Genomic DNA, 55,962 nt, shown 5'->3' on the forward strand with positions numbered 1-55,962 from the left:
GCGGCGGCCAACGTCGTCGCGTTCCACGGCGCGAACCAGGCCGGCATCACCACCCCGGTCCAGGACCGGCTGCACTTCGCGGCCTTCGACGTCAAGACCGAGGACCGCGCCGAACTGGTCGCGCTGCTCAAGGAGTGGACGGCGGCGGCCGCCGCGATGACGGCCGGCCGGCCGGTCGGCGAGGGCGCCGTCGGCGGCCTGCCCGAGGCCCCGCCGGACGACACCGGCGAGGCGCTCGGCCTGCCGCCCTCCCGGCTGACGATCACCATCGGCTTCGGCCCGACGCTGTTCGAGAAGGACGGCAAGGACCGCTTCGGCATCAAGGCGCACCGCCCCACCGCCCTCGTCGACCTGCCGGCGTTCCCGCACGACAACCTGGACGCGACCCGCAGCGGCGGCGACCTCTGCGTCCAGGCGTGCGCGGACGACCCGCAGGTGGCCGTGCACGCGATCCGCAACCTGGCGCGCATCGGCTTCGGCAAGGTCGCCGTGCGCTGGTCGCAGCTGGGCTTCGGCAAGACGTCCTCGACGACGCCGGACGAGCAGACCCCGCGCAACCTGATGGGGTTCAAGGACGGCACGCACAACGTCGCGGGCAGCGACCGGGCGACGCAGGACGCGCACGTGTGGGCGTCCGCGAAGGACGGCGCCGCCTGGATGGCCGGCGGCTCCTACCTCGTCGCCCGGCGCATCCGCATGCACATCGAGACCTGGGACCGCACTCCGCTCAAGGAGCAGGAGGACATCTTCGGCCGGAGCAAGGGCGAGGGCGCGGCGGTCGGCAAGCAGCGCGAGCACGACACCCCGAACCTCAAGGCGATGCTGCCGACCGCGCACGTCCGCCTGGCGCACCCGGACAGCAACGCCGGTGCGACGATCCTGCGCCGCGGCTACTCCTTCACCGACGGCACCGACGGCCTGGGCCGGCTCGACGCCGGGCTGTTCTTCCTCGCCTACCAGCGCGACGTGCGGTCCGGCTTCATCCCGGTGCAGAACCGGCTGGCCAGGACCGACGCGCTGAACGAGTACATCCAGCACGTGGGTTCCGCGCACTTCGCCTGCCCCCCGGGCGTGCGCGACGCCTCCGACTGGTGGGGCCGCGGCCTCTTCGAAGGGAAGTGACCGGCCGTGATCGGCAACTATCTGATCGGCCTGCGCGAAGGGCTCGAGGCCAGTCTCGTCGTCTGCATCCTCATCGCGTACCTGGTGAAGTCCGGCCGCCGTGAGGCCCTGCTGCCGATGTGGATCGGCGTGGCCGTGGCCGTCGTCGTCAGCGCCTCCTTCGGCGCGCTGCTGCAGTACGGCTCCTCGACGCTGGACTTCAAGGCGCAGGAGGCGCTCGGCGGCTCGCTGTCGATCCTGTCCGTCGTCCTGGTCACGTGGATGGTCTTCTGGATGCGGCGCACCGCGCGGCACCTGAAGAAGGAGCTGCACGGCAAGCTCGACGCGGCGCTCGCCATGGGGACCTTCGCGATCGTCGCGACCGCGCTGCTCGCCGTCGGCCGCGAGGGCCTGGAGACCGCGCTCTTCGTCTGGGCGGCCGTGTCGGCCGCCGGTTCCGAGGACGGGTCGACGCAGCCGCTGATCGGCGTCGCGCTGGGCCTGCTCACCGCGGTGGTGCTCGGCTGGCTCTTCTACCGGGGCGCGCTGCGGATCAACCTGGCGAAGTTCTTCACCTGGACCGGCGCGATGCTGGTCGTGGTCGCGGCGGGCGTGCTCGCCTACGGCGTGCACGATCTGCAGGAGGCCGACTGGATCCCCGGCCTGCACTCGGTGGCCTTCGACATCAGCTCCACGATCCCCCAGGACAGCTGGTACGGCACCGTGTTGAAGGGCGTGCTGAACTTCCAGCCGGACCCCACCGTCGCCCAGGTCACGGTGTGGCTGCTGTATCTCGTACCGACCATGGCCTTCTTCCTCGCCCCCGGTAGGGTTGCGCCGACCGCAGCAGCCCCGAAGGAGCCGACGCCGAATGACCCGCCGCAGGTGGTCCCTGACAGCCGCAGTGCTGCTGCTCACGCTGACGCCGCTGGCGGGCTGCGTGACCGTGCACGGGGAGCGGGCGCTCGTGCCGGCGGTGACGAAGGCTGAGGCCGCCAAGGCCCTCGAACGCTTCACCCGGCTCAACAACGACGCCAAGCGGAGCTACGACCCGGCGGTGCTGGCGAAGGCGGAGACCGGCGCGCTCGGCGCGATGGACCAGGCCGGTCTGACGGCCCGGCACACCAACCACCCGGAGGGCAATCCGGCGGCGGTGCCGCTGACGCTCACCGACGCGCGCTTCCTGATACCGAAGCAGCGCGGCTGGCCCCGGTGGTTCGCCGCCGACGCGCTCAGCAGTTCGGCGGGCGGCTCCCGCTGGCTGCTGGTCTTCCAGCGGGCCGCCGTGAGCGACTCGTGGAAGGTCTCGTACCTGGCGGTGGTCGGCCCGGGCGGGATGCCGAAGTTCACGCTCGACCACGACGGCTACGCCGAGCCGGTGCCGCTGGACGGCTCGGGGCTGCTGGTCGAGCCCGGCCGGCTCAGCGCCGCCTACACCTCGTACCTGCAGAGCGGCACGGCGGCCACGCTCGCCTTCGCCGACGGCACGCAGACCTCGCAGGTGCGCCAGCAGCGCCGCAAGAGCGCGGGCACCTCGGCCGCCGTCACCGCGTACGCCGACCAGCCGGTCGGCGCGGGCGAGTTCCCGCCGGTGGGGCTGCGGACCACGGACGGCGGGGCGGTGGTGTTCTTCGCCTCCCGCCACCAGTCGCGGCTGACCACCCCCCCGGGCAAGCCGCTGAAGGTCGACGACCCGGACACCAAGGCGCTGATGACCGGCACCCCGAAGAACTCCGTCACGCTGGTCCGGGTGGCCGAGCAGGCCGTCCTGGTCCCGCCGGCCAACGACGCCCAGGGGAAGGTCGTCTTCCTGAGCCGCCTGCTGGGACTGGTCTCCGCCAAGGGCGAGTGAGCGGGAGCGGGTGAGCGGGGCGGCCCGGCGCGGAGCCGGGCCGGGCCGGGCCGGGCCGGGCGTCAGAGCCGCCAGCCCACCGTCTCGGGCACGTACTCCACCCGCGCGCAGGCGTCCATCAGGACCTCCAGCAGCGGCAGCGGGTCCGGCAGCGGACGCTCCGGGCCGCGGCCGGGCAGCCACGTCACGGTGCCACCGGTGGGGAGTTTGGCGGGCGGCAGCAGCACGTAACTGGCGCGGCAGTGCCAGCGCAGGCCGGGGTGCTCGTCGACGGTCTCGGGGTGGCAGTCCAGCTCGCAGGGCCACCACTCGTCCTCGTCGACGGGGGTGCCGCGGGTGGCGGTGAAGAACAGCAGCCGGTCGTCCCCGTAGGCGGCGACCGGGCCGGCGTCCGCGCCCTCGGCCGCGAGCCGCTCCAGCGCGATGGCGCCCGCGTCGGCCGGCACGTCCAGCACGTCGTGGCTGGCGCCGGTGGCGGCGATGAAGTTCGCGAGCGGCTGCGTGCGCAGCCAGTTCTCGATCTTCTGCGGGTCGGTGGTGGCCTGGGTGTGCCAGGCGAACGAGACCGGGTGCATGCCCGGGGTGGGACAGCCCACGCGGTCGCAGGAACAGCCGTAGCCGGAGGGGTGGGCGGCCGGTGCGACGGGGAAGCCGGCGGCGGCCGCTGCCTGGACCAGTTCCTCGCGGGCCAGGGCGGGAGCAGATCCGGGATCGCTGTCCGAGCCTGCCGATCGGCGGCGCAGCCACTCGGACAACCTGCTCTTGCCTGCCATCGGGCTCCTTCCCTCACCCCCACGTCCATGGTCCACGGTACGCGGGTGGTGGGCATCATCCTGCCTCTTGTCCGGAATGAACGCACAGCCGGGGTGGAAGGACTTGGGGAGCGCTGTTCCCGACAGGCCGTCGGGATCCTCTTGACTTAGGTAAACCTAACTTGCGAGGATCACGGTACGCCCGCAGCAGGAGGTCTCCTTTGACGCCGTCCCCGTTCTCCACGGTGATCCGCGACGCCAGCCATGAGCAGCACACCGAGGCCGAGAACTCGACCTTCATGAGCGATCTGCTCGGCGGCCGCCTCGGAGTGGACGCCTACGCCCGCTACACCGAGCAGTTGTGGTTCGTCTACCGGGCCCTGGAGGACGCGGCACCGTCACTGGCCGGGGACCCGGTCGCCGGTCCCTTCGTCCGCGCGGAACTGCTGCGCGTCGCCGCGCTCGAACGCGACCTGGACCACCTGCTCGGCGCGGGCTGGCAGCAGCGGTCGGTACCGCTGCCCGCCACCGCCGCGTACGCGGAGCGGGTCGCCGAGGTCGCCCGGACGTGGCCGGCGGGGTATGTCGCACATCACTACACCCGCTATCTCGGGGACCTCTCCGGCGGGCAGGTGATCCGCGGCATCGCGGAGAGGACCTGGGGGTTCGAGCGCAAGGGCGACGGCGTGCGGTTCTACGTCTTCGAGGGGATCGGCAACCCGGCCGCGTTCAAGCGCGAGTACCGCGAGCTGCTGGACGCCCTGGCCGTCGACGACCTGGAGAAGCAGCGCGTCGTGGACGAGTGCCGCACCGCCTTCGCCCTCAACAGCGCCGTCTTCGCCGACCTCGCGGACGCCTGCCCGCTGGGCGCGTAGAAGCTGGGCGCGGAGAAGGTGGGCGCGCAGGAGCCGTACACCGCGGCACGCGGACAGGCCGCCGTGTATGAAAACCGGGCCGCGAACCACCGGATCGGCTCGGTGTTTTTCGGCCCCCGAGGGTGGACGATTTGTGCGCGTACGTAACCCACGCGGCACGCGACCCCATCGGCGTTCCACCGGAGCCTCAAACGACGAGGAGCCCGCATTGCGCTCAGTCCGCACCGCCACACCTCGGCGGTATCTGATGTGCCCGCCAGAACACTTCCGGGTGACCTACTCCATCAATCCGTGGATGGACCCGGCCAAACCGGTCGACCCCGTGCTCGCGCTCTTCCAGTGGGAGGAACTGCGGGACCTGTACCGCTCCCTGGGCCACACCGTCGAGGTGCTGGCCCCGGAGCCCGGCCTGCCCGACATGGTCTTCGCCGCCAACGGCGCCACCGTCGTGGACGGCCGGGTGCTCGGCGCCCGGTTCTTCAACGCGGAGCGGACCGCCGAGGCGCCGGCGCACCTGGCGTGGTTCACCCGCAACGGGTTCACCGAGGTGCGCGAGCCGCAGCACATCAACGAGGCCGAGGGCGACTTCGCCGTCACCTCGCAGTGGATCCTGGCCGGCATGGGCTTCCGCAGCAGCCCGCTCTCGCACTCCGAGGCCCAGGAGTTCTTCGGCCGGCCCGTCATCGGGCTGGAGCTGACCGACCCGCGCTACTACCACCTCGACACCGCGTTCGCCGTCCTCGACGACACGGCGGGCGAGGTCATGTACTTCCCCGACGCGTTCTCGCCCGGCAGCCGCCGGGTGCTGGCCCGGCTCTTCCCCGACGCCCTGCTGGCGACCGCGGAGGACGCCGCCGCACTGGGCCTGAACGCCGTCAGCGACGGCCGCCACGTGGTGCTGCCGCGCGGCGCCACCGGGCTCTTCGGACCGCTGCGCGAGCGCGGTTTCGAACCGGTCGCGGCCGACCTGTCGGAGCTGCACAAGGCGGGCGGCAGCGTGAAGTGCTGCACCCAGGAACTGCGGCCGTAGGGGCGCGCCCGGCGGGCCGGCCCTTCCGCCCGCGCGGCGAGGGGCCGTTCTCCCACCGCGGGACAGGCCCTATCGTGCGGGCATGTCCTCCGACACCGCGGCGTCCCGCGCACCGAAGCGTTTCTCGTACGACGCCGTGATCGTGGGCGGCGGCCACAACGGTCTGGTGGCCGCCGCCTACCTCGCCCGCGCCGGGCGCGGTGTGCTGCTGCTGGAGCGGCTGCCGGCCACCGGCGGCGCGGCCGTGTCCACCCGGGCGTTCACCGGGGTCGACGCGCGGCTGTCGCGCTACTCGTACCTCGTCAGCCTGCTGCCGCGGAAGATCACGGACGAGCTGGGGCTGCGCTTCGCGGTGCGCCGCCGCCGGATCTCCTCGTACACCCCGTATCCCGGAGGGGGACTGCTGGTCGACGCGCAGGATCCGTCCAGGACCCGCGAGGGCTTCGCGCGCCGCACCGGCTCCGAACGGGACTTCGCGGCGTGGCAGCGCTTCTACGCCATGACGCAGCGGGTGGCGGAGCGGGTCTTCCCGACGCTGACCGGGCCGCTGCCGACCCGGGCGGAGCTGGAGCGGATCGTGGACGACCCGGCCGCCTGGGAGGCGCTGTTCGAACGTCCGCTGGGTGAGAGTGTCGAGGCGGCGTTCGAGGACGACCTGATCCGGGGCGTCGTGCTGACCGACGCGCTGATCGGCACGTTCACCCACGCCCACGACGAGACGCTGCGGCAGAACCGCTGCTTCCTCTACCACGTCATCGGCGGCGGCACCGGCGACTGGGACGTGCCGGTGGGCGGCATGGGCGCGCTGACGGACGCGCTGGCCGGGGCCGCCCGCGCGGCCGGCGCGGAGATCGTCACGGGGTGCGAGGTGACGGGCATCGCGACGGACGGCGGGCGCGCCGAAGTCTCCTTCGAGGGCGGCCGGGTGGGCGCCGGGCACGTACTGGTGAACGCCGCCCCGCACACCCTCGCCGGGCTGCTCGGCGAGCCGGCCCCGGAGCGCCCGGAGGGTGCCCAGCTCAAGGTCAACATGCTGCTGAGCCGGCTGCCCCGGCTGCGGGACACCTCCGTCGACCCCCGCGAGGCGTTCGCCGGCACGTTCCACGTCGCCGAGTCGTACGACGAGCTGGCGACCGCGTACACCCAGGCCGCGGCGGGCGCGGTCCCGGCCGCCCCGCCGTCGGAGATCTACTGCCACTCGCTGAGCGATCCCTCGATCCTCTCCCCCGCGCTGGCCGCGCAGGGCGCGCACACCCTCACCCTGTTCGGACTGCACGCGCCCGCCCGGCTCTTCGCCGCCGACCCGGCCGGGACGAAGGAGGCGCTGCTCAAGGCGACCCTCGCCCAGCTCGACGCGGTGCTGGCCGAGCCGCTGGCCGACTGCCTGGCGCTCGACGCCGACGGCCGGCCCTGCATCGAGGCGAAGTCCCCGCTCGACCTGGAGCGCGAGGTCGGGCTGCCGGGCGGCCACATCTTCCACCGCGACCTGAGCTGGCCGTACGCCTCCGGGGACACCGGCCGCTGGGGCGTGGAGACCGCACACCCCGCCGTGCTGCTGTGCGGGGCGGGCGCGGTGCGCGGCGGCGGGGTCAGCGGGATCCCCGGGCACAACGCGGCGATGGCGGTCCTGCACGGGACGCGCGGGGCCGCGGGGGCCTGACCCCGGCGGGGCCGGACGGACGGCGCACCGGCCCGATCGGAGATACTTCCTCGGATACGTACCGAGGAGGACACGATGACCGGTCGGCAGTGGCGCAGGAGCGGGAGCGGGGGCAAGTGGCACACCCTCGACGAGAAGGGCGGCGCGCTGCCCACGCCCCGCAAGTGCACCGCGGACGTGATCGTGGACTGCGCGGTGTACGAGGACGGCAAGCGCTCCGCGACCCTGCCGCCCGGTGAGGCGCTGGCGGTGGCCAGGGAGCGCGGCGGGTTCGCCTGGATCGGGCTCTACCAGCCGGACGCCGAGCACCTCGGGGAGATCGCCGACGTGTTCGGCCTGCACCCGCTCGCCGTGGAGGACGCCGTCAAGGCGCACCAGCGGCCGAAGCTGGAGAGCTACGGCGACACGCTCTTCCTGGTGCTGAAGACCATCGTCTTCGTGGAGCACGAGCGGCTGACGGCGACCAGCGAGGTCGTCGACACCGGCGAGATCATGATGTTCCTGGGCAAGGACTTCGTGGTGGTCGTCCGGCACGGCAGCGCCCCGGGCCTGTCCCGGGTGCGCGCCTCGCTGGAGGCGCGGCCGGACCTGCTCGCGCAGGGCCCGGCGTCGGTGCTGCACGCGATCGCGGACCAGGTCGTCGACGACTACCTGGACGTCGCGGACCAGGTGGAGCTGGACGTCGACCAGTTGGAGTCGGACGTCTTCTCGTCCGGCCACGGCGACGACGCGGAGCGGATCTACCAGCTCAAGCGCGAGCTGATCGAGTTCAAGCGGGCCGTCCACCCGATGGCCCGCCCGCTGCAGCGCCTGGCGGAGGACGCGTACGCCGTCATCGGCCCCGAAGTCGGCCGCTATCTGCGGGACGTCGCCGATCATCTCTCCCATGTCCGGGAGCGGTTGGCCGGATACACCGAATTGGTGGACGGGTTGTTGTCGGCCAATCTCAGCCAGCTCGCCGTGCAGCAGAACACCGATATGCGGCGCATCAGCGCGGCAGCCGCCATCCTGGCGATCCCGACGATGATCGCCGGTTTCTACGGGATGAACTTCGAACACATGCCGGAACTGCGGTGGACTTTCGGCTACCCGTTGATGGTGGGGGTGACGGCCGTGCTCTCCGCGGTGGTCTACCGGGCCTTCCGGCGCTACGGCTGGCTGTGACCCGGACCGCTCACGCGTCCTCGGCGTCCGCGCCGGGCGGCGGCCAGGCGTCGCCCCAGTCGGCGTCGCGGGCGGCGCGGTAGAGGTCGCCGTGCCGCTTCTTGGTGACGGTGTCGCGGGCGATGCCGCCGTCCCGGGTGCACAGGTCGAGCAGCACCTGGCCCTTGCGGATCTGCGGGTGCCGCACGACGCGGCCGGCGGCGGGCGCGGCCGGGAAGCGGGCCGCCGCGACGTAGCTGAACTTCTCGTCCTCGTACGGCAGTGAGCCGCCCTTGACCTGGCGGTGCAGCGAGGAGCGGTTGACCCGGGCCGCGAAGTGGCACCAGTCGGTGCCCTCCATCGGGCAGGCCGCGTCGTGCGGGCAGGGGGCGAGCACGGTGTACCCGGCGCCGAGCAGCTGCGCGCGGGCGGCCAGGACCCGGGCGTAGCCGTCCGGGGTGCCGGGCTCGACGATCACCACGGCGCCGAGCGCCGCGCGGGCGGCCTCGGCGACGACCGAGACGCGGGCGGCGGCGTCCAGTTCGCCGAGCACGTACGAGACGGTGACCAGGTCGGACTCGGGAAGCCGGACGGCGCCGCCCAGCGGGCCCCGGCGCCACTCGGCGTTCCGGACCGCCGCGGAGTCGGCGCCGGCGGCCAGTTCGCGGCCGAGGGTGAGGGCGGCCTCCGACCAGTCGAGGACGGTGCTGCTGTGGGTGTCCTGCTGCCAGGCGTCGGCGACCGCCCACGTCGCCGCCCCGGTGCCGCCGCCCACGTCCAGGTGGGTGGCCGGGGCCCAGGCTCCCGCCCGCGCCCGGAACTCCGCGAGCGCGGAGCGCACGGCGCCGTACGTCGCGGGCATCCGGTACGCGGCGTACGCGGCCACGTCGGAGGCGTCCCGCAGGATCGGGGCGTCGGTGGGCGTCGCGCCCCGGTAGGCGGCGATCAACCGGTCGACCGCCTGCGCCGCACGGGTCGGCGGCAGGCCGTCGAGCAGTCCGTTCAGCGCGGCGCGCAGGTCTTCCGGTGCTTGCAGAGTGGACACAAACGTCAACTGTAAGGGGCGCCGCGACGGGCCCCGGACGCTCACCCTCCGCATGCGCTCCGGCACCCTTGCGGTATCTTCGCGCCCAGGTGGACCCCCGCTGACGACCGCCGGGTGGACGCCCGCCATACTCCGTATGGCCACGTTGTGCAGGTGAGCTATTAACTTGGACACAACAACGGCTCGAATATACGTAAACCGAAGCGGATGACCACTCTTTTGGCCTACCGTTCCGATTTATCACGGCGCACTGCTGCTTGGGGAAGTGGCAACCGCGCCTAATCTGTCGCGATGTGCCAGGGGGGTCCATGCGGCGTGTCGAAGTACCCAGCGGTCTGGTCGAAACCGGACCGAAACATGTGCGGAGCAGAGCTCCGCGCGGACTCAGTGACAAACCGACGTGGTACCTGCCGGTGGCGCTCGCCGTCGACCTGGTGGGTATCGCACTGCCCGTGACGCTCGTGTTCCAGGCGACGCGTCAACCGTACCCATGGGCGTGCGCAGCGGTGGCCGCGGTGGCCTGGCTCTGCGTGCAGGCGGGACGGCACCGCTATGCCACGCGAGCCCTGGGCGAGTCCCGGGCCGCACTGCCCGTTCTCTACGACTGGTTGATCCTGCTCGGCGTGCTGGCCGTCGCCCGCACCGCCGTCGGCGAGATATCGGAGCCGTCACTGGCACTGCTCGGGCTCGCGCCCGGCCTGCTGCTGACGGCCTCCTGCCGCAAGATGACGCACCGGCACCTCGCCGCGACCCGCCGCGAGGCGCACGCCGTACGCAAGGTGCTGGTGATCGGTGAGCCGAGCGCCGCCGACCACGTCGTCGGCCACCTGGCCAAGCGCACCGACCACGCCTACGTGGTCGTCGGTGTCGTCCCGGTCGGCAACGCCAATCTCGAGTGCGGTGCCCCGGTCAGCGCGCGACTGGGCTCCGTGATGCCCAGCGCCCCGAGCGGCGACTCCGCGCTGGTGCTGGGCGCTGCCCGGGACCACCGTGCGGAACTCGTGCTGGTGGCCCCGGGACCGCGGATGGCCGGAGAGCGGCTGAAACGTTTGTCCTGGGCGCTGCACGACGCGGGACTGCCGCTGGCGGTCCTGCCGGGACTGGTGGACGTGGCCATGCGCCGCGTCCAGCTCGCCGCGCCCGCCGGGCTGGCGATGCTCCACATCACCCCGCCCACCCGGCGCGGTGTGCAGATCAAGCTCAAGTCGGCCCTGGACCGGACCGGCGCCGCCGCCGGGCTGCTGGTGCTGGCACCGCTCTTCGGGCTGGTCGCCGCCGCCATCCGGCTCAACTCCACCGGTCCTGCCTTCCACAAGCAGATCCGGCACGGCCAGAACTGCGCGCCGTTCACCATGTGGAAGTTCCGCACCATGGTCGTGGACGCCGAGGCCCGCAAGGCCGAACTGACGGCGGCCAACGAGAACGACGGCCTGATGTTCAAGATGCGCCGCGACCCCCGGGTCACCGGCGTCGGCCGGCTGCTGCGCCGCTGCTCACTCGACGAGCTGCCGCAGCTGGTCAACGTGCTGCGCGGTGAGATGTCCCTGGTCGGGCCGCGCCCGCCGCTGCCCGACGAGGTGGCCCGCTACGACGAGATCGAGCTGCGCCGGCTCGCTGTCAAGCCGGGTATCACCGGACTGTGGCAGGTCAGCGGCCGTTCCGACCTGTCGTGGGACGAAACGGTCGCGCTCGACCTGCAGTACGTCGACAACTGGTCGTTCACCAGTGACGTCGACGTGATGGCCCGCACGCTCCGTGCCGTGGTCGACGGACGAGGAGCGTACTAGCCCGGTGTCCTTCGCTCCTCCACCCGCCGACCCCTCACGCCTCGGCCTGCCACTGGCCGTACACCGAGGCGATGCCGTCCCGCAGCGGGATCGTCGGCTTCCAGCCGAGGTCCGTCAGCCGGGACACGTCCAGCAGTTTGCGCGGGGTGCCATCGGGCTTGGTCGTGTCCCAGCCGATGGCACCCTCGTAGCCGACGACGTCCCTGACGGTCTCCGCGAGTTCGCGGATCGTCAGGTCGTCGCCGCACCCGACGTTGACCGGCTCGTCGCCGTCGTAGGTGCGCAGCAGCAGTGCGCAGGCGGCGGCGAGGTCGTCGACGTGCAGGAACTCGCGGCGCGGGGAGCCGGTGCCCCAGAGCTCGACGCTTTCGCGCCCGTCGCGCTTCGCCTCGTGGAAGCGGCGGATCAGGGCCGGCAGCACGTGCGAGGTCTCCAGGTCGAAGTTGTCGCCGGGACCGTAGAGATTGGTCGGCATGGCCGAGATGTACGAGGCGCCGTACTGCCGCCGGTAGGACTGGATCTGCACGATGCCGGCGATCTTGGCGAGCGCGTACGGCTCGTTGGTCGGCTCCAGCGGGCCGGTGAGCAGCGCGTCCTCGCGGATCGGCTGCGGGGCCAGCTTGGGGTAGATGCAGGACGAGCCGAGGAAGAGCAGCCGGCCGACGCCCGCGGCGTGCGCGCCGACGATGACGCTCAGCTGGATCCGCAGGTTGTCCTCGATGAACTGCACCGGATAGGTGCTGTTCGCCATGATCCCGCCGACCTTCGCGGCGGCGAGCACCACCGCGTCCGGCCGCACGTCCGCCAGGAACTTGCCGGTCTCCGCGGCGTCGCGCAGGTCGAGCCCGTCCCGGCCGCGGGTGATCACCTGGTGGCCGTCGGCGGTGAGCCGGCGGGTGACCGCCGAGCCGACGAGTCCGCGGTGTCCCGCGACGAAGATGCGGGCGCTGGGCGGGAGAAGTTCCCTCGTAGCCTTCATGACACCGGATTATGCCCTGCGGCGTCACCCATTCGGGTCTGACCCCGGCTTTCCGTTCGAAACCGCAATATATCCGGATCCCAAGGGGGGACCGCGTGAGCAAGAGCGCACTCATCACCGGCGTCACCGGCCAGGACGGCTCGTACCTGGCCGAACTGCTGCTGTCCAAGGGCTACACGGTGCACGGTCTCGTGCGCCGCTCGTCCAGCTTCAACACCGAGCGCATCGACCACATCTACCAGGGCCCGCAGGAGGCGAATCGTTCCCTCGTGCTGCACCACGCCGACCTGTCGGACGGTGTCGCCCTGGTGAACCTGCTCCGCGACCTGCAGCCCGACGAGGTGTACAACCTGGGTGCGCAGTCGCACGTCAGGGTCTCCTTCGACGCGCCGCTCTACACCGGCGACGTGACCGGGCTCGGCGCGCTGCGCCTGCTGGAGGCGGTCCGCGCGAGCGGCATCAGCACCCGCGTCTACCAGGCCTCGTCCTCGGAGATGTTCGGTGCCGCGCCGCCGCCGCAGAACGAGGGCACGCCGTTCCACCCGCGCAGCCCCTACGGCTGCGCCAAGGTCTTCGGCTACTGGTCGACGGTGAACTATCGCGAGGCCTACGGGATGTACGCGGTCAACGGGATCCTGTTCAACCACGAGTCCCCGCGCCGCGGTGAGACCTTCGTCACGCGCAAGATCACCCGCGCGGTCGCCCGGATCCAGGCGGGCCTGCAGGACCGGCTCTACCTCGGCAACCTCGACGCGGTCCGCGACTGGGGCTACGCGCCGGAGTACGTGGACGCGATGTGGCGGATGCTGCAGCAGGACGAGGCGACGGACTACGTCGTCGCCACCGGCGTGCCGGCCACGGTGCGGCAGTTCGTAGAGACCGCTTTCTCGCACGCGGGTCTCGACTGGTCCGAGTCCGTCCGCTACGACCCCAAGTACGAGCGGCCCAGCGAGGTCGACGCACTCATCGGGGACGCGAGCAAGGCCCGCGACCTCCTTGGCTGGGAAGCGACGGTCAAGGTGGAAGAACTGGCCCGGATCATGGTCGATGCCGACATTCAGCATGTTTCCGATCAGTTGGCTGGCGCAACTGTGCGCATAGATCGATAAATCTCGTCCAAAAATGCAGACTAGGGCCCACTGAGCGCCCTACTCTGCCCTGCACCGGCGGCTCGTTCGAGCCGCGGGTGAACAGCAAGGGCCTTGGGGGGCTACGCATGCGTAAATTGGGGGTGTTCTCGGTTGCCACAGCATTGGCGGCCGCGACACTGGGAGTGCTGACGTCGCACTCCGCGACGGCGGTGACTCCGCCGGTCGCCATCACGGCGGACGACCTGTCGACCTGGCAGACCAACGGGATCGTCTGGGCCTTCGCCCAGGCGAACGGCGTGGTCTTCGCCGGAGGTACGTTCTCGGCCATCCGGCCGCCCGGCTCCGCTGCCGGGGTCGACGAGCAGCCCGCGGTGAACTTCGCCGCGTTCGACACCACGACGGGCGCACCCACCGGGTGCAACCTGTCCTTCACCGGCGGCACGGAGACGGTGCGCGCGCTCACCGTCTCGCCGGACGGCAAGACGCTGTACGCGGGCGGCTCCTTCGGATCCGTCAACGGCGTCGGGGTGAGCAACCTGGCGGCGATCGACATCGCCACCTGCACCCCGCGCAACGACTTCCACGTCAACGTGACCGCCACCGTGCGCGCGCTGACGGCGACCGCCGACACCGTCTACCTCGGCGGCGACTTCCAGTCCGTCGAGGGCCAGACCCGCGGCCACCTGGCCGCGGTCACCACCGCGGGCGCCCTGAAGCCGTGGACGGCCGACACCGACGAGACGGCTCGCGCCGTCGAGGTGGCGGCCGACGGCACCCACGTGATCGTCGGCGGTGACTTCTACACCGTCAACGGCGCCAACTCGCACGCCCTCGCGGTGGTCGACGCGACGACCGGGGCCGTCACCAAGAACTACCCGAACGGCTTCTTCGACAACACGTCGGTCGTCAAGGACATCGTCACCGACGCCACCGGCTTCTACGTCGCCAACGAGGGCACCGGCGGCGGGGTCTTCGACGGCCGCACCGCGTTCAACTACAGCGACTGGAACCAGCGTTGGCGGGACACCTGCCTGGGAGCCACCCAGAACCTGGCGCTCTACCAGTCGGTCCTGTACAGCGGCTCGCACGCCCACGACTGCGCGACCATGGGCGAGTACCCGGACGGCAACCGCAAGCACCTGCTGGCGGAGTCGGTCGACAGCCCGAAGCTGCTGCCCTGGTTCCCCGACACCAACGACGGTCTCGGCGAGCTGGTCGGCCCGCGCGTGCTGATCGTCGCCTCCGGCGGCGGCAAGGACTACCTCTGGGTCGGTGGCGGTTTCACCACCACCAACCTCAAGGCCCAGCAGGGTCTGACGCGCTTCGCGAACGGGCCCGACACCGGGGCGCCCAGCATCCCGCAGGTCGTCGCGTCGAGCGTGGAGCCCGGCAAGGTGCAGGTCCGCTGGCAGACCAGCCTCGACCTGGACGACGGTGACCTGACCTACAACGTGTACCGCAACAACGGTGCCACCCCGGTCTACACCGTCAGCGCCTCCTCCCTGCCGTGGGTCCGCCCGCAGCTCACCTTCACCGACACCAACGTGGTGGCGGGCACGTCGTACACCTACCGGGTGTCGGCGAGCGACGGCACGAACGTCAGCGCCAAGTCGGCCAACGCGACCACCGTCGCCGCGACCACCGCCGAGTCGTACCCCGCGAAGGTGATCGCCGACGGCGCCAGCCTGTACTGGCGCTACGACGAGACGGCCGGCTACCTCGCGGACGCCTCGGGCAACCAGGCCGCCGGTGACAACGTCGGCTACTCGACCCGCCGGGTCGTCCCCGCCGCGGTCAAGGGCAGCAGCACCGCCGTCACGTACAACGGCACCAGCCAGTACTCGTACAGCGACCGCTCCTACCCGAAGCCGGCCGCGTACAGCGTCGAGACCTGGTTCAAGACCACCAGCACGCAGGGTGGGAAGCTGGTCGGCTTCGGCAGCAACACCAACGGCCGGCTCAGCGGCAACTACGACAAGCACATCTACATGACCAACGCGGGTCAGCTGATCTTCGGCGCCTACACCACCGGCGTCCGAGCGATCGGCAGCGGCAACGGCTACAACGACGGCAAGTGGCACCACGTGGTCGGCACCCAGGGCGCCGACGGCATGAAGCTGTACATCGACGGGAAGGTCGTGGCCGCCTACGCCCTCTACACCGCCAGCCAGGACTACATCGGCTACTGGCACGTCGGTGGCGACCAGCTCAACGGCTGGCCGACCCAGCCCACGAGCAACTACTTCGGTGGCTCCATCGACGAGACCGCGATCTACCCGAGCGTCCTGACGCCCGCGCAGATCGCCCAGCACTACTCCCTGGGGCTCACCGGATGATCCACCCGCTCCGGGCCACCGCCGCCGCCGCCGTCATCACGACGGCGGCGGCGGTGGTGCTCCTGACCGGCTGCTCCAGCAGCCACGACACGAAGGCCGCCCCGCCCGCGGGGACCGGTCCGACCGCCTCGGCCCCCGCCTCCGGGGGCCTCGACCAGAACCCCACCGCCTCGGCCGCCCCGACCACTGCGGGACCCACCGTCCCGGCCGCGCAGCTGAAGCCGAAGACGGGCTCCTTCACCAAGCAGCAGAAGCAGTACCTGACCGGCCGGGTGCCCAAGGGCTCCGACCCCGCGGCCGTGCTGGAGGTCGGCCAGGAGTCCTGCGACAAGATCAAGTTCATCGCCAAGCGCGACCCCGACGCGGCGGCGAGCGGCATCCTGCTCGGCCAGATCACCGGCGCGCACGACGCCGTCCCCGCGCTGTGCCCGGAGCAGAAGCCGGTCCTCACGGCGGCGGAGCACGGTTTCGTCGACGGCAGCTTCACCGTCGGGAGCAAGCCGAAGGCCGGCAGCGTCATCACCGCCGGCACGTACCACGCGCCGACCCCGACCAAGACCTGCTCCTGGACGCTCACCGGCGCGAACGGCAAGGCGGTCCCGGGCAGCAGGGCCCAGGTCACCGTTCCGGCCGGCGCGCGCGGCTTCTCCAGCTCGGGCTGCTCCGTGTGGCTCCCGTCGAAGGGCGAGTGAGCGGACGCATGCGGGTCCTGCACGTCGTCACCCTCCACACCCCCAGCCATGCCTTCGGCGGTCCGACGCGGGTGGCGCTCAGCCTCTCGCACGGACTGCGCGAACGCGGGGTGGACGCCCGGCTGGTCACCCTCGGCGACGAGTTCGACGGCCCCCTGCCGGACGAGGTCGAAGGGGTGCCGGCCCACCTGTTCCAGGCCCGGCACCTGATCCGGAGGTTCGGCGTCGCGGGGATCACCTCCCCGTCGCTGCTGGCGGGGGCCCGCCGGCTGGTGAAGTCGGCGGACGTCGTGCACGTCCACCTGATGCGGGACCTCGTCACGCTGCCGATCGCGCTCGCCGCGCTGCAGTGCGGCCGGCCGCTGGTCCTGCAGACGCACGGGATGATCGATCCGACCGAGCGGCTGCCCGCCAAGATCTCCGACGCGTTCGGCGTCCGGCGGGTGCTGCGGCGGGCCCAGGCGGTGCTCTGCCTGACCGAGACCGAGCGCCGCAACGTCAACGCCGTGGTGGAACCGGTCGAACTGACCAACACCGTCCGGCTGCCCAACGGCGTGCAGCCGCAGGGCGCGTACCGGCCGGAGCTGCGGGCCTCCGCGCACGGCGGGCCGCCCACGGTGCTCTACCTGGCCCGGGTGGACCTCGCCAAGCGTCCCCTCGACTTCGTCGAGGCCGTTCCCGGGGTGCTCGCCCGGCACCCGGGGGCGCGCTTCGTGCTCGCCGGACCCGACACGGGCGGCCTCGACGCGACCCTGGCCCGCGCCCGCGCGCTGGGGGTCGAGGGATCCGTGGAGTACGTCGGCGCGCTCGACCGGGCCCAGGTGTACGAGCACCTGCGCCGGGCGGACGTCTACGTCATCCCCTCCATCCAGGAGTCGTTCTCGCTCTCCGCGGCCGAGGCGATGTCGGTCGGCACCCCCGTGGTCGTCACCAGGACCTGCGGGCTGGCCCCCGACATCGAGGCGGCGGGCGCGGGCCGGCTCGTCGACAGCCGCGAGGAGACCGGGGCCGAGAACGGCGCCCGGATCGCCGGTGCCATCCTGGAACTGCTCGACCCGGCGGTGCACGCGGCGGCCTCCGTCGCGGCCCGGCGGCTGATCCATGACTCCTTCACCATCGACGCGATCGTGGACCACCTGCAAAAGGTGTACGCGGACGTGCGACGCTGACGGGGTAGCGGGAAAGGGGGACTGCGGCCATGACGGTTGTTGACACACGGGTGGCCGAGACGCGCACCAGGCGGCCCGAGGTGCCCGCGGTATCGCCGCGCGCCGTGCTCTCCCGCGCGCTGGCCGTGCCGCTGGTGCTCGGCCTGGTCGTCTTCCTGCCCGCCACCGTCGCCCTCCAGCCGGGCGCGGGCGTCCACGACGAGGCGTACTGGCTGCAGATCGCACTGACCTGCTACGCCGGGGCGCGGCTGTCGTCGATGATCCTCACCACCCGCCGCCGGCGGCTCATCCAGGGCTCGTTCTGGCTCTTCGTCTACGCGGCGATGGGCGTCGCCTCGCTCGCCCAGCTCGTGCTGGGCCGCGTCCCGACCCCGCTGGTCGGGCCGCGCAGCGACCTGTCGGCGGCCCTGGCGCTGACGCTCGTGGGCTGCGTGGCCTTCGACGTCGGTGTCCTGCTGGCCCGGCACCGCCCGGTGCGCACCGGGCGCAAGGAGCGCCCGGCGGCCTCGGTGAGTCCGCGCCGGCTCTACCTGCTGGTGGCGCTGGCGTTCGTGGCCAGCGGCTACTACGTCATGAAGCTCGGCGGCCCCGCGGTGCTCTTCAGCAGCCGCCAGGAGATCAGCGACACCCTCGCGGAGACCGGGGTGGCGACCGCCGGTTCGCACGCGGGCTCCGCCACGCTGCGCGGCTTCGGGACGGTGCCCGCGCTGCTCGCGCTGCTCTTCCTGACCCGCTGGCTGGTCACCTCGCGCATCGCGCGCCGGCGGCCGCTGCCGATCCTGCTGTGGATCGCCACCGCCGGGCTGAACATCGTCGTCAACAACCCGATCTCCAACGCCCGGTTCTGGTTCCTGACCGTGCTGTTCTCGATCCTGTTCACGGCGTTCCCGCGCAGCCCCGTGATGTACCGCTCCGCGCTGGCGCTGGGCGTCGTCGCGGCGCTGCTGCTCTTCCCCTTCATGGACCGGTTCCGCTACGACGCGGCCGACTACAAGCCCATGGAGACCAACTCGGTCCTGGAACCGCTGGCGCGCAAGGACTACGACCAGACGGTGATGTTCGCCAACGCGATCACCGAGGTGGAGTCCGGCGCGGGCCACACCTACGGGCACCAGCTGGCCGGTGCCGTCTTCTTCTACGTGCCGCGCTCCGCCTGGCCGGACAAGGCGCTGGACACCGGCATCATGCTCGGCCAGTGGATGGGCAACAAGAACACCAACCTCTCCTCACCGCTGTGGTCGGAGCTGTGGCTCGACTTCGGACCGCTCGGCATGACCGGCGGCTTCCTGGGGATCGGCTACCTGGCGGCGCGCGGGGACCGGCGGTACGCGCTGCGCACCGCGGACGGCGGGCGGCCCGGCGACATGACGGCCATCATCGTGCCGCTGATCGCCGGCTACTCCTTCATCCTGCTGCGCGGTTCACTTCTCCAGGCCTCCGGCCGGATCGGGATCGCCGTGCTGTGCCTGGCCATGGTGACGTCCTTCCGCACCGACCCCCGCAAGCTCCTGCGCTGACACCGAGGCGCTGACGGAGCCGATCCGCAGCCAGGTGGCGGCCGCCTTCGCGACGGAGCCGAGGCACAGGCCCCAGGCCGCGCCGAGGACCCCGCCCAGCGCGTAGCCGGTGAGCATGAACGCCACCGCCGCCAGGGAGAAGACCACCTGGATCGGGAGGGTGGTGCGCGGGCGCAGCACCCGCAGGGTCAGCAGCCCGCAGGTGCCGACCGCCATCGCGGTGTACTGGCTGCCGCTGGCGGGCAGCAGGTGGGCGGCGTTCGGCCAGGTGTCCCCGAGCAGCTGCCTGCCGATCCGGTCCGGCAGCAGGTAGAGGACGGTGGCCCAGGCCGCGGCGACGGCGGCCAGCACGGCGGCGAGCACCGCGGTGGCGCGGACCTGGCCGCGTACCCCCTGCTTGCGGTTCAGCAGCGGCGGTCCGAACGCCGAGGAGGCGTTGAACAGCACGTTCAGCGGTCCGAAGAGGGTGGTCGCGCCGCGCAGCGCGCCGACCGCGAGCGGGGTCGCGAAGAGTCCGAGGCCGAGGATCGCCAGTTGGCTCGATCCGTTGCCGACGCCGAACTCGACGACGAAGCGCTGCCCGAGGTGGCCGCGGCGGACGTACTTGCGCAGATCCGCCGGCAGGCCGCGCAGCAGCGGGGCGAGCAGGGCGACGGCGAGCAGCAGGGCGGGCAGGGCCGACAGGCCCCACACGGCGACCAGCCGGGCCGGGCCGGCCCCGTGCGGCTGCAGGGCCAGCGCGGGCAGCGCGACGGCGAGCCGGACGAGGTCGGCGAGGAGCGCGTAGTGCGGCAGCCGCAGCGCCGAGAAGCAGTACCGGATGCCGTCCTGGGTCAGGGCGATGGGCAGGATGAGCCCGAGGACGGCAAGCGCGGCGGCGGTGTCGCCCGGCACCAGGGCCAGCACGGCCGCGGCGGTGAAGCCGATGGCGGTCGACGCGAGAACGGTGAAGACCGCAGCCGACCGGCAGGCGGCCCGGATCACCCGGTCGTCGCCGCGCACCAGCACCAGGGCCTGCCCGACGTAGCTGACGCCGACGCCGAGCAGGATGGTGAAGACCATGTAGACCATGGAGAAGACGGCGAAACCGGCGGCGCTGGAGAGCCGTGCGGCGACCACCAGCACCAGGATGTTGGTGAGCGCCGAGACGCCCTGATCGGCGACCGAGCAGGCTATCGCGGCCTTCGGTCCCGGGACTCGCACCGGTTCACTCCCCCGGTGCCGCTGGGGCGGTGCTCATGAGACGGGGGACCTCTCGGGCTCCGGGACGACGGCTTCCAGCAGCGCGGTCGCCGGGGAGGCGGGGGTGTCGTCGGCGTCATCGTCGGGTGCCGGACGGCGAGCCGTGGGCTCCGCGCGGCGCCAGGGCAGCGTGAACCCGGTGTGGCCCGACGAGTGCAGCACCGCGCCGAGCACGGTGCCGCCGGCGCCGCTGATGAGTTCGCGGACCCGCTCCAGGTCGGCCCGGTGCACCTCGCGCGGGTCGCAGACCACCAGCACGCCGTCGACCCGGTCGACGAGCGCGAGCGCGTCGGCGTAGGCCAGCACGGCGGGCGCGTGGACGATGACCGCGGACTTGGGGGCGTCGGCCTCGGAGATCAGGCGGGTCGCGGGGACCGAGGTCAGGGCGCGGGCCACGTTGCGGACCCGGCGGCCGGGGACCAGGTCGAAGGAGCCCGACTCGCCGGCGTCGACGGTGATCTGGTGGCCGGCCGGCCAGCCGCCGTCGCCCACGGCGGGCGTACGGGCCCAGGCGGGCCGGGTGCCGTCGCCCGAGCGCAGCCGCTCGGCCAGCGTCGGGGTGCGCAGGTCCGCCTCGATGAGCAGCACCTCCATGCCGGTTTCGGCGAAGGAGGCGGCCAGGTTGACCGAGACGGCGGTGGCGGTCTCGCTGGAGCCGCGCGGCGCGACCACCAGCAGCCGCCGGCGGTCGGCGAACCGCTGGTCGTAGGCGAGCCGGAAGGCCACCGAGCGGTACGCCTCGGCGATCCGGCTCTCGGTGTTGCCCAGGACGAGCAGCGGGCCCGGCTCCCGGCCGTCGCGCACCCGCGGCAGCGTCCCGAGGACGGGCGCGCGCAGGGCGCGCGCCACGTCGCTGTCGGAGCGCGCCGCCGGGTCGAAGACCAGCCGCACCCAGGCGGCGAGCAGTCCGATGGCGATTCCGACGGCCAGGCCGAGGCCGAGGGCCATCGGCAGGCCGAGTCCGGCGGGCGAGGTCGGCGGGACGGCCGTGCGGATCACGTTGCCCGAGGTCGTGTCGAGGGCCTTCAGCTCGCTGATGTTGCTGTTGAGCTCGGAGATCCGGCTCAGCAGATTGGTCTGCGCGTTGGTGTTGGTGGCGACGCTGGACGGGTCCTTCTGCCGCTCGATCTGCTTGCGCAGCGCCTCGGACTGCTTCACCAGCGGGTCCAGCTGGGTCTTGTAGCCGTTGACCATGTTGTTGATGCTGGAGACGGTCTGCGCCTGCCGGTTGTCCAGGTACGCCTGCGTCAGGGCGTTGGCCCGGGCCGCCGCCTCGCGCGGGCTGCGGCCGGTGTACGCGAAGTCCAGGGCCGTGGTCTGCGGGGGGTTGGTCACCTGCAGGTTGGCGAGGAGTTCGGCGGCCGCCTCGGGCTGCCCGAGAGCCTTGGCGGCGCGCTCCGCGACGACGCCGCTGGCGGCCGTCTGCCGCTCCGAGCCCATGTTCAGGACCTTGTCCGGGGTGGCCCCGGTGGCGAACGGGTTCACGGACGCGGCCCGGACGGTGATCTCACTCGTCGCGACGTACTTGTCCGCTCCCGACAGTGCCAGTGCGGCGCCGCCGAGCAGTCCGATCAGTACTCCGGCCACGATCAGTGCCCGGTAGCGGATCAGCTGGCGGAACTGGTCCCGCAACAGGTCCGGTTCGTCATGCTGCTCGATCACGTGCGTGAAACCCCCTCAGGCGTGCGCTCCCCATGCGCTCGCTCATTATGCGCGTTCGGTGTCGGATCAGGTGTCCGAATGCGCGGGCTCCGCAATCGGGGCCGGTTCGGCGAATGGTACTGGTGGTGCCGGCGGGACCGGCGGGGTGGTGCCGAGTACCTCGGCGACGAGGGCGTCGATCCGGTTCAGTCCCGCGGTGCGGCTGAGGTGCGCGTCGGCGTAGCGCGGTCCGTTGGACCCCAGCCCCTCGGCCGCCTCGGGATCCTCGGCGAGCGCCAGGACCGCCTTCAGCAGCGCGTGCGGGTCCTCGGGTGCCACCAGGACGCCGGCGCCGGAGCGCAGCACCTCCTCGGCGGTGCCGCCCTCGGCGGCCACCGAGGCGACGACCGGGCGCCCGGTGGCGAAGTACGACGTGAGCTTGGAGGGGATGCTCATGTCGAGGACGGACGCCCTCTGGGTGACTGCGAGGACGTCGGCGGCGGCCAGGACGTCGGGGAAGTCCGCGTCGTCGACCGCCTGCATGAACTCCAGGTTGGGTATCCCGCCGGCCAGCTCGCGCAGCAGCTCGCGCTGGTTGCCGTCGCCCATCAGGACGACGCGGACGGCCGGGTCCAGCCGGGCGGTCTCGACCAGCACCTCCAGGCCCTGCTTGAGCCCCATGTTCCCGGAGTGCAGGACGACGGTCTGGCCCTCCCGCCAGCCCAGCCGGGCGCGCATCTCGGCGCGGGGCCGCGACGGGCGCGCCACGTGCGACCAGTTCGGGACCACGCGGATCCGCTCCGGCGGCACGCCGAGCGCGGCGACCTTGTCGCTGAAGCTCTCGTGGATGACGCCGACCAGCGTCGCGCGCCTCAGCACGTACGCCTCGACGGCGCTCGCCGCGGACGCGGCCCGGTCCCCGCCGCTGATGCCGCTCTGCTCGGCGGCGGCACCCATCAGGTCCTGCACGACCGGGACGAAGGGGACGCCGTGCCGCCGGGCGATCCGCGCCCCGAGGACGCCGCCGGCCAGGCTGGGCAGTTGCGCGACGACCACGTCGGGCCGGACGCGCGGCGGCGCGAGCAGGCCGTGCGCGAGCACCGACCCCTCGAACAGGGCGCGGCGCACCGCCGTCTGCCGGGGCGGCACGGTGTGCCGGCGACGGTGCACCGTCACCCCGCCGCGCTCCTCCTCGGTCCGCCAGACCCCCCGGTAGGCGGGGTCGGTCTCCCAGGCGGGGTAGTGCGGCATGCCGGCGAGCACCGCCACCTCGGCCCCGCCGGCCGCCCAGTGTTCGGCGATCTGCGTGGCGTACGGACCGATGCCGGTGTGCTCCGGCGCGTAATTGGTTGAAACCAAAAGCAGCCGTTTGTGACGAAAGGTGTCAAGAGCTGACACAACGCGCCCCCTTCCCCCCAGAAGTAACCAAGCGCCCACCCTAACTGTTCACCGCTGCTACATGTTGACGATTCCAGCCGGTCTTTCTTTCGCAAATCGTCGCTTAGTATCTGCGACGTCCGACTATCGTCGGAGACTCACATTCCGCCGGGGGCACCACCGGGCGGGGCAGTACGGCTGGGGGGTCGTTTCGTGGCACACCGTGTCGGCTACGCGCCAGGGGTCTACGACCTCTTCCACGTGGGGCATCTCAACATCCTTCGGCACGCCCGGAGCCAGTGCGACTACCTCGTCGCGGGGGTCGTCTCCGACGAGATGGCCGAATTGGCCAAGGGCCGCAGGCCCATGGTCCCGCTGATCGAGCGGCTGGAGATCGTCCGCAGCGTGCGCTTCGTGGACGCGGCCTTCGTCGAGACCGTCCCCGACAAGGTGGAGACCTGGCAGCAGGTCCGCTTCGACGTGATCTTCAAGGGCGACGACTGGCGCGGCACCGAGAAGGGCCTCCGCCTGGAGCGCGACTTCGCGGCGGTCGGCGTCGAGGTCGTGTACTTCCCGTACACCGTCCACACGTCCAGCACCCAGCTGCGCCGGGCACTGGACGTGCTCACCGAGCCCGCGACGCCGGAGAGCGCCGAGCTCCGGGGCTAGCGCTTCCGGCGCCCTCGGCTCCCCCGCGTCTGCGCGTCTCCGTGGATCGGGCGCTCCCACGGATCAGGCGGGTGCGCCCACGGCCTTCAGCTCGCGGAACCACTTCACCAGGAACGCCACCAGGAACAGCGCGTACACCGCGGCCAACACGGCGTAGGCGTACAGGAACGCCCGCCCGCCGCCCAGCACCAGGAAGACCACGCAGAAGACCCCGTAGTCGACGGGCAGCAGGCCCACCGCCCTGATCCGCGACGGGGCGGCCGGCACGGAGCCGGGCGCGGGCTTCGGCTTGAGCTTCTCGGTCAGCAGCCCGCCGACGTAGATGAGCACGGCGGCGAACTGGAACCCGAGCGGCAGCAGCAGCCAGCGCTCACCCGGCAGGTCGAAGAACCGGTAGAACGAGATCAGCACCGCGACGTGCACGCCGGTGATCTTCCCGCAGTCCACCACGTGGTCCAGCCACTCCCCCGCCGGACTGCCCCGGCGCAGCAGCCGCGCCAGCTGGCCGTCGGCCGAGTCGAAGGCGAAACCGACCACCAGCGCGAGGTAGACCGCGACCGACAGCGTCCAGGACGGGCGCACCAGCGCCACCGCCGCGATGGCGCCGTAGGTGAAGCCCGCGCTGATCAGCGTCACCTGATTGGGTGTCAATCCGACCCGGTAGGCCGCCGCCGCGAGCACCCGTCCGAAGGGCCGGTTGATGTAGCGCGAGTACAGCGACACCCCCTTGGCCGACTTCTGCGCCGTGCGCAGTTCTCGCAGCGCCGAGCCGAAACCGGCCTCGCGCACTGCCGTCGTGTCCACCACGTAGCCCCCCACGTCGTTCATCCCCATGACATGTATCTGTCGCCCGCGTACCGCGGGTGCACATCATGTCAGCCGACTCCGGCACGCGCCGCGCCGCCCCAATAACATCAAAAGATCGGGCATTGCACCCTAAAGTGATCCTCAATGTCCATGACCCGCCGTACCGTGCTGCAGGTCGCCGCCGCCGGAGCCCTGCTCACCGGATGCGCGGACGGCCGGCCCCCCGCCGCCGGGGCCTCGCCGGGCCCCGCGGCCAGCAAGGCGCCACCGGCGCACCCGTCCGCCTCCCCCCGCCCCGTGCCGCCGGCCCTGCCGCCGCTGCCCCCCGGGCTGCCTGCGCAGATCGAGCACGGGCCCAGAGACCGCCCCCAGGTCGCCCTCACCTTCCACGGCCGGGGCGAACCGGCCATCGCCACCGCCCTGCTCACCGAGGCGGAGCGGGCCGGGGCGCGGCTGACGGTGCTGGCCGTCGGCACCTGGCTGGACGAGCACCCCCAGCTCGCCCGCCGGGTGCTCGACGGCGGCCACGAGCTGGGCAACCACACCCAGACCCACGGCAACATCTGCGCCATGGGCGCGGCCGCCGCGACCGCCGAGATCACCGGCTGCGCGGACCGGCTGCGCAAGCTCACCGGCTCACCCGGACGCTGGTTCCGGCCCTCCCAGGCCCGGCTGGCCACCCCGCTCGTCGAACGCCTCGCCCAGCAGGCGGGGTACGAGCACGTCCTCGCCTACGACGTCGACTCGCTCGACTTCACCGAACCCGGGACCGGGGCCGTCCGGGCCAACGTGGCCAAGGACGTCGGCCCGGGGTCCGTGGTGAGCCTGCACTTCGGGTACGCCGGCACGATCGGCGCACTGCCCGGGATCCTCGACGACCTGAAACGGCGCGGGCTGCGCGCCGTGACCACGACGGAGCTACTGACCTGATGCGTCCTGTGTACCGCGCGCGCCGCGCCGCCCTGCTCGCCGCCGCCATCGCCCTGGCGACCGCCACCGCCGGCTGCGGGAAGGGCGGCTCGGAACAGCAAGCGCCCGCCCCCGCGGCCAGCAAGGCCCCCGCCGGGTCGGTCGCGTCCCAGGCCGCCGCCGCCCAGGGTCTGCCGGGCATGCCGCCGGTGCTGGACCCGAAGGACGTCTACGCGGCGGACCGCCCGGGCGCGCTCTCGCCCGTCGTGCGCGACTTCCCGTCCCGGGTGTACGTGCCGAACAGCAACGACAACACGGTGTCGGTGATCGACCCGAAGACGTACAAGGTCATCAAGACCTTCCCGGTCGACGAGCAGCCGCAGCACGTCGTCCCGTCGTGGGACCTCAAGACGCTGTGGGTCAACAACAACCGGGGCCACACGCTCACCCCGATCAACCCGGCCGACGGCGTGGTCGGCAAGACCGTCGACGTGCACGATCCCTACAACCTGTACTTCACCCCGGACGGCAAGTACGCGGTGGTGATGGCCTCGCTCGACCGCGAACTGGTCTTCCGCGACGCGCACACCATGGCGATCAAGAAGACCGTCCCGGTCTCCTGCTACGGCGTCAACCACGCGGACTTCTCCCCCGACGGCCGGTACTTCATCGTCTCCTGCGAGTTCTCCGGTGAGCTGCTCAAGGTCGACACGGCGAAGATGGAGGTCGTCGGGCAGCAGAAGCTGCCGTTCGACGGCGCCATGCCGCAGGACGTGAAGATGTCGCCCGACGGCAGCGCCTGGTACGTCGCCGACATGATGGCCGACGGCATGTGGGTGCTGAACGGCGACACGTTCTCCAAGCCGCGGCTGATGCCGACCGGCAAGGGCTGCCACGGCCTCTACGTCAGCCGCGACTCGAAGTCGATGTACATCTCCAACCGCGGCGAGGGCTCGGTGTCGGTGCTGGACTTCGCGACCGGCAAGCTCGCCCACAAGTGGCAGATCCCGGGCGGCGGCAGCCCCGACATGGGCGGGGTGTCCGCGGACGGCAAGGTGCTGTGGCTGTCGGGCCGCTACAACTCCGAGGTCTACGCGATCGACACCACCGACGGCCACACGATCGCCAAGATCCCGGTCGGCTCGGGCCCGCACGGGCTGGCCGTCTACCCGCAGCCCGGCCGCTACTCGCTGGGCCACACCGGGATCTTCCGCTAGGACTCCCGCAGCCCTCAGTCCGTCACTCCCTCAGTCCCTCAGTCCCTCAGTCCGCCAGGACGCTCCGGGCCAGGCAGGTCGCCGCCGCGGCCCGGGGCGCGCTGCCGTCGCGCCAGGTGCGGCTGGGGTGCACCGAGTTGGCGAGCAGCACCAGGAACGTGTCGGTCGCGGGGTCGACCACCAGGCTCGTCCCGGTGAAACCGCTGTGCCCGACGGCGCCTTTCCCGGCCAGCTCGCCCATCAGGTGCGGCTGATCCTTCTCGAACCCGGGGTAGGGGCCGCCGGCGTCGAGCAGCGCCCGGCAGAACAGGGCCAGGTCCCAGGCGGTGGAGAAGAGCCCCGCGTGCCCGCTGACCCCGCCGGCCGCGTACGCGTTCTCGTCATGGACGACGCCGTGCACCATGCCGCGGTCGAGCTTGCCCCAGGGCCGCCGCTGGTCCTCGGTCGCCGCGATCCGCGGCAGCAGGGCGGCGGGCGGGTTGTAGCCGGTGTCGGTCATGCCGAGCGGCCCGGTGATCCCCTCCGCGACCAGGGCGTCCAGCGGCTGCCCGGTGGCCCGCTCCAGCACCTGCTGGACGGTGATCAGGTTGAGGTCGGAGTAGATCCGGACGGTACCGGGCGGGTGCAGCGGCTCCTCGTCCCACAGCAGGCGCAGCCGGGTCTCGGGGGTGGGCAGGTCGTAGAACGGCAGCTCGGGACGGAAGCCGGAGGTGTGGTCGAGCAGCTGCCGGACGGTGATGCCCGCCTTGGCCGCGGCGGCTCCCGGGGCGGCGAACTCCGGAACGTACGAGGCCACCGGCCGGTCGAGGTCCAGCAGCCGCGCGGCCAGGACGGCCGTGAAGAGCTTGCTGACGGACGCCAGGTCGAAGACCGTGTCGGGCCGCATCGGCACCCACCGCTCCGGCGGCAGCTCCGCACCGCGGTCGGCGGCCGCGTCGTACCCCGCGTACCGCACCGCCCAGCCGATCGCCTCGTGCAGCGCCACGGTCCGGCCGCGCCCGGCGAGCACGACCGCGCCCGCGCACCAGGGGTGGACGGGCGACGGTTCCAGGGCCGCTCTCAGGCCGGGGACGATCCGCTGCAGTTCTCCGACGTCGAGGCCGGCCTCAGGGCAGGTACCTCTCGACAGCCGCGGCGCCATGTTCCTCCAGGTCCTTGCGGGCCCTCTCGATCCGGGCGGGCGTGGGTTCGCGGCCGGAGAGCATCACCAGGTCCTCGGGGTCGACCATGCTCTCGGACCCGGTGTGCAGCACGCTGTCCGCGGTCTTGAACGCCCAGCGCTTCTCATCGATCGGCTCGGACATCCCTGCCTCCTGACGATTTACGGTGCATCCACCCTACGACGCCACGGGCGGCACAGCCCGGCGAAGCAGCCGACGGCGATCAGGGCGCAGGCCACCTGCACCACCGCCATCGGTACGGCCGTGTGCTCGCCCGCGATGCCGACCAGCGGCGAGACGACCGCACCGATGAGGAACGAGACGGTGCCGAGCAGGGCGGACGCGGAGCCTGCCGCGTGCTTGGTGCGCATCAGGGCGAGCGCGTTCGTGTTGGGCAGCGCCAGGCCCATCGCCGACATCAGGACGAACAGGCCCGCCGCCATCGGGAAGAGCCCCACCCGTCCGAGCACCCCGGACGCCATGACCAGCAGCGCGACGGCGGCCGCGGTGATCACCGCGAGGCCCACCCCGAGCGCCCGGTCGAGGCTGACCCGGCCGATCAGCACCTTGCCGTTGAGCTGGCCGACCGCGACCAGCCCGATCGAGTTCACGCCGAAGAGCAGGCTGAACGTCTGCGGGGAGGCTCCGTAGATGTCCTGCACGACGAAGGCGGAGGCCGAGATGTACGCGAAGAGCGCGGCGAAGGCGAAGCCGCCCGCGAGCATGTAGCCGGCGAAGACGCGGTCCGCGAGCAGGGCGCGCATCGTGGCGAGCGTCTGGGCGAGGCCACCGCTGTGCCGGTCCTCGGGGGCCAGCGTCTCGTCCAGCTGCCGCCAGACCAGCAGGGTGAGCAGCACCCCGATCGCGGTCAGGACGCCGAAGACGCCGCGCCAGTCGGTCAGCCGCAGCACCTGGCCGCCGATGACGGGCGCGATGACCGGGGCGACGCCGGAGACGAGCATGAGGGTGGAGAAGAACCGGGCCATCTCGACGCCGTCGTACAGGTCGCGGACGACCGCACGGGCGATGACGATGCCCGCGGCGCCCGCCAGGCCCTGGAAGAGCCGGAAGGCGATCAGCAGCTCGGCGCTGGGCGCGAAGGCGCAGACGGCGGTGGCGAGGACGTAGACGACCATGCCGGCCAGCAGCGGCCGGCGGCGTCCCCACTTGTCGCTCATCGGCCCGACGACCAGCTGCCCGAGCGCCATGCCCGCCAGGCAGGCGGTGAGGGTGAGCTGGATGGTCGCGGCGGGGCTGTGGAGGGAGTCGGTGACCTTCGGCAGGGCCGGCAGGTACATGTCCATGGAGAGCGGGGCCAGCGCGGTCAGCCCGCCCAGCACCAGCGTGACGAGCCATCCCGTACGGCGCTGTGCGGTGAGCCGGCGCTCGTCGGATATGCGCGTGGCGGCGGTCGGGCCGGCTTCCTGCATGGGGCACCCCCGGTAATCGTTGAATCGTTGCCTATCCTTTCAGGCATTCGAACGTGGTCGAGACCTGGTGGAGCGGACGCATGGCGCACGGCGGACACGACGAGCATGGCGCAGACGCGGGACACGGCACAGCGGGTGTCTCCGGCACAGCAGGTGTTTCGGGCGCATCGGGCCCCGCCGGAGCGGAGGGCGGAGCGGACGGCGGTAGCGGTGGAGCGGACGGCGGTAGCGGCGGTGCGGGCCGGGAGCGGCCGATCCGCTGGGGGATCCTGGCGACCGGCGGCATAGCCGCCACCTTCACCGAGGCCCTGCTGACCCTGCCGGACGCCGAGGTCGCCGCGGTGGGCTCGCGCAGCATCGGCTCGGCGAAGACCTTCGCCGACCGGTACGGCATCGAGCGCGCCTACGGGAGCTGGGCCGAGCTGGCGCAGGACGACAGCATCGACGTGGTCTACGTCGCCACCCCGCACTCCGCGCACCGCACCGCCGCCAGGCTCTGCCTGGAGGCCGGCCGGGCCGTGCTGTGCGAGAAGGCGTTCACGGTCAACGCCCGCGAGGCCGAGGAGCTCACCGCCCTCGCGGCGGAGCGCGGCAGCTTCCTGATGGAGGCCATGTGGATGTACTGCAACCCGCTGATCCTGCGCATGCGCGAACTCGTGCGGGACGGCGCCATCGGCGAGATCCGGACCGTCCACGCGGACTTCGGGATCGCCGGCCCGTTCGCCGCCGACCACCGGCTGCGGGACCCCGCCCAGGCCGGCGGCGCACTGCTCGACCTCGGCGTCTACCCGATCTCCTTCGCGCAGCTGCTGCTCGGCGAGCCCGACACCGTACGGGCCACCGCGCACCTCACCCCCGAGGGCGTCGACGACAACACCGGCATCGTCCTGGGCTGGGACAGCGGCGCCCTCGCGCTGCTCAGCTGCTCGATCACCGCCGACACCCCGGTCACCGCGTCGGTCACCGGCACCACCGGGCGCATCGAGATCCCGCACGGCTACTTCCACCCCGAGCGGTTCACCCTGCACCGCGAAGGCCACGAGCCCCGCGAGTACCTGCTCTCCGAGGTCACCGACGTGCCGCAGCGCGACAGCATGCGCCACGAGGCGGCCGAGGTCATGCGGTGCCTGCGGGCCGGCGAGACCCAGTCACCGCTCGTGCCGCTGGCGGGGACGCTCGCGATCATGCGCACCCTGGACACCGTCCGCGAGCAGATCGGTGTGCGGTACCCGGGCGAGTGACGCGCGGGCGCCGGGCGCCGGGCGCCGGGCTTCAGGCTCTCCGCGAAGAGCAAGGGAGCCCGGCGCACGGCGACTTAGGATCGGGCCATGGCTGAACTGCTGACGCACGACGGAACCTGGACGTTCGACGACGAGGTGATCCGTATCGTCCCGGGCCGTGACCGGGGGGTGCACAAGCTGCGCCAGACGCTGGGCGAGGTCGCCGTACCGCTGCACGCGGTGGCCGGCATCGCCTACGAGCCGGGCCGCAAGGGCGGCCGGCTGCGGCTGCGGCTGCGCGAGGGCGCCGACCCGCTGCTGTACGCCACGGGCGGCGGCCTGCCGGACGCCGCCGACCCGTACCAGGTGGCCGTGGACCCGGACCGCACGGGCGTCGCCGAGTACTTCGCCGACGAGGTCCGCAACGCCCTGCTGCTCAACCAGGTGCCGACGGGCCCGACCGACTCCTACCTGCTGCCCGGCCCCAAGGTGCCGCTGTCGGCGAGCGGCGGCGACGGCGCCGCGACGTTCGACGGGGAGCGGGTGGCGATCAGCTGGAACTGGATGGCGGAGGAGGGCAAGAAGTCCGCCGGCGCGCGGGAGCTGGCGCTCGCCGACCTCGCGGGCGTGGAGTGGCGTCCCAACGTCGGGCTGGAGAACGGGCACTTGCGCTTCCGCGTCAAGGGCGCCCAGGCCACCACCCAGCCGCCCAAGCACGACCCCAACAGCATCGTCCTGTGGGGCATGAAGAAGGAGATCGGGCAGACCGCGCTGCTGGCCGCGGCGGTCGCCGCCCGGCTGCCGCACCCCGCGGACCCCGGCGGCGGGCAGGCCGCCGCCGTCCAGCACGATCAGCGCCCCGAGCTGCTCGCCAAGCGGCCCGAACCGCAGGACGCGGTCGCGGGTCGGGCGCCCGACCGGTCCGACGACCCGGACGCGCTGCTGCGGCGGCTGCGCGAGCTGGGCGAACTCAAGCGCGACGGGATACTCACCGACGAGGAGTTCACCGCCGCCAAGTCCGCCCTGCTGCGGCGCTTCGGCTGAGCGTCGCCGCCTGCCGTAGCCCCGTCCACCGCGCCCCTACTGCGCTCCGTGAGCGGGCGCGATGGCGTTGATGCGAGCGGCGAGGCCGAAGTCCTTCTCCGTCAGCCTTCCGCCCGCCGAGTGCGTGGTGATCGACACGCCGAGGGTGTCGTAGCCGAGCGTGAGATCCGAGTGGTGGTCCAGCTCGGCCTGCACCTGCGCGATGTGCACCGCGAGGATCGCGGCGGGCAGGTGCGCCAGCCGGTACGTGCGGACGAGAGCGGTCCCGTCCGCGGCGAGTTCCCAGCCGGGGAGCTCGGCGAGGCGATCGGCGATCTCCTTGTCGGACAGCGGGTCGACGACGGACATGGGGCCTCCTGCTGGGACGGTGGTCACCTTCGGGGCGGTGCCGGACGCTGCGGGACGGCGCTGACGCCTCGGGGCGGCGCTGATCCTCATCCTCCCACCGCATACCCTGCGATGCCATGAGTGAGATCCAGAAGGTGGCAGTGGTGACGGGCGCCGGATCCGGCGTGGGACGCGCGGTGGCGCTGGCGCTGACCGGGGCCGGCTGGTCGGTGGCGCTGGCGGGCCGCAGGGCCGAGGCGCTGGAGGAGACGGCGCGGCTGGCGGGCGAACTGCGGGCGGACGACCTGTCTGCGGGCGAGCTGCCGGCCGGTGGGCGCACCCTCGTCGTGCCGGCGGACGTGACCCGGCCGGAGGACGTCGACCGGCTGTTCACGGCGGTGCGGACGGAGTTCGGCCCGCTCGGGCTGCTGTTCAACAACGCCGGGATGTTCGGGCCGCCGGTGCCGCTGGAGGACCTCACGTACGAGCAGTGGCGCGCGGTGGTCGACGTCAACCTCACCGGTGCGTTCCTCTGCGCGCAGGCGGCGTTCCGTGCGATGAAGGCGCAGGACCCGCAGGGCGGCCGGATCGTCAACAACGGCTCGATCTCGGCGCACGTGCCGCGCCCGAACAGCGTCGCGTACACGTCCACCAAGCACGCGATGACGGGTCTGACGAAGTCCCTGTCCCTGGACGGGCGCGCGTACCGGATCGCCTGCGGCCAGATCGACATCGGCAACGCGGCGACCGAGATGACCGCCCGGATGACGACCGGGATCCAGCAGGCCAGCGGCACGACGGCGGTGGAGCCGGTGATGGACGTGACCGACGTGGCACGCACCGTGCTGCACATGGCGGAGCTGCCGCTGGAGGCGAACGTGCAGTTCGCGACGGTGATGGCGACGACGATGCCGTACATCGGGCGCGGCTGAACCCTCGCCCGGGTGACGTTGCTGACGATTCGTCAGCACGGGCATTCCGCTCTCAAGATCCCCGCGCTACGGTCCCGCTCCCGACCAGGAAGGGATCCCGCATGCGGACCGGAGCACGCGCCGCCACCGCGCTCGCCCTCGCGATCGCCCTCGCAGGACCGCTCGTCCCCGCCGCCCGGGCGGCGGGGACGGGCCCCGCCGCAGCCCGCCCGGCAGCGTCGGCACTCCCGGCGCCCCCGGCGGCCTCTGCGCACAGCCGGGTGCTCACCGTCCCCGGCACCGTCAATGCCCGGGACACCGGCGGCTACCGGACCTACGACGGCGCCACCACCCGGTGGGACACGCTCTACCGGACCGAGAGCCTGGCCAAGCTGCCCCCGGCCGGAGTCACCGCCCTCGCCGGGCTCGGACTGCGCGCCGTCCTCGACCTGCGCAGCCCGTCGGAGGTCGGGGCCGACGGCCCCGACCGGCTCCCGGCCGGCCCGGTGCCGGTCGCGCTGCCCGTCGACGACACCGGCCTGTACCTGTTCATCGCCCAGGTCGTCGGCAGCGCCGACCCCGTCGCCCAGGAGGCGGCCCTCGGCGGGGACCGGGCGGCGCAGCGGATGCGCACCGCCTACCGCGGCTTCGTCACCTCCGCGGCGAACCGCGCCGCCCTCGGCGCCGCGATCCGCCGGATCGCCGACGCCACCGGCCCGGTGCTGGTGCACTGCACGGCGGGCAAGGACCGGACGGGCGTCCTGGTCGACACCGTCCTGCGGGCCGTCGGGGTACCGCGGTCCACGGCCGCCGCCGACTACCTGCTCTCCAACGACCTGCGCGCGGCCACCGACCGCGCGGTGCGCGAGCAGGTCAGGCAGCTGGGCCTGATGCAGAACCCCGACCTGCTGATCCCGCTCCAGGAGGTCAGGGCGGAGTACCTGGCGGCCTTCCGCGACCAGGCGGCGCACGACTACGGGTCCTTCGGCCGCTTCCTGACCGCCGGCCTCGGCCTGGACGCGGCGACGCTGGTGCGGCTGCGCCTGCGGCTGGCCGGCCGATGACGGGGAACACCGCACCAGGGACGGACGTTGATGCAGGTCATGACGACTCTTCACGGCACCGAGGTACTGCGCTACACCGCGTTCTCCGACGACCCGGCCGGGGGCAACCCGGCCGGCATCGTCCTGGACGCCTCCGGTCTCGCCGAGACGGAGATGCTCGCGGTCGCCGCCGAGGTCGGCTACTCGGAGACGGCCTTCATCACCGCCACCGAAGGGCGCTCCGTCACCGTCCGCTACTTCAGCCCCAAGGCCGAAGTGCCGTTCTGCGGGCACGCCACGGTCGCCACGGCGATCGCCCTCGCCGAGCGCATCGGCTCCGGTGACCTGCTCTTCTCGACCGCCGCGGGCGACGTCCCGGTCTCGGTCGGCGCGGACGCGACGGGCGCCCTGCGCGCCACGCTCACCAGCGTCGAGCCGCGGGTCGAGGAGATCCCGGACGCGGTCGTCACCGAGGCGCTCGACGCCCTCGGCTGGCCCGCCGCCGACCTCGATCCGGCCTTCGCGCCGCGCATCGCCTACGCCGGCGCCCGCCACCTCGTGCTCGCCGCCGCCACCCGCGAGCGGCTGGCCGACCTCGACTACGACTTCGACCGGCTGGCCGCCTTCATGCTCAGCCTGGACCTGACCACCGTCCAGCTGGTCTGGCGCGCCTCGGACTCCGTCTTCCACGTCCGCGACCCGTTCCCGGTCGGCGGCGTCGTCGAGGACCCGGCCACCGGCGCGGCGGCCCTGGCGCTGGGCGCGTACCTGCGCGACCAGCGGCTGGTCACCGCCCCCGCCACCCTCACCCTCCACCAGGGCGACGACCTCGGCCGCCCCGGCGTCCTGACCGTGGAACTGCGCGAGAACGACCCCCGTATCCGCGTCAGCGGAACGGGGGCCGCCATCCCGGCCTGATCCCTTCCGGGCCTCAGTTCTCCCAGGGCCACCGGGCGTCGCGCCCGGCCTCGAGCAGCGGCACCATGCGGAACGCCGCGTCGGTCAGCCCGCCGAACGTGTGACGGTTCGCGTCACCGGACGGCGCGTGGCCGGCGCGGTAGCCCGCGAGGTTCCAGGTGTACATCGGCACCGCGGCCGGGATCGCCGCGGTGACCTCCGACGCGTCCGTGCCGGCCTGCTCGTCGGTGACGATCACGACCCGGTCGTGGCCCCTGAACTCCTGGCGCAGCGCGGCCGCCGTGTCCGTGCCGCCGCCCAGGAACCAGCCGCCGTCCTTCCACCGGCCGACGGCCTTGAGCAGCGACTCGCCCCGCGCCTGGGAGAACGCCTTCGTGCGCGCTCCCGCCGTGTCACTGACGTAGTAGCGGGCGCTGGAGAACGACACGACGTCGCCCGCGGCACACCGCTGCCCGAGCGCGATCCCGAAGAGCGCGGCCGCGTCCCAGCGCATCAGCGAACCGTCCCGCGAGAACCCGGCCTGCATGGACGAGCTGGTGTCCACCAGCACCAGCGTCCGGCCGGGCAGCACCGGGATGTTGGCGAGCGACGCGGTGAGCGCCTTCTCCAGCGCGTACCCCCACCGCAGCGAGGGCGCGGCGTTGTAGGCCGAGTAGAACCGCATGGGCAGCTGCCGCGACCGCGCCACTTCCGCGGTGTCGGCCAGCCGCTTCGCGACCTGCTCGGCGACCTCGTCGCTCACCCCGGCCTCGTCGAAGTTCCGGAGGTTGCGCAGCAGCGCCATGTACCCCATGGACGGGATCACGGCCTGCCACGCCGCAGCGTCCATCGGCCCCTGCAGCCACCCCGCGAGCGCCTCCCACGTCACCCCCGCCTCCGCCAGCCGCGCCGCACCCTCCGGCCCGGCCACCAGCGCCCGCCGCTCCCCGACGGGCACGGCCATCAGCGCGCGGTGCGCGATCAGCGTCCGGTTCGACGCCGGCGGCTCCGCCGTGTCGGGGTTGTGCCGCCGGTCGAGCGCATAGCGGAACAGCTCGCCCTGCCAGGGCTTGGCGGCGTCGGGCGCGGCGTGTACGAGATTGAGAATGTCGCCGAACCGGTAACCCTTGGACGCGGTGTCGTACTTCAGCAGCGACTTCCCGCTGTACAGCCGCCGCACCGAATCCGCGATTCCGCGCTTGACGGGCTTGGGAACGTTCCGCCCATAACGCGAGGTCCAATAGGCGAGCAACTCCCCCGGCTCATCGGGCCGCCGCAGCACGGAATCGACAACGGACCGATTCGACACCACGCCCGGCCCTTCCCCGACCTCGAGCCGCGCCTTGACGAATTCAGCGGCCCCGACAATGGCGGCGGTCCGCATGTTCCCGTCCCCCCGCAGCCACCCCAGCAGCCCTGCCGTCCACGCCGGATCCTCGACCGCGAGCTTCCTCACCAGCCCGCTGAACCGGTCGTCGCGCTGCCCGCCCGTCTCGTAGAACGTCTCCTGCGCAACGAAGTTCGCCACCGCGAGCAGGAACAGCTCACCCCTGGCATCCCGCACGTACCCGACCCCACCCTGATGCGTCACAGCCCGCTCCCTCGTGCTGCGCACGGGCGAGACAACGGACGGCTTGGCCGCACGGGTATTGAACCGAGACATGAAGAAACCCCCCACGAGTTGCCTCCCGAGATCATTCCCGGCGGCGGTCGTCGGGGGTTCGAACCCCACGCGTGAACGCGTTCAACCAGAGAAGTAACCGTCGCCATCGCACCGGGAGGTGCAGAAATCAAAGCGTCCAGAGATCAGAGTCGGCTGAGGTGACAATGTGCTCTACCAACTGAGCTACACCGACCAGAAGCCGATGACGGGACTCGAACCCGCGACACCACCATTAACATTGGAAGTAACCCCGGCCTGCGCACCTGGACATCCCCGACTCTAATAACCAACGCCCCCGAGTTCACCCGGTTTTCCCCGCGGCCCGACGGGGCGGCCGCGCGGCCCTACCCGCGTCCGGCCGAGGTACCAAAAAGGCCCCCTGACCAGTGCGTTCGCTGGTCAGAGAGCCTAGGCGGCGGACGAGTCGGCCTGTACGCCGGGTTCTGTCTCCCTTGGTCCTTGCGGGCCAGGGGGAGGCGGCCATCCATCTGGGACCGACGTTGCCGCCGGCCTCGTGCGGTCTACCCGCGGACTCGGGCGGGCAGCCCTCAGTCGTCCGCGCAGGGTCGCCTTGCGGCGGCCCGTTCTTGACCTTGCTCCAGGTGTGGTTTACCTAGCCGTCCAGGTCACCCTGGACGCTGGTGGTCTCTTACACCACCGTTTCACCCTTACCGGGTGCCTTGCGGCTCCCGGCGGTCTGTTTTCTGTGGCACTGGCACGCGGGTCGCCCCGGGTGGGTGTTACCCACCACCTTGCCCTGTGGAGCCCGGACGTTCCTCGGAAGGATCCAAAGGATCCCGCCGCGACCGCCCGGCCGGCTCGTCCGCCGTGCCGACCATCCTAGTCGACGTGCCCGGGCTGATCCGCCGGGGCGAAGAGGACCGTCGACGTGGCCGGGTCGGCGGCCGTCAGGCGGACGCGCAGGGGGCGGCCCAGCGGGAGCGGGGCCGCTGCCGGGTCGGCGCGCACTTTCGCCACCACCGCGGGGCTCTTCAGGTGGATGGTGCCGCTCGTCGGGTCGCGGTCGTCCAGGTCGATGACGAAGGCGTCGAAGACCTCGCCGACACGGTCCTCGAGCAGGGCCGCCTCGATCAGGTCGACGCATTCGCGCTCGGCGCGGTTGGCGTGCTGGGTGCCGGCCGACATCTCCTTGGGGAGGGCGGGGAGCGCGGTGCCGACCCACTCGGGGAGCGGGTCGCCCGCGACCAGCGACAGGCAGATCTCGCCCGCGTAGCGGTCGACGAGGCGGCGGAGCGGGGCGGTGCAGTGGGTGTACGGGGCCGCGACGGCGGCGTGTTCGGTGGGGCCGGAGGCAGTGCCGTCGAGGACGGTGTAGCCGGCGCCGCGCAGCAGGGAGGTGCACTCCTGGAGGAAGGCGGCGTGGTCGGGGCGGTGGGGATCGAGGGAGCGGATCAGGTCGGGGTACGGGGTGCCGGCCGGCCAGTCGATGCGCAGCGCCGTCGCCACGCGGCGGAGCCGGTCGGCGGCGCTCGCCGGGGCGGCGGGGAGCGTGCGGAGGATGCCGGTGCCGGAGCGGATCATGAGGTCGGCGGCGGCCATGCCGGTGAGCAGGGAGATCTGGGCGTTCCAGCCCTCGGCGGGCAGCGGGGCGCGGTAGTCGAGGACGTAGCCGTCACCGTCGGGGCGCTGCTCGATCTCCTGCTCGGGGACGTTGAGGGAGATGCCGCCGCGGTCCCGTTCGAGCGCCTCGCGGAGCAGGCCGATCCGCTGCAGCAGGGCGACGGGCTCCTCCGCGGTGCCCGCGTCGATCGAGCGCTGGACGGTCGCGTAGTCGAGCTTGGCGCGGCTGCGGACGCGGGCGCGGCGGACGTCGGTGGCGGTGACCCGCCCCGCGGCGTCGAGGTCGATCCGCCACAGCAGGGCGGGGCGGTCCTGGCCGGGGAGCAGGCTGGCGGCGCCCTCGCTGAGGACCTGCGGGTGCAGCGGGACCCGCTCGTCGGGGAAGTACAGGGTGGTGACGCGGCGGTGCGCCTCGGCGTCGAGGGCGCCGCCCGGCGTGACGAAGGCCGCGACGTCGGCGATGGCGTAGTGCACCCGGTAGCCGTCGCCCCGGACCGCGAGGTGCATCGCCTGGTCGAGATCGGTGGACGAGGGCGGGTCGATCGTGAAGAGCGGGAGGTCGGTGGCGTCGGCCTCCGGCATCCGGGGGTTCGCGGCCGCCTGCCGCGCCTCGGCGAGCACGTCGGGCGGGAAGTCCTCCGGCACCTCGAGCCGGAGGCGCAGCCGGCGCAGCGCGTCCCGCAGCAGGGTTCCGTCGGCGGCCGGGGCGTGCAGGTGGCGTCGGGGCATGAGGTGAGCGTATGACGGGCCGTAGGCTGCATCCGGTTCGTATGGATCCATCCGAGGGAGAACTGCTGTGCTCGTCCTGCTTCCGCCGTCCGAGGGCAAGGCCGCCGTGGGCGCCGGTCCGGCCGTCGACCTGGCGTCGCTCTCGCTCCCCGGGCTGACGGCGACGCGCTCGACGGTGCTGGGCGAGCTGGTGGAGCTGTGCTCGGGCGACGAGGAGAAGGCCGCGGAGGTCCTGGGGCTGAGCCCGGGGCTGCGCGGCGAGGTCGCCAAGGACGCGGCCCTGCTCACGGCGCCGACGCTGCCGGCCGGCGAGCTGTACACGGGCGTGCTCTACGACGCCCTGGGGCTCGCGACGCTGAGCACCGCCGCCCGCCGCCGCGCGAAGGACTCGCTGCTGGTCTTCTCCGGCCTGTGGGGCGCGGTGCGCATCACGGACCGGATCCCGTCGTACCGCTGCTCGATGGGGGTGAAGCTGCCCGCGCTGGGCGCGCTCGGCGCGTACTGGCGGGGGCCGATGGCCGAGGTCGTCCCGGAGGCGGCGGGCGGCGGCCTGGTGCTGGACCTGCGCTCGTCGGCGTACGCGAGCGCGTGGAAGCCGCAGCCGCGCGGCGAGCTCGCGGCGCGGACGGCCACGGTGCGGGTGCTGCAGGTGACGGTCGTCGACGGCGTCGAGAAGCGGTCGGTGGTCAGCCACTTCAACAAGGCCACGAAGGGACGCCTGGTGCGCGCCCTGCTGGAGTCGGGGGCGAAGCCGAGGACGCCGGCCAAGCTCATGGCGACGCTGCGGGAGCTGGGGTTCGCGGTCGAGGAGCAGGCGCCGGGGAAGCTCGACGTGCTGGTGACCGAGATTCACTGATACGCGTCGACGTTGCATTCTCCGCAACGGGCGTTGCGGAGAATGACGGGCCCCAGGCAGGATGACGGGCATGACTTCCGTGCTCGACCTCGCCCCCGTCGTCCCCGTCGTCGTCCTGGAGGACGCCGCCGACGCCGTACCGCTCGCCCGCGCCCTCGTCGCGGGCGGGCTGCCCGCGATCGAGGTCACCCTGCGGACGGACGCCGCGCTGGACGCCATCGCCGCCATCGCGCGCGAGGTCCCGGACGCGGTGGTGGGCGCGGGCACCGTGCTGACGCCCGAGCACGTCGACGCGGCCGTCGCCGCGGGGGCCCGCTTCCTGGTCAGCCCCGGGTGGACCGACCGGCTGCTGGAGGCCATGCGCGCCTCGGGGGTGCCGTTCCTGCCCGGCGTCTCGACGACGTCCGAGGTGGTCGCGCTGCTGGAGCGCGGCATAACGGAGATGAAGTTCTTCCCGGCCGCGGCCGCCGGCGGCACCGCCTACCTGGCGTCGCTCGCCTCACCGCTGCCGCGCGCGCGGTTCTGCCCCACGGGCGGCATCGACGCGGCCGCCGCGCCGCGCTACCTCGCGCTGCCCAACGTCGGCTGCGTCGGCGGCACGTGGATGCTGCCCGCCGAGGCGCTCCGCGCCAGGGACTGGGGCCGCGTCGAAGCCCTCGCCCGCGAAGCGGCCGCCCTGCGTGCCTGAACGGGACGGCCGCCCCGCGCGGCTGAACGGAGCGGCCGCCCCGCGCTGCTGAACGGGACGGCCGAACGGAGAGCCGCCGAAGGGAGACCGGCGGCGCCCGCCTACCTCAGGTGCGAGGTGTCGTTCAGCAGCCGCAGCGACGCGTTGCCGTCCGCGTAGTACGCCACCGTCGAGACCGACGCCGCCGACAGCTCCATGCGGAACATGGACTCGGGCGGCGCGCCCAGCGCGAGCCGGACCAGCGTCTTGACGGGCGTCACGTGCGTGACGAGCAGCACCGTCTTCCCCGCGTACCGCGCCAGGAGCTTGTCGCGGGACAGGGCCACCCGGCGGGCGACCGCCGTGAAGCTCTCCCCGCCGGGCGGGGCGGCGTCGGGCGAGGCCAGCCAGGCGTCCAGGTCGGCCGGGAAACGCTCCCGCACCTCGGCGAAGGTGAGCCCCTCGAAGCTGCCGAAGTCGGTCTCGCGCAGGCCCTCGTCGATCCGCACGTCCAGGCCGAGGCGGGCCGCGACGGCGTCCGCCGTCTGCCGGCAGCGGGCCAGCGGCGAGCTGACGACCGCCTGCACGGTGCCGAGGGCAGCGAACGAGGTCGCGGCGTGCTGCGCCTGCCGGCGGCCCGTCTCCGACAGGTCGGGATCGCCGCCGCCGCTGCCCGAGAACCGCTTCTCGGGCGTCAACGCGGTCTCGCCGTGCCGGAGCAGGAGGAACGTGGTGGGCGTCCCGAGGTCGGCGGGAGCCGACCAGCCCGCCGCCGGAGCCGCGGCCGGTGCCGCCTCCGGAAGCGCGTCCTGAACCGGGCCCCCCGCCGCGGCGCCGGCGGGGGTCGAGATGTCGATGCCGCCGCCCAGCCCCAGTTCGCTGCGCACGACGGGAGCCTGCGGCTCCCACTGCCGGCCCCGCTTGCCCGCGTCCATGGCCTCGTTGGCGAGCCGGTCCGCGTGCTTGTTCTTCTCGCGCGGGATCCACTCGTACGTCACCTGGCTCGCCGGCAGCACGGACTTGGCCTCGGCCGCGAGCGGCCGCATGTCCGGGTGCTTGATCTTCCAGCGCCCGGACATCTGCTCGACGACGAGCTTGGAGTCCATCCGGACCCTGACCGACGCTCCGGGATCGAGGGCCTTGGCGGCCCGCAGTCCCGCGATCAGGCCGCGGTACTCGGCGACGTTGTTCGTCGCGTGCCCGATGTACTCGGCGGCCTCGGCGAGGGTCTCACCGGTGGCCGGGTCGAGGACCACGGCGCCGTAGCCCGCGGGGCCCGGGTTGCCCCGGGACCCGCCGTCGGCCTCGACGACGAGACCGCGAGCCGAACCGGCCGATCCGCCCGTTCCGGCCGAACCGTTGGAACCGACCGAACCGGCCGGGTCGACCCCACCAGCGGCAGAAGCCATCAGAGGCCGGAGTCCGCGGTGCGGACCAGGATGCGCATGCAGTTCTCGCAGCGGACGACGGTGTCGGCGGGAGCCCCCCGCACCTCGCCCAGCTCGGTGATGTTGAGCTCCAGCCGGCAGCCCTCGCAGCGCTTCTGGTAGAGCCGGGCGGCGCCGACGCCACCCTGCTGCGAGCGCAGCTTGTCGTAGAGCTTCAGCAGGTCGGCCGGGATGGAGCCGGCGACGATCTCGCGCTCCTTGGCGGCCTTGGAGGTCTCGGCGTCGATGTCGGCGAGCGCGGCGGACTTGCGGGCCTCGGCCTCGGCGGCCTTGGACTGCACGGACTCCACCCGCTGGGTGAGCTCCTGGACGCGCTCCTGCATCGCCTCGCGGCGCTCCATGACCTCCAGGACGACGTCCTCGAGGTCGCTCTGCCGCTTGGCGAGCGAGACGAGCTCGCGCTGCAGGTTCTCCAGGTCGCGCGGCGAGGCCGCCGCACCGGAGTCGAGCCGCTGCTGGTCGCGGGCGGCGCGCTGGCGCACCTGGTCCACGTCCTGCTCGGACTTGGTCTGCTCGCGGGCGGTGTCGCTCTCCTCGGTCTGCGCGGCGACGAGCAGGTCGCGCAGCTGGGTGAGGTCGGCGTTGAGGCGGTCGAGCTCGGCGTGCTCGGGAAGGTGGTGCCGCTTGTGGTCCAGCTGCTGGATACGCGAGTCGAGCGCCTGGACTTCGAGGAGGCGGATCTGGTCGGCGGGGGCGGCGTTCAGCGGGGGGCTCCTGGGTGAGACTGCGGGCGCGAGGCGCTCGGCGGAAGGATGGCTTCGGGCGTCTGGCGGGAAGTGCGTGGGGAAGACGTGCTGGACAGAGCTTCCGGCGCCGGCTCGTGAGCCGTCCACGGGTCGGTGACCTGGTGCGACACATACGTCCGCAGGGCCCAGCCGTGCCGGTCCGAGATCTCGTCGAGCTGGCCCGCGGCCTGCTCGCACCACGGCCACTCGGTTGCCCAGTGTGCGGCATCCACCAGCGCGGGCCTACCGTCCGAGCTGAGTCCGTGCTGCTGGGCCTCGGAGGCGGGGTGGTGGCGGAGGTCCGCGGTGAGGTAGGCGTCGACGCCGGCCGCGCGGACGTCGGCGAAGAGGCCGTCGCCCGAACCGCCGCAGACGGCGACGGTGCGGACCAGTTGCTCGGGGTCCCCGGCGACGCGCAGCCCGGTCGCCGTGCGCGGCAGGCCGCGGGCGGCCCGGGCGGCGAACTCGGCCAGCGTGAGCGGGACCTCCAGCTCGCCGATCCGGCCGAGGCCGCGGCGGCCCGCCGGATCGGTCGCGTCCGGCACGAGGGGCCCGGTGACGCGCAGCCCGACGGCGCCGGCGAGGGCGTCGGAGACGCCGGGGTCGGCCCGGTCGGCGTTGGTGTGCGCGACGTGCAGGGCGACGTCGTTCTTGATCAGCGTGTGCACCACGCGGCCCTTGAAGCCGGTGGCCGCGACCGTCGTCGTGCCGCGCAGGTACAGCGGGTGGTGGGTGACCAGCAGGTCGGCACCGAGCCGCACCGCCTCGTCGGCCACGTCCTGGACCGGGTCGACGGCGAACAGCACCCGCGTGACCTCGGCTTCCGGGTCGCCGCAGACCAGGCCGACGGCGTCCCACTCCTCGGCCTGCGAAGGAGGCCAGAGGGTTTCGAGCGCGGCGATGACGTCGGACAGTGTGGGCACGTGTGGAAGGTTACCGCCCTCCCCCGCGCCGACCGGAATCGCGGGCGGGCGGGGGGACGGATACCGGCCTGCCGGCGGCCGGTGGACGGCGGGCTACTTGACGAGGCGGCTGCGCAGGTCGTCCAGCACCTGGTCGGCGGCGGTGACGCCGAGGCCGAGGTACCAGGTCTCGTCCGGGACGTCGGAGGCATGGCCGGCCTTGACCGCCCGCAGGTTCTTCCAGAGCGGGTTGTCCTGGGCCTTGGCCTTGTCGGTGGCCTTGGCGTCCCCGTAGACGCCGGTGAAGACCCAGTCGGCGTCGGCCTGGTCGATGTTCTCGGCGCTGATCTCGGTGGCGAGGTCGTCGACCTGCTGGTTCTTGGGGCGCGGGATCCCGGCGTCCTTGAGGATGGTGCCGATGAACGAGGCGCCCGCGTAGAGCCGGATCTTGCCGTCGGGCAGGTAGCGCACCATCGAGACGGTCGGCTTCGTGCCGCCGAGCGCCGTGCCCAGCGCCTTGGCCTTGGTGTCGTACGCGGCGAGCTTCGCCTCCGCCTGCGCGCTGCGGTCCAGCGCGGCGGCGTTGAGGCGGTAGTTCTCCTTCCAGGTGAAGCCGGGGCGCAGCGAGAACACGGTCGGGGCGATCTTCGACAGCGCGGCGTACTTGTCGGCGGCGCGCAGCTGGCTGCCGAGGATCAGGTCGGGGTGTAGCCCGGCGATCGCCTCGAGGTTGAGGTTGTTGATGGTGCCGACGTTCTTGGGGGTGCCCGCGGCGCCCTTCAGGTACGAGGGCAGCTCCGGGGAGCCCTCGGTGGGTGCCAGGCCGACCGGCTGGATGCCCAGCGAGACGACGTTGTCGAGCTCGCCGACGTCCAGGACCACGACCCGCTTCGGCTGCGCCTTCAGCTCGGTCCTGCCCATCGCGTGGGTGATGGTGCGCGGCCACTGGCCGGGCTTGGCGTCGGTGCCCATCGCCGCGGTCTTGCGCGCCGCGTCCCCGAAGCCCTTGCCGCCCTGGGCGACCGCCTTCTTCCCGCCCGCCCCGGCGGGCTCGGCCGCGCCCCCGTCGCCGGACGAGCCGCAGGCCGCCAGCGAGAGCGCGGCGGCGACTGCGAGAGCGACTGCGGCAGTGCCGCGGCGCCGAAGAGACATGGAGGAGCTCCTAGGTAACGGTGCAGATGGTAAGGCGAGCCTTACCTTACGCCCTTGATCGGCGCCGGACGCCGCCGGCCCGGCCCAGTCCGGAATGTGTGGTTCCGGTCACGGATCACAACGGCCGCCCACCCTCCGGACAAATGGAGAAACCGCCACCCTTACGTGTGAACTGCACCGACTCGCGTTGATCGTCCGGAAGTGCGAAAACTAGCGTCGCCTCCGGAGGTGGACCAACACATGACGGCTTGTGCCATCGAAAGAGCCACGGTGCTGCGGGCGGGGTTCACGATCGCGTCCGACGGCTCGTACGCGGCCTGCCTCACCGAGTCGGGTGAGGGCGGCTGGTACCCCGAGCGCTGGACGCTGACCGGCCCCGAGCCGTACACCGTCCCGCTGCCCGGCAACCAGCCGGAGGAACCCGGCACCGAAGTGCTGCCGCTGCCCGACGGGCGGGTGCTCATCCGCCGCCGCGTCGCCGACCGCTTCGACCTCGCGCTGCTCTACCCGACCGGGCCCGGCACGGGCGAGCTGCCGCTCGGTTCCCTGCGGTCGGCGGAGGGCGAGGAGGTACGGCTGCTGCCGCCGGTCGCGGGAGCGGCCTTCGCGCTCGCGCACACCGAGACCGCCACGCAGGTGTGGCTGGTCTGCGGCAGCGGCGGCGGCAACCACAGCGGCGGGCCGCAACTGCTCGCCACGGTGCCGGGCCGCTGCACCGGCGGCGTCTGGCTGGACCGCACCGGCCGGCTGCTCGCGCTCGACCGCGTCGGCCCCGACGGCGGCCGCACCAAGGCGGTCGCCGTGGACCTGCGGCAGGGCGAGGTGACGCCGCTGCTGCAGATCGCCGACGACAGCAACGACCGGGTACTGCTCGCCGAGCCCGACAGCGGCCTGCTCCTGCTGCGCAGCGACGCGCCCGGCACCGACCGGCTCGGCTGGGGCGTGCTGGGCAGCAGGCGGCCGGTGCGCTTCCCCGAGGCGCTGCGGATGGACGACACGGTGCTCACGCCGTTCGCCGCCCAGTCCGGCCAGATACTGATGCCGGAGGCGTCGGCGGTGGCGCTGCGCGCCGAGGGTCCCGACGGGGCCGCGCCGGTGGTCTGGCGGCCGGGCGAGCGGACGGTGACGTGGCTCACCTCCCCCGAGGGCTGGCTCGCGGGCACCGGGCTGTGGTCGGCGCGCGGCTCGCTGCGGCTGCCGTACGCGTGCGAGCGCTGGCCGTTCGGACTGGCCGAGTACGAGGCGCCGGCCCCGGCGCCCGAACGGGCGGCGGTGGCGTGCGCCGCGCCGGACGGGCCGGCGGCAGCGGACGGCGGCGGGCCGGAGCGGCGGACGGCGTCCGTGCTCCCCCTCCAGCAGGCCCCGCTCGACACCGCGCGGGCACGGTAACCCCGATGATCTCCGGGCGCGGCCGCCGACTAGACTCGCCAGCGGCTACGCATCCAGACCCCTCGGCGACCGAGGGTGACCAACGGGCGTACCCAGAGGCCGGGTTGGGGATATTCGGCCGATTCAGACGCAGACCGCCACGCCATGCATCGGGGAGACGTTCCATGTCCGACAACACATCCGACCCCGGCGAGGGTCGCGACAACGCCGGGGGACGCCACCGCGGTACCGCGTCCCCCCACGACACCGCCGGCGACGCGCACGGGCGCCACCGGCGCCCGGCGGGCAGCCAGGACTGACGGCCGGCAGCCCTCCGGCCGGACCCGCCCGGAGGGCTCCTGGCCTGCTGGCCTGCCGACCTAATGCCGCTGGGCCACCGCACCGCTCGTGACCACTCGGGGCCGCACGTGACTGCTCGTGGCTACTCGTGGCTACTCGTGGCTACTCGTGCTTGAGGCCGAGGACCTCCGTGGCCGCGAACGTCTCGTTCGGGTCGCGGTCCGCGTAGTACGGGGTCAGCAGCTCGTCGAGTTCCTCGAAGGCGAAGACGTCCTTCGCGGTGTCGAACTTGGCGGCGACACGGGGGCGGTCGACCACCGCGACCATGCCGCCGTGGACCACGAAGAGCTGGCCGTTGGCGCGGGCCGCGGCCGGTGAGGCGAGGTAGCCGACGAGGGGCGAGACGTGCTCGGGAGCGAGCGGGTCGAGCCCCTCCGCCACCTCCAGGTACCCCGCGAAGACGTCCTCCGTCATCCGGGTGCGGGCCCGCGGGCAGATCACGTTGGCCGTGACGCCGTACTTGCCCAGCGCCAGCGCCGTGGAGGTGGTCAGCCCGACGATGCCGCCCTTCGCGGCGGCGTAGTTGGGCTGGCCGGCCGAGCCGGCGAGGAACGCCTCGGAGGACGTGTTGACGATGCGGCCGTAGACCGGACCGCCCGCCGCCTTGGAGCGTTCCCGCCAGTGGACGGCCGCGAAGTGGGTCGTGTTGAAGTGGCCCTTGAGATGGACGTGGATCACCGCGTCCCACTCCGCCTCCGACATCGAGAAGATCATCCGGTCGCGGAGGATGCCCGCGTTGTTGACCAGGATGTCGAGCTTTCCGTAGGTGTCCACGGCGAGCCCCACCAGCTCCCGGGCCTGCTCGAAGTCGGCGACGTCGCCGTGGTGCGCGACCGCCCGGCCGCCCGCCGCGACGATCTCGGCCGCGACCTCCTCCGCCGGGGTGGCGGAGGCCGCGCCGGAGCCGTCCCGGCCCGGCTGGCCGAAGTCGTTGACGACGACGCTCGCGCCGAGCCGCCCCAACTCCAGGGCCTCGGCGCGCCCGAGGCCGCGCCCGGCCCCGGTGACGATCGCGGCCAGACCCGACAGTTGCTGCCCGTGCACAGACATCCTGGTCCTCTCAGCTGCAGGGATGGCGTTCCGGTTCGGATGGTCCGGACGGCCGGGGCGGCCCGGACGGCCCGGACCGCTCTGGTACGGCCCGGACCGCTCAGATGGAGATGCAGGTGCGCAGCGCCTCGCCGGTCCGCATCTGGTCGATGGCGTCGTTGACCTCCTCCAGCCGCACCCGGTGGGTGATCAGGCCCTCCAGGTCGATGCGGCCGGCGCGCCAGAGCTTGATGACGCGCTCGTAGGAGCGCAGCACGTCGCCGCCGCCGTAGAGCGACGGCAGGATGCGCTTCTCGTCGAAGAACAGCTCGAACATGTTGATCTGCAGGTTGTCGTCCATGGCGCCCGCGCCGACGATGCACAGGGTGCCGCCGCGGCGGGTGTTCTCGTACGCGGTGCGGGCGGTGGCGGACTTGCCGACGACCTCGAAGACGTAGTCGAAGCCCTCGCCCGCGGTGATGCGGTTCTTCGCGTCGGCGAGCCCGTCGGGGGCGATGCCCTCGGTGGCGCCGAACCGCAGCGCCGCCTCGCGCCGGCCCTCGACCGGGTCGATGGCGACGATCTCGGCGGCGCCCAGCGCCCGCGCGCCCTGGATGACGCTGATGCCGACCCCGCCGCAGCCGATGACGGCGACCGACGAGCCGGCCGCCACCTTGGCGGTGTTGATGGCGGCGCCGATGCCGGTGGTGACCCCGCAGCCGATCAGCGCGGCGATCTCGTACGGCACGTCGTCCGGGATCGGGACGGCGCACAGCGCGTCGACGACGACCTCCTCGGCGAAGGTGCCGGTGCCGGCGAAGCCGAAGACGTCACCGCCGGGGCGCCGGTAGTTGGGGGTGCCGGCGTTGAGGAAGCCGGCGATGCACAGGTGCGTCTGGCCGCGCTTGCAGGACGCGCAGGCGCCGCAGGCCGGCAGCCAGCAGACCAGCACGCGGTCGCCCGCCTTGACGTTGGTGACACCCTCGCCGACCTCGACGATCTCGCCGGCGCCCTCGTGGCCGGGCACGAAGGGCGCGGGCTGCGGCAGGACGCCGCTCATCGCCGACAGGTCGGAGTGGCACAGTCCGGTCGCCCGGATGCGGATCCGCACCTTGCCGGGCCCGAATCCCACCGCCTCGACGTCGTCGACGACCTCGAGTTTGTCCTGGCCTATCTCCTGCTGGATTGCTGCGCGCACGGGGGCGGCTCCCTTCGCGAGGTGCGGAAACGGTGCGGGTCGTACGGGTCGTACGGGTCGTACGGGTCGTGCGTGACGTGTGACGGGGTGCGGATGTCGCTGTGCGGTCGGGTCAGGCGTGTTCGACGACGGTGTCCGCGAGGACCGGCGCGTCGTCCCGGTCGGCCGAGGTCACCGAGACCTGGACGCGGCCGTCCTCGCGCCACATCCGCACGCGCAGCGTCTCGCCGGGGAAGACGATCCCGGCGAAGCGGGTGGAGTAGGCGCGGACGCGCGCGACGTCGCCGTCGAGCAGCGTGTCGACCACGGCCTTGAGGACGATCCCGTACGAGCACAGCCCGTGCAGGATCGGCTTGTCGAAACCGGCGAGCTTGGCGAACTCGGGGTCCGCGTGCAGCGGGTTCCAGTCGCCGGACAGCCGGTAGAGCAGCGCCTGGTCCTCACGGGTGGCGACCTCGACGGTGCGGTCCGGCTCCCGGTCCGGCGCCTCGGTGCGGACGGACGGGCCGCGGTCGCCGCCGAAGCCGCCCTCGCCGCGGACGAAGATCTGGGTGTCGGCCGCCCAGAGCGGCCCCTCGTCGTCGGCGACCTCGGAGCGCAGCACGATGACGGCCGCCTTGCCCTTGTCGTACACGGCGGCGATCCTGCTGGTCTGCACGGCCTTCCCGGTGGCCGGGATCGGCCGGTGCAGTTCGATCCGCTGGCCGCCGTGCAGCACGGCGGCGAGGTTCACGTCGATGCCGGGCGCGCTCAGCCCGCCCGCGGCGGCCAGGCTGCCGCCCGCGACGGTGACGAAGCTGGGCAGGACCTGCAGCCTGCTCTCCAGCGTGTAGCGCAGCTCGTCGGGATCGGTGGCCGGCCGGCCGGCCCCCACGCCCAGGTGGTAGAGCAGGACGTCCTTGTGGTCCCAGGCGAGGTCGGTGGTGCGGGGCTCGGCCGCGGTGGCCTTCGCGACGTCGATGGGCATGGTCCGGCTTGCTCCTTCGCCGAGGGGGACGGGAACTGGCGGGCGCCACGCGGGCCGACGGCGGTGCCCGCGTCCGATGTCTCGTGGAGGACCCCGGCGCGGCTGTCCGCACCGTCGGCCGCGCCGGGGTCGATCAGGGCTGCCGGAACGCGTTTAGAACGTGTTCTAGCAATGCTCATGTATAACGCATCCCCCTGACCCTGTGAATAGCTGACGCACCATCAGCTAGGGCCGCTCGTGACATTTGTCCCGGCCGACCCCGTACATTCACCTCTGCCGAGGTCAGGGCCGCTCTCCGTACCGTCGACCGCATGACGACGACGATGCGATCCGAACCCGCGGTGCGGTTCACGGGGGTGGTCAAGGCCTTCGGGAGCGTCCGCGCCGTGGACGGCGTGGACCTGGAGATCCGGCGCGGCGAGGCCGTGGCGCTGCTGGGCCGCAACGGGGCCGGGAAGTCCACCGCGATCAGCCTGCTGCTGGGCCTGGACACGCCGGACGCGGGCGAGGTGGCGCTCTTCGGCGGGACGGCCCGACGGGCCGTGCGCCAGGGCCGGGTCGGGGCGATGCTGCAGGACGGCCGGCCGGTGCCGCGCGTGACCGTGCGCGAACTGGTCACCTTCGTGGCCAGGACGTATCCCGCGCCGATGCCCGTGGACGAGGCCCTGGAGCTGGCCGGTCTCACCGGCCTCGCCCGCCGCCGGGTCGACCGGATCTCCGGGGGCCAGGCCCAGCGGGTGCGCTTCGCGGTCGCGCTGGCCGGGAACCCGGAGCTGCTGGTGCTCGACGAGCCGACCGCCGCCCTCGACGTCGAGGCGCGGCGCGCCTTCTGGGACTCGATGCGCGTGTACGCCCACCGCGGCAACACCGTGCTGTTCTCCACGCACTACCTGGAGGAGGCGGACAGGAACGCCGACCGAATCGTGGTCGTCGACCGGGGCCGGATCGCCGCCGACGGCAGCGGTGAGCAGCTCAGGTCCGCGGCCGGCGGCAGCCTGGTCGGCATCGACCTGGCCGGCGCCACCTCCGCCGGGCTGCGGCTGCTGCCCGGCGTGACCTCCGTCGAGATCCGCGGCGACCGGGCGCGGCTGCGCACCAGCGACTCCGACGCCACCGTGGTCGCCCTCGCCGAACGCGGCGCCGTCCGCGGGCTGGAGGTGACGGCGGCCGGCCTGGAGGACGCCTTCCTCGCCCTGACCAGCGGCCAGGAGGACGTGCCCGGCCAGGACCGGACGACTGGCCAGGACCGGCCGACCGGCCGGGAAGCCCCGATCCGCACCAAGGAGACGATCTGATGCCCGTCATCGTGGAGTACGTCAGGCTTGAGGTGCGCCGCGCGCTGCGCGACCCCGGGTTCGTGATGTTCGGCGTCGGCATGCCGCTGGTGATGTACCTGCTCTTCACCAACCTGGGCGTCAGCGGGGACGAGAAGGCCGACTACGCGGCCTACTCGATGATCGGCATGGCCGCGTACGGCGCCCTCGGCGCGGCGATCGGCACCGGGACCGGCGTCGCGGAGGACAAGGGCCTGGGCTGGCTGCGGCAGTTGCGCGTCACCCCGATGAGCCCGCTGCAGGTCGTGGTGGCCCGCGCCCTCACCGCCTCGGTGACCGTGCTCCCCGCGATCGGCTCGGTGCTGCTGGCCGGCGCCGTCATCAACGGGGTGCGGCTGGCGGCCTGGCAGTGGGCGGCGGCGGCCGTGCTGCTGTGGCTCGGCACCATCCCGTTCACCCTGCTCGGCCTGGGCAACGGCTACGGCCTGACGGCGCAGACCACCGGCCTGGCCAACACGGCCTGCGTGATCGCCCTCGCGGTGGTCGGCGGCCTGTGGTTCCCCACCTCGCTCTTCCCCGGCTGGCTGGCCTCGCTCTCGCGCTGGACGCCCACCGCCCGCTTCGGCGACCTTGGATGGAGCGTCGTCGCCGGACACGCCCCGGGAGCCGGCACGGTGGCGGTGCTCGGCGGGTGGCTGCTGCTCTTCGGCGGATACGCGGTCCTCTCCTACCGCCGGGGGGCGCGTACCGCATGATGTGGGCTGATCACGGCACGGGCGGGACGGGCGGGGGAACGGGCATGATCGACATGTGGGGGCTGCGGGCCTTCGGCCGGTGGGGCGGCTGCGGCGGGAGCCGGCCCCGGGACTTCGGCGAGGAGATCGACCGGATGAAGGGCCCGGACGGCGGGTCGCTCATCCCCTGGCTGCTGATGGCCAGCGGACCGGCCGTCGACGTGGCCACGGGCCAGGTGGAGCTCCCCTGGCTGGCCGGCACCGGCCTCGCCGCGTTCTGCGTCCTGTACGTCTGCGCCGTCCGCGCCGGTTTCAGCGACCGCTACAAGGGCGGCCCGGTGCCGGTCCGGCTGCTGGTCGCGCAGGCCGCCGTCACCTTCCCCCTCACCCTCGGCTACGGGGGCAACTGGCTGCTGCTCTTCCCGCTGCTGTCGCTGGCGTGCGGGGTCAGCGCGCGCGGCCGGCGGCTGGGGATGGTGCTGCTCGGGCTCAGCGCGTCGAGCGGGATCATCAGCGGAATGGTGCACCACGAGAGCTTCTGGAACACCGCGACCCTCTCCTACGGCACCTTCCTGTCCGGCCTGGTCGTCTCCGTGATCCTGACCCTCTTCGACGCCGTCCACATGCTCAGGACCACCCGCCAGGAGCTGGCGCGCAGCGCGGTGGCGGAGGAGCGGATGCGCTTCTCGCGCGACCTGCACGACCTGCTCGGCCACACGCTCTCCGTCATCGTGGTCAAGTCCGAGGCCGCCCGCCGGCTCGCGCCGCGCGACATGGACGCCGCGCTCACCCAGGTCGCCGACATCGAGGCGGTCGGCCGGCAGGCGCTGACCGAGATCCGCGAGGCCGTCACCGGCTACCGCGAGGGCAGCCTCGCCACCGAACTGGACCGGGCCCGCTCAGCGCTCTCCGCCTCCGACATCGAGGTCGTCGTGCGGGAGTCCGGGCCGCCGCTGCCCCCGCAGGCCGAGGCGCTGCTGGGCTGGGTGGTGCGCGAGGGCGTCACCAACGTCGTACGGCACAGCGGCGCTTCCTCGTGCGAGATCGAACTGCGCTCCGCCGGCGGGAAGGCCTGCCTGACGATCACCGACAACGGCTCCGGCGTAAGCTCGGCGGCGGTCGCCACCGCCACGGCGCACCGCATCGGCACCGGTCTGCGGGGCCTGTCGGAGCGGCTGGCCGCGGCCGGCGGCTCCCTGGACTCGGGCCCGGCGCAGCGCCGCGGCTTCCAGGTGACCGCGGAGCTGCCCGTCGAGGAGGAGTACGCCGTATGACCGACGCGTACACGCCTGTGGAGCGCTCCGACTTCGACCGCGCTTTGGCGGCACTGGCCGAGGAAGACATCCCGGCGCTGTGGGCGTACGCGATCGGCCGGTTCAGCTCGATGAGTGGCCATCTGCTGCAATTGATGCGGCGCGCGACAGGCCATGCCTGACCACTGACATGGCGTTCGAGTCCAAGACCCGCGAGCCTTCTGCTGCCTCGCCCTGTTCGGCGGGAAGGCCGCCGCACGGCTGACCAACGTTCTGGCCGGCTGACCCCCCACGCCGCACCGCGCCCGCTTCCCGGCAGGGTGGCGAGGGCGGGGCCTTTTGCTGTGGTCGGGTCCCGGCTGGGCGCCCCGATCCTAGCTTTCGATGGCTTTTAAGGTCTGGTACGCCTCGCGGAGGTCCGAAGCCCCGGAAACCCTTCGGGACTCAATCGCCTTGACGACCTCCAATGCCCTCCAGTGGTTGGAGGGCACAATACGTCCGGACAGGATGGCTCGCTGTGCGGCGCTACAGGCTTCATCCAGGCGGTCACCGTTGAGCAGCGTAAGCGCCAGGTCAATGTTTGCCGATGCCACCCGACGCGGCCATTTGTGTATGTCGTCAACGGGTGCCAGTTGGGCAATCACTTCTCGCGCGTGATCTTCTGCGCTGGGATCACCGATCCAAGCAAGTGTGGTCGCCGTGTAGGAGAGTGCCTTGCCAGGGTCGTATTGATAGTGGTGTTCTGCGCTCTTCCGTCGGACGAGCGAGGCCGACATTTGCTGGACTCTGCCTATCGCGGAATATGTCTCGCGCGGCTCATTGAGACGAGCCCGGGCGCGGCCCTCTTGCGCCGTGGCCTGGATGGCGACCGAACTTCCCACAGGGGCTATCTGCTGCGCGATCAGTGACAATTCCAGTGCGCGAGCATAGTCGCCTTCGGTGAGGACGCGCCAAGCATCGGTTTCGTAGCACCATGCCTGAATCTCGGCGTGGTCCGCGTGCTGCGCAAGAGTTGCGGCAGTCTGCAAACGGGCGGTGGCGGCGTGATCCTGGTGCAAGTCGATATGCAGTGTCGCACCCAGGAGCTGGAACCATCCGCCGACGACGAGCAAGCGACGCTGTTCGCTCAGGGTCATCCGCGCGTCCAACAGGTGAGCCACGTAAGCGGAGTGCGTTCGTACGCGTTCCAGCAGTTCTTGCGGCGGGGATACAGGGTATTCCATCGCAAGGTCATCGAAACTCTGCTCAAGGCGTTGGAGTGTTTCCGCCCCTATGTCGCTTGACTGCACACGTCGAGCCAGTTCATGCGCGCCGAACTCGTCATCGGACAGAGTGGTACTGGCGCTCAGCCACGTGCCGCTTACCCGTCTCGGGATGTGAGAGTCGGAATTGAGGAGATCGTCCAGTTCCTTCGCGGTTACCTGCAGAAGCCTGGCGATCTTTGGGCGCTGCCATGGTTGAGGATCCACCTCGCCTCTCTCCCAGCGTTGGACGGTCGAGCGGTCCACTTGGACGGCCGACGCAAATTGCTCCTGGCTGTAGCCGCTCGCTTTCCGACGCTCCGCGAACCGCTGACGCTTGGCCATGCCGGCTGTCCTCCCTGTGGCAACTCTCCGCCCACGTCAGCGTATCCAGAACCGCTCCGTTGCAGCGGGCATGAAGCCGAGGTGCGGCCTTTCTGCCGTGGTGGGCGTGCTGTGAGTCCCGTTGTCTGGGCGTTGTACGGACTTGCGCAGAGCGAGGACGAGACAACCGTGGAGGGGAGCGGACATGGGCAGTCCAGCAGGGACGGGACGCGGCAGCACAGGAGACTTGGCGTCCGTCGAGAAACCGGACCGGTTACCTCACTCGATCGCGTTCGAGGGATGTGCGTGCTCTGAACACCGCGCCGGACAGGGCAAGCGGGATCACGGCGCCAACGTGCACGGCTGTACGGCGGGTGATCGGCGATGAGCCGCGTCTTTCGTTTCGTGCCTTACACGATCACGCAGGATTCGACGGTTTGGCCTCTGTATGCAGCTGAATGCGTGTCACGGGACGACACCACATGCGGGGCCACGTCCGGTGGGAGAAGCCATCCCGCTGACGTGGACGAGTGGATCCGGCGGCACGCTCAGGGGTTCGGCCACATGAGCTATCGGCGCACGTTCACCGACTTCGCTTGCCTCGTACCGCCCGATGACCTACCTCCGGGAGCCGTCATCGTCGGCGAGGCCGTCCCGCGCTTGCCGCCCCGGCTGGAGCCGGTGAAAGGCAGCCGCGCATGAGCCACGTAATCGTCGTCAGCGCGGCGCGCGGCTTCGTGATCGGCGCGACGCTCGCAAGCCCCACCCCAGGAACTCCCGCTCCGGTCGATTGCACCCAACGGCCGACCGGGGCGAACACCAAAAACCACAAGGAGGAGTGAATTGTGCGTGAAATTCGGGATCTGCTCACCGCTGATCAGTTCGCGTCGGTGACCTCGACCATCAAGGACGGCAACCCTGCCATGGTCAAGCCCATGGCCGAACGTATCGCTGAGGAAGGATTGAAGTTCGTCGCTGCGTGCGCGCAGTTCCCCGGTACGGCTCTCGCTCCCTCCCGAATCGTGGATGAAGGGTGGCACGCGCTGATCCTGCACACGGACGTATACGCGAGTCTGTGCGCCCGCCTGGGCGGCTTCGTCCACCACTACCCCGGGTGGAACCCGACGCACTACGACCCGCCCATTCTGGACCGCACGCGCGCTCTGATCGGCGAATGCGGGTACACACCGGACGCCGAACTATGGGGGCACCCGACCGAAGGTGTCCTGGTCTCCGTCGCCGCGAACTGTCAGCACGCGCCCGACTGCACGATCCAGCCGATGCCGGAGCCGCGTGACCCGCGCGGTTGAGTGGGTGGTCCTATGCTCGGCCGTATGAGCGAACAGAGCCCTATGCGTGGATTCCTTGTGCCCAATAAGCGTCGGGTCCGCTGGACGCTGAGTCTGGGCGCCTCACCGACCGACGGGGGTGTCGTGACGGACTACATCGAGACCGCTCGCGGCGCGTTCCGCGATGCTTTCTCGGAGCACCTGTCATCGGTGGGCGATGCAGCCGAACGCCGAGCCGTCGAAGACCTGCACGCACACCCCGTCTCGGAGTGGCTGGCC

General features: G+C 72.4%; 51 protein-coding genes, 1 other RNA gene and 1 pseudogene (2 of these 53 only partly in view). 31 read left to right on the forward strand and 22 right to left on the reverse strand.

The genetic code is table 11. The features are described 5' to 3' along the window. The 3 genes in view from efeB to ABZ721_RS08985 are tightly spaced (at most 6 nt apart) and all read left to right on the forward strand, a layout consistent with a single transcriptional unit that may run on beyond the window. Nucleotides 1-1,122: the 3' portion of an iron uptake transporter deferrochelatase/peroxidase subunit gene (gene efeB, locus ABZ721_RS08975; protein WP_358787932.1), read on the forward strand. 201 nt of this gene lie to the left of the window's left edge; the window shows 1,122 of its 1,323 coding nt (coding positions 202-1,323); its start codon lies off the left edge, out of view; its stop codon occupies nt 1,120-1,122. A 6-nt stretch (nt 1,123-1,128) separates the two neighbouring features. After that, entirely contained in the window at nt 1,129-2,091 is a 963-nt protein-coding gene (efeU, locus tag ABZ721_RS08980) for an iron uptake transporter permease EfeU (protein WP_358787933.1), read from the forward strand. Then, on the forward strand, nt 1,973-2,953 hold the full coding sequence (locus tag ABZ721_RS08985; protein ID WP_358787934.1) for a hypothetical protein: 981 nt from the start codon (nt 1,973-1,975) through the stop codon (nt 2,951-2,953). The genes efeU and ABZ721_RS08985 overlap by 119 nt, the downstream gene beginning before the upstream one ends. A gap of 62 nt (nt 2,954-3,015) precedes the next feature. Here the strand turns inward: ABZ721_RS08985 and ABZ721_RS08990 are convergent, their stop codons facing one another. After that, nucleotides 3,016-3,726 carry a bifunctional DNA primase/polymerase gene (locus ABZ721_RS08990; protein WP_358787935.1) on the reverse strand — a complete coding sequence of 237 codons (711 nt, stop codon included), beginning with the start codon at nt 3,724-3,726 and terminating at the stop codon, nt 3,016-3,018. 200 nt (nt 3,727-3,926) lie between these two features. On the opposite strand from ABZ721_RS08990, the gene ABZ721_RS08995 reads away from it, so the two are divergent. The 4 genes from ABZ721_RS08995 to corA all read left to right on the forward strand — a co-directional run bounded on the left by ABZ721_RS08995 (nt 3,927) and on the right by corA (nt 8,434). Continuing rightward, complete coding sequence (locus tag ABZ721_RS08995; protein ID WP_358787936.1) at nt 3,927-4,580, forward strand: biliverdin-producing heme oxygenase; 654 nt, start codon at nt 3,927-3,929, stop codon at nt 4,578-4,580. Between the two features lie 208 nt (nt 4,581-4,788). Continuing rightward, nucleotides 4,789-5,610 carry a dimethylargininase gene (gene ddaH / locus ABZ721_RS09000; protein WP_358787937.1) on the forward strand — a complete coding sequence of 274 codons (822 nt, stop codon included), beginning with the start codon at nt 4,789-4,791 and terminating at the stop codon, nt 5,608-5,610. Between the two features lie 82 nt (nt 5,611-5,692). Further along, nucleotides 5,693-7,270, forward strand: coding sequence for an NAD(P)/FAD-dependent oxidoreductase (locus ABZ721_RS09005; RefSeq protein ID WP_358787938.1), 1,578 nt, complete (start codon nt 5,693-5,695; stop codon nt 7,268-7,270). 75 nt (nt 7,271-7,345) lie between these two features. Then, entirely contained in the window at nt 7,346-8,434 is a 1,089-nt protein-coding gene (corA, locus tag ABZ721_RS09010; RefSeq protein ID WP_358787939.1) for a magnesium/cobalt transporter CorA, read from the forward strand. Between the two features lie 10 nt (nt 8,435-8,444). On the opposite strand, the gene ABZ721_RS09015 is transcribed toward corA, so the two are convergent. Then, on the reverse strand, nt 8,445-9,458 hold the full coding sequence (locus tag ABZ721_RS09015) for a small ribosomal subunit Rsm22 family protein (RefSeq protein ID WP_358787940.1): 1,014 nt from the start codon (nt 9,456-9,458) through the stop codon (nt 8,445-8,447). 452 nt (nt 9,459-9,910) lie between these two features. Between ABZ721_RS09015 and ABZ721_RS09020 the strand changes: the two genes are divergently transcribed. Then, entirely contained in the window at nt 9,911-11,245 is a 1,335-nt protein-coding gene (locus tag ABZ721_RS09020) for a sugar transferase (protein ID WP_358787941.1), read from the forward strand. 34 nt (nt 11,246-11,279) lie between these two features. Here ABZ721_RS09020 and ABZ721_RS09025 read toward each other — a convergent pair whose 3' ends face one another. Continuing rightward, on the reverse strand, nt 11,280-12,224 hold the full coding sequence (locus ABZ721_RS09025) for a GDP-L-fucose synthase (RefSeq protein ID WP_358787942.1): 945 nt from the start codon (nt 12,222-12,224) through the stop codon (nt 11,280-11,282). 95 nt (nt 12,225-12,319) lie between these two features. On the opposite strand from ABZ721_RS09025, the gene gmd reads away from it, so the two are divergent. From gmd to ABZ721_RS09050, 5 genes are all read left to right on the forward strand, one after another. Further along, entirely contained in the window at nt 12,320-13,333 is a 1,014-nt protein-coding gene (gmd, locus tag ABZ721_RS09030; protein WP_358787943.1) for a GDP-mannose 4,6-dehydratase, read from the forward strand. Nucleotides 13,334-13,440: 107 nt separating this feature from the next. Beyond that, a complete protein-coding gene (locus ABZ721_RS09035; RefSeq protein WP_358787944.1) occupies nt 13,441-15,651 on the forward strand; it encodes a LamG-like jellyroll fold domain-containing protein in 2,211 nt (736 codons plus the stop codon). Next, on the forward strand, nt 15,648-16,343 hold the full coding sequence (locus ABZ721_RS09040; protein ID WP_358787945.1) for a hypothetical protein: 696 nt from the start codon (nt 15,648-15,650) through the stop codon (nt 16,341-16,343). Before ABZ721_RS09035 ends, ABZ721_RS09040 begins: the two co-directional genes overlap by 4 nt. Before the next feature lie 8 nt (nt 16,344-16,351). Continuing rightward, nucleotides 16,352-17,512, forward strand: coding sequence for a glycosyltransferase (locus ABZ721_RS09045; RefSeq protein WP_358788018.1), 1,161 nt, complete (start codon nt 16,352-16,354; stop codon nt 17,510-17,512). 29 nt (nt 17,513-17,541) lie between these two features. Further along, nucleotides 17,542-19,029 carry an O-antigen polymerase gene (locus ABZ721_RS09050; protein WP_358787946.1) on the forward strand — a complete coding sequence of 496 codons (1,488 nt, stop codon included), beginning with the start codon at nt 17,542-17,544 and terminating at the stop codon, nt 19,027-19,029. Here the strand turns inward: ABZ721_RS09050 and ABZ721_RS09055 are convergent. From ABZ721_RS09055 to ABZ721_RS09065, 3 genes are all read right to left on the reverse strand, one after another. Continuing rightward, the gene (locus tag ABZ721_RS09055) at nt 18,934-20,232 is read right to left on the reverse strand and encodes a hypothetical protein (RefSeq protein ID WP_358787947.1); all 1,299 of its coding nucleotides are present in this window, start codon (nt 20,230-20,232) and stop codon (nt 18,934-18,936) included. The genes ABZ721_RS09050 and ABZ721_RS09055 overlap by 96 nt on opposite strands. Nucleotides 20,233-20,265: 33 nt before the next feature. Beyond that, nucleotides 20,266-21,933 carry a lipopolysaccharide biosynthesis protein gene (locus ABZ721_RS09060; RefSeq protein ID WP_358787948.1) on the reverse strand — a complete coding sequence of 556 codons (1,668 nt, stop codon included), beginning with the start codon at nt 21,931-21,933 and terminating at the stop codon, nt 20,266-20,268. A gap of 66 nt (nt 21,934-21,999) precedes the next feature. After that, nucleotides 22,000-23,271 (reverse strand): glycosyltransferase family 4 protein, encoded by a 1,272-nt coding sequence (locus tag ABZ721_RS09065; protein WP_358787949.1) that lies wholly within the window; start codon nt 23,269-23,271, stop codon nt 22,000-22,002. Between the two features lie 231 nt (nt 23,272-23,502). On the opposite strand from ABZ721_RS09065, the gene ABZ721_RS09070 reads away from it, so the two are divergent. Then, complete coding sequence (locus ABZ721_RS09070) at nt 23,503-23,958, forward strand: adenylyltransferase/cytidyltransferase family protein (protein ID WP_358787950.1); 456 nt, start codon at nt 23,503-23,505, stop codon at nt 23,956-23,958. Nucleotides 23,959-24,021: 63 nt separating this feature from the next. Here ABZ721_RS09070 and ABZ721_RS09075 read toward each other — a convergent pair whose 3' ends face one another. Beyond that, on the reverse strand, nt 24,022-24,786 hold the full coding sequence (locus tag ABZ721_RS09075) for a CDP-alcohol phosphatidyltransferase family protein (RefSeq protein WP_358787951.1): 765 nt from the start codon (nt 24,784-24,786) through the stop codon (nt 24,022-24,024). A gap of 123 nt (nt 24,787-24,909) precedes the next feature. Here ABZ721_RS09075 and ABZ721_RS09080 point away from each other — a divergent pair, with 123 nt between their 5' ends. Further along, nucleotides 24,910-25,695: a polysaccharide deacetylase family protein gene (locus tag ABZ721_RS09080; protein ID WP_358787952.1), complete on the forward strand. Its 786-nt coding sequence runs from the start codon at nt 24,910-24,912 to the stop codon at nt 25,693-25,695. After that, on the forward strand, nt 25,695-26,891 hold the full coding sequence (locus ABZ721_RS09085) for a YncE family protein (RefSeq protein WP_358787953.1): 1,197 nt from the start codon (nt 25,695-25,697) through the stop codon (nt 26,889-26,891). Before ABZ721_RS09080 ends, ABZ721_RS09085 begins: the two co-directional genes overlap by 1 nt. A 58-nt stretch (nt 26,892-26,949) precedes the next feature. On the opposite strand, the pseudogene ABZ721_RS09090 reads toward ABZ721_RS09085, so the two are convergent. From ABZ721_RS09090 to ABZ721_RS09100, 3 genes and pseudogenes are all read right to left on the reverse strand, one after another. Next, nucleotides 26,950-28,032 (reverse strand): annotated as a pseudogene (locus tag ABZ721_RS09090) (serine hydrolase domain-containing protein); the annotation flags it as partial. Further along, nucleotides 27,998-28,195, reverse strand: coding sequence for a hypothetical protein (locus tag ABZ721_RS09095; protein WP_358787954.1), 198 nt, complete (start codon nt 28,193-28,195; stop codon nt 27,998-28,000). The pseudogene ABZ721_RS09090 and the gene ABZ721_RS09095, both read right to left, overlap by 35 nt. A gap of 17 nt (nt 28,196-28,212) precedes the next feature. After that, nucleotides 28,213-29,481 carry a multidrug effflux MFS transporter gene (locus ABZ721_RS09100; RefSeq protein WP_358787955.1) on the reverse strand — a complete coding sequence of 423 codons (1,269 nt, stop codon included), beginning with the start codon at nt 29,479-29,481 and terminating at the stop codon, nt 28,213-28,215. 80 nt (nt 29,482-29,561) lie between these two features. On the opposite strand from ABZ721_RS09100, the gene ABZ721_RS09105 reads away from it, so the two are divergent. Together ABZ721_RS09105 and ABZ721_RS09110 are read left to right on the forward strand one after the other, a co-directional pair. Further along, nucleotides 29,562-30,722, forward strand: coding sequence for a Gfo/Idh/MocA family oxidoreductase (locus tag ABZ721_RS09105; RefSeq protein ID WP_358787956.1), 1,161 nt, complete (start codon nt 29,562-29,564; stop codon nt 30,720-30,722). Nucleotides 30,723-30,809: 87 nt separating this feature from the next. Next, nucleotides 30,810-31,745, forward strand: a complete 936-nt coding sequence (locus ABZ721_RS09110) for a DUF4429 domain-containing protein (protein ID WP_358787957.1) — start codon at nt 30,810-30,812, stop codon at nt 31,743-31,745. 36 nt (nt 31,746-31,781) lie between these two features. Here the strand turns inward: ABZ721_RS09110 and ABZ721_RS09115 are convergent, their stop codons facing one another. Further along, nucleotides 31,782-32,093, reverse strand: a complete 312-nt coding sequence (locus tag ABZ721_RS09115) for a 4a-hydroxytetrahydrobiopterin dehydratase (protein ID WP_358787958.1) — start codon at nt 32,091-32,093, stop codon at nt 31,782-31,784. A 116-nt stretch (nt 32,094-32,209) separates the two neighbouring features. On the opposite strand from ABZ721_RS09115, the gene ABZ721_RS09120 reads away from it, so the two are divergent. The 3 genes from ABZ721_RS09120 (at nt 32,210) to ABZ721_RS09130 (ending at nt 34,944) form a co-directional block, all read left to right on the forward strand. Next, nucleotides 32,210-33,004, forward strand: coding sequence for an SDR family oxidoreductase (locus ABZ721_RS09120; RefSeq protein ID WP_358787959.1), 795 nt, complete (start codon nt 32,210-32,212; stop codon nt 33,002-33,004). Between the two features lie 101 nt (nt 33,005-33,105). Continuing rightward, the gene (locus ABZ721_RS09125; protein ID WP_358787960.1) at nt 33,106-34,047 is read left to right on the forward strand and encodes a tyrosine-protein phosphatase; all 942 of its coding nucleotides are present in this window, start codon (nt 33,106-33,108) and stop codon (nt 34,045-34,047) included. Between the two features lie 39 nt (nt 34,048-34,086). After that, nucleotides 34,087-34,944, forward strand: a complete 858-nt coding sequence (locus ABZ721_RS09130) for a PhzF family phenazine biosynthesis isomerase (RefSeq protein WP_358787961.1) — start codon at nt 34,087-34,089, stop codon at nt 34,942-34,944. Nucleotides 34,945-34,957: 13 nt separating this feature from the next. Here ABZ721_RS09130 and ABZ721_RS09135 read toward each other — a convergent pair whose 3' ends face one another. The 3 genes from ABZ721_RS09135 to ABZ721_RS09145 form a co-directional block, all read right to left on the reverse strand. After that, the gene (locus tag ABZ721_RS09135; RefSeq protein ID WP_358787962.1) at nt 34,958-36,586 is read right to left on the reverse strand and encodes a TROVE domain-containing protein; all 1,629 of its coding nucleotides are present in this window, start codon (nt 36,584-36,586) and stop codon (nt 34,958-34,960) included. A gap of 416 nt (nt 36,587-37,002) precedes the next feature. After that, nucleotides 37,003-37,408: RNase P RNA component class A (gene rnpB, locus ABZ721_RS09140), an RNA gene on the reverse strand. 18 nt (nt 37,409-37,426) lie between these two features. After that, a complete protein-coding gene (locus tag ABZ721_RS09145; protein ID WP_358787963.1) occupies nt 37,427-38,896 on the reverse strand; it encodes an RNB domain-containing ribonuclease in 1,470 nt (489 codons plus the stop codon). Nucleotides 38,897-38,963: 67 nt separating this feature from the next. Here ABZ721_RS09145 and yaaA point away from each other — a divergent pair, with 67 nt between their 5' ends. Together yaaA and eda are read left to right on the forward strand one after the other, a co-directional pair. Beyond that, complete coding sequence (gene yaaA, locus ABZ721_RS09150; protein WP_358787964.1) at nt 38,964-39,752, forward strand: peroxide stress protein YaaA; 789 nt, start codon at nt 38,964-38,966, stop codon at nt 39,750-39,752. Nucleotides 39,753-39,822: 70 nt separating this feature from the next. Continuing rightward, nucleotides 39,823-40,440, forward strand: coding sequence for a bifunctional 4-hydroxy-2-oxoglutarate aldolase/2-dehydro-3-deoxy-phosphogluconate aldolase (eda, locus tag ABZ721_RS09155; protein WP_358787965.1), 618 nt, complete (start codon nt 39,823-39,825; stop codon nt 40,438-40,440). Between the two features lie 101 nt (nt 40,441-40,541). Here eda and ABZ721_RS09160 read toward each other — a convergent pair whose 3' ends face one another. The 4 genes from ABZ721_RS09160 to ABZ721_RS09175 form a co-directional block, all read right to left on the reverse strand. Beyond that, entirely contained in the window at nt 40,542-41,828 is a 1,287-nt protein-coding gene (locus tag ABZ721_RS09160; protein ID WP_358787966.1) for a bifunctional RNase H/acid phosphatase, read from the reverse strand. Next, a complete protein-coding gene (locus ABZ721_RS09165; RefSeq protein WP_358788019.1) occupies nt 41,828-42,571 on the reverse strand; it encodes a C4-type zinc ribbon domain-containing protein in 744 nt (247 codons plus the stop codon). The genes ABZ721_RS09160 and ABZ721_RS09165 overlap by 1 nt, the downstream gene beginning before the upstream one ends. Then, nucleotides 42,568-43,515 (reverse strand): Nif3-like dinuclear metal center hexameric protein, encoded by a 948-nt coding sequence (locus tag ABZ721_RS09170; RefSeq protein ID WP_358787967.1) that lies wholly within the window; start codon nt 43,513-43,515, stop codon nt 42,568-42,570. Before ABZ721_RS09170 ends, ABZ721_RS09165 begins: the two co-directional genes overlap by 4 nt. A 93-nt stretch (nt 43,516-43,608) precedes the next feature. Further along, nucleotides 43,609-44,646 (reverse strand): iron-siderophore ABC transporter substrate-binding protein, encoded by a 1,038-nt coding sequence (locus ABZ721_RS09175; RefSeq protein WP_358787968.1) that lies wholly within the window; start codon nt 44,644-44,646, stop codon nt 43,609-43,611. Nucleotides 44,647-44,886: 240 nt separating this feature from the next. Between ABZ721_RS09175 and ABZ721_RS09180 the strand changes: the two genes are divergently transcribed. Together ABZ721_RS09180 and ABZ721_RS09185 are read left to right on the forward strand one after the other, a co-directional pair. Next, nucleotides 44,887-46,035, forward strand: coding sequence for a hypothetical protein (locus ABZ721_RS09180; RefSeq protein WP_358787969.1), 1,149 nt, complete (start codon nt 44,887-44,889; stop codon nt 46,033-46,035). Between the two features lie 164 nt (nt 46,036-46,199). Next, the gene (locus tag ABZ721_RS09185; protein WP_358787970.1) at nt 46,200-46,334 is read left to right on the forward strand and encodes a hypothetical protein; all 135 of its coding nucleotides are present in this window, start codon (nt 46,200-46,202) and stop codon (nt 46,332-46,334) included. 142 nt (nt 46,335-46,476) lie between these two features. On the opposite strand, the gene ABZ721_RS09190 is transcribed toward ABZ721_RS09185, so the two are convergent. The 3 genes from ABZ721_RS09190 to ABZ721_RS09200 form a co-directional block, all read right to left on the reverse strand. Next, nucleotides 46,477-47,424 (reverse strand): 3-oxoacyl-ACP reductase, encoded by a 948-nt coding sequence (locus ABZ721_RS09190; RefSeq protein ID WP_358787971.1) that lies wholly within the window; start codon nt 47,422-47,424, stop codon nt 46,477-46,479. A gap of 100 nt (nt 47,425-47,524) precedes the next feature. Further along, entirely contained in the window at nt 47,525-48,601 is a 1,077-nt protein-coding gene (locus ABZ721_RS09195) for a Zn-dependent alcohol dehydrogenase (RefSeq protein WP_358787972.1), read from the reverse strand. 112 nt (nt 48,602-48,713) lie between these two features. Continuing rightward, nucleotides 48,714-49,568 (reverse strand): MaoC/PaaZ C-terminal domain-containing protein, encoded by an 855-nt coding sequence (locus ABZ721_RS09200; protein ID WP_358787973.1) that lies wholly within the window; start codon nt 49,566-49,568, stop codon nt 48,714-48,716. Between the two features lie 311 nt (nt 49,569-49,879). Between ABZ721_RS09200 and ABZ721_RS09205 the strand changes: the two genes are divergently transcribed. The 4 genes from ABZ721_RS09205 (at nt 49,880) to ABZ721_RS09220 (ending at nt 53,011) form a co-directional block, all read left to right on the forward strand. Then, entirely contained in the window at nt 49,880-50,863 is a 984-nt protein-coding gene (locus ABZ721_RS09205) for an ABC transporter ATP-binding protein (protein WP_358787974.1), read from the forward strand. 8 nt (nt 50,864-50,871) lie between these two features. Further along, nucleotides 50,872-51,597: an ABC transporter permease gene (locus tag ABZ721_RS09210; RefSeq protein WP_358788020.1), complete on the forward strand. Its 726-nt coding sequence runs from the start codon at nt 50,872-50,874 to the stop codon at nt 51,595-51,597. Nucleotides 51,598-51,731: 134 nt separating this feature from the next. After that, nucleotides 51,732-52,850 carry a sensor histidine kinase gene (locus ABZ721_RS09215; protein WP_358788021.1) on the forward strand — a complete coding sequence of 373 codons (1,119 nt, stop codon included), beginning with the start codon at nt 51,732-51,734 and terminating at the stop codon, nt 52,848-52,850. Next, the gene (locus tag ABZ721_RS09220; RefSeq protein WP_358787975.1) at nt 52,847-53,011 is read left to right on the forward strand and encodes a hypothetical protein; all 165 of its coding nucleotides are present in this window, start codon (nt 52,847-52,849) and stop codon (nt 53,009-53,011) included. The genes ABZ721_RS09215 and ABZ721_RS09220 overlap by 4 nt, the downstream gene beginning before the upstream one ends. Nucleotides 53,012-53,203: 192 nt before the next feature. Here ABZ721_RS09220 and ABZ721_RS09225 read toward each other — a convergent pair whose 3' ends face one another. Next, nucleotides 53,204-54,415, reverse strand: coding sequence for a helix-turn-helix transcriptional regulator (locus ABZ721_RS09225; RefSeq protein ID WP_358787976.1), 1,212 nt, complete (start codon nt 54,413-54,415; stop codon nt 53,204-53,206). 824 nt (nt 54,416-55,239) lie between these two features. Here ABZ721_RS09225 and ABZ721_RS09230 point away from each other — a divergent pair. Together ABZ721_RS09230 and ABZ721_RS09235 are read left to right on the forward strand one after the other, a co-directional pair. Next, nucleotides 55,240-55,704: a hypothetical protein gene (locus ABZ721_RS09230; protein ID WP_358787977.1), complete on the forward strand. Its 465-nt coding sequence runs from the start codon at nt 55,240-55,242 to the stop codon at nt 55,702-55,704. A 24-nt stretch (nt 55,705-55,728) separates the two neighbouring features. Beyond that, nucleotides 55,729-55,962: the 5' portion of a hypothetical protein gene (locus ABZ721_RS09235; RefSeq protein ID WP_358787978.1), read on the forward strand. The gene runs 66 nt beyond the window's last position; the window shows 234 of its 300 coding nt (coding positions 1-234); the start codon lies at nt 55,729-55,731; its stop codon lies off the right edge, out of view.

The sequence above is a fragment of the Streptomyces sp. NPDC006733 genome (assembly GCF_040636125.1).
Lineage (GTDB): Bacteria > Actinomycetota > Actinomycetes > Streptomycetales > Streptomycetaceae > Actinacidiphila.

Excerpts from the sequence above, each read along its gene's own strand:
- ABZ721_RS08985 (WP_358787934.1), top strand. The coding sequence starts at position 1,973 with ATGACCCGCCGCAGGTGGTCCCTGACAGCCGCAGTGCTGCTGCTCACG.
- ABZ721_RS08990 (WP_358787935.1), bottom strand. The coding sequence starts at position 3,726 with ATGGCAGGCAAGAGCAGGTTGTCCGAGTGGCTGCGCCGCCGATCGGCA.
- ABZ721_RS09005 (WP_358787938.1), top strand. The coding sequence starts at position 5,693 with ATGTCCTCCGACACCGCGGCGTCCCGCGCACCGAAGCGTTTCTCGTAC.
- corA (WP_358787939.1), top strand. The coding sequence starts at position 7,346 with ATGACCGGTCGGCAGTGGCGCAGGAGCGGGAGCGGGGGCAAGTGGCAC.
- ABZ721_RS09025 (WP_358787942.1), bottom strand. The coding sequence starts at position 12,224 with ATGAAGGCTACGAGGGAACTTCTCCCGCCCAGCGCCCGCATCTTCGTC.
- ABZ721_RS09035 (WP_358787944.1), top strand. The coding sequence starts at position 13,441 with ATGCGTAAATTGGGGGTGTTCTCGGTTGCCACAGCATTGGCGGCCGCG.
- ABZ721_RS09040 (WP_358787945.1), top strand. The coding sequence starts at position 15,648 with ATGATCCACCCGCTCCGGGCCACCGCCGCCGCCGCCGTCATCACGACG.
- ABZ721_RS09045 (WP_358788018.1), top strand. The coding sequence starts at position 16,352 with ATGCGGGTCCTGCACGTCGTCACCCTCCACACCCCCAGCCATGCCTTC.
- ABZ721_RS09050 (WP_358787946.1), top strand. The coding sequence starts at position 17,542 with ATGACGGTTGTTGACACACGGGTGGCCGAGACGCGCACCAGGCGGCCC.
- ABZ721_RS09075 (WP_358787951.1), bottom strand. The coding sequence starts at position 24,786 with ATGAACGACGTGGGGGGCTACGTGGTGGACACGACGGCAGTGCGCGAG.
- ABZ721_RS09080 (WP_358787952.1), top strand. The coding sequence starts at position 24,910 with ATGTCCATGACCCGCCGTACCGTGCTGCAGGTCGCCGCCGCCGGAGCC.
- ABZ721_RS09085 (WP_358787953.1), top strand. The coding sequence starts at position 25,695 with ATGCGTCCTGTGTACCGCGCGCGCCGCGCCGCCCTGCTCGCCGCCGCC.
- ABZ721_RS09095 (WP_358787954.1), bottom strand. The coding sequence starts at position 28,195 with ATGTCCGAGCCGATCGATGAGAAGCGCTGGGCGTTCAAGACCGCGGAC.
- ABZ721_RS09100 (WP_358787955.1), bottom strand. The coding sequence starts at position 29,481 with ATGCAGGAAGCCGGCCCGACCGCCGCCACGCGCATATCCGACGAGCGC.
- ABZ721_RS09105 (WP_358787956.1), top strand. The coding sequence starts at position 29,562 with ATGGCGCACGGCGGACACGACGAGCATGGCGCAGACGCGGGACACGGC.
- ABZ721_RS09110 (WP_358787957.1), top strand. The coding sequence starts at position 30,810 with ATGGCTGAACTGCTGACGCACGACGGAACCTGGACGTTCGACGACGAG.
- ABZ721_RS09115 (WP_358787958.1), bottom strand. The coding sequence starts at position 32,093 with ATGTCCGTCGTCGACCCGCTGTCCGACAAGGAGATCGCCGATCGCCTC.
- ABZ721_RS09120 (WP_358787959.1), top strand. The coding sequence starts at position 32,210 with ATGAGTGAGATCCAGAAGGTGGCAGTGGTGACGGGCGCCGGATCCGGC.
- ABZ721_RS09125 (WP_358787960.1), top strand. The coding sequence starts at position 33,106 with ATGCGGACCGGAGCACGCGCCGCCACCGCGCTCGCCCTCGCGATCGCC.
- ABZ721_RS09130 (WP_358787961.1), top strand. The coding sequence starts at position 34,087 with ATGACGACTCTTCACGGCACCGAGGTACTGCGCTACACCGCGTTCTCC.
- ABZ721_RS09135 (WP_358787962.1), bottom strand. The coding sequence starts at position 36,586 with ATGTCTCGGTTCAATACCCGTGCGGCCAAGCCGTCCGTTGTCTCGCCC.
- ABZ721_RS09145 (WP_358787963.1), bottom strand. The coding sequence starts at position 38,896 with ATGCCCCGACGCCACCTGCACGCCCCGGCCGCCGACGGAACCCTGCTG.
- eda (WP_358787965.1), top strand. The coding sequence starts at position 39,823 with ATGACTTCCGTGCTCGACCTCGCCCCCGTCGTCCCCGTCGTCGTCCTG.
- ABZ721_RS09160 (WP_358787966.1), bottom strand. The coding sequence starts at position 41,828 with ATGGCTTCTGCCGCTGGTGGGGTCGACCCGGCCGGTTCGGTCGGTTCC.
- ABZ721_RS09175 (WP_358787968.1), bottom strand. The coding sequence starts at position 44,646 with ATGTCTCTTCGGCGCCGCGGCACTGCCGCAGTCGCTCTCGCAGTCGCC.
- ABZ721_RS09180 (WP_358787969.1), top strand. The coding sequence starts at position 44,887 with ATGACGGCTTGTGCCATCGAAAGAGCCACGGTGCTGCGGGCGGGGTTC.
- ABZ721_RS09185 (WP_358787970.1), top strand. The coding sequence starts at position 46,200 with ATGTCCGACAACACATCCGACCCCGGCGAGGGTCGCGACAACGCCGGG.
- ABZ721_RS09190 (WP_358787971.1), bottom strand. The coding sequence starts at position 47,424 with ATGTCTGTGCACGGGCAGCAACTGTCGGGTCTGGCCGCGATCGTCACC.
- ABZ721_RS09200 (WP_358787973.1), bottom strand. The coding sequence starts at position 49,568 with ATGCCCATCGACGTCGCGAAGGCCACCGCGGCCGAGCCCCGCACCACC.
- ABZ721_RS09205 (WP_358787974.1), top strand. The coding sequence starts at position 49,880 with ATGACGACGACGATGCGATCCGAACCCGCGGTGCGGTTCACGGGGGTG.
- ABZ721_RS09215 (WP_358788021.1), top strand. The coding sequence starts at position 51,732 with ATGAAGGGCCCGGACGGCGGGTCGCTCATCCCCTGGCTGCTGATGGCC.
- ABZ721_RS09220 (WP_358787975.1), top strand. The coding sequence starts at position 52,847 with ATGACCGACGCGTACACGCCTGTGGAGCGCTCCGACTTCGACCGCGCT.
- ABZ721_RS09225 (WP_358787976.1), bottom strand. The coding sequence starts at position 54,415 with ATGGCCAAGCGTCAGCGGTTCGCGGAGCGTCGGAAAGCGAGCGGCTAC.